We start from the raw sequence: 54,444 nt of genomic DNA, 5'->3' as shown, positions 1-54,444 counted from the left end.
GCCGGGCGCAGCAGGCGAACGGCAAAAGGCATGGCCATGGCCGCGTTGACCGTCACCACCATCACCGGCGCAATTGTGAAGGGATCGGTGATGTGGCGAAGCAGGATGAACCATCCGGCACCGATCACGATGGATGGCATGACGAGAATGAGGCTCGCGCCGGTATCGAACAGGCTGGCTATCCGGTTGCTCCTGACCGCTTCCCGCGCTGAAACCAGCGCCAATGAAAGGATGACCGACAAAGTGGCGGTGGAAAAGCCGAGCGCAAGGCTGGTGCCAATTGCCCGCCAGACGGTCTTTTCGCTGAGCAGGCGGCCGAGGTCGGCAGCGAGGCCAGACACGACCACGCCGGCAATCGGCAAGGCGACATAAAGAAAGCCGATGAGAATGGCGACGATGTTGAACAGGCGTTCGCCCCCGGAAGGTCTGCCGTAGCGGCGTGGTGTTGCCGTGTGGGTAAAGCCTTCTTCGGAAGGACGACCGGTCAGACGCAAGGCCAGCAGGATCAACAAGGTCAGGCCGAGCTGGGTGGCGGTGAGCGCAACCGCACGCGCCGGGTCGAAATCGAAATGCAGGCTTTGATAGATCGCCACTTCCAGCGTTGTGGCGCGCGGGCCACCGCCGAGCGTCAGCACGGTGGTAAAACTCGTCACGCAGAGCATGAAGATCAGCCCCGCCATGCCGGGCAGGCTGCGGCGGATAACCGGCCACTCGATCAGCCGGAAACGGGCGCGGTTGCCCATGCCAAGCTGGGCCGCGAGTTTCCAGTAATCGGCGGGTATCGATTCATAGGCGGCGAGGATGAGCCGCACTGCCAGCGGCATGTTGAAGAACACATGCGCGATCAAAATACCGGTAATGCCATAGATATCCGGCTGGAAAGGGTATCCCACAGTGTCTGATATATGGGCGATGAGGCCGTTGCGGCCATAGATGCTGGTCACACCCAGCACAGCGACGAGGGCAGGCAGTGCGAGCGGCAGAGCGAAAAGCCGCAGGATAAGGCCGCGTCCGGGAAAATGCGCTTCCGAATGGAGGGCGCGGGCAACGGGGATCGCGAAGGCGACCGAAAGCAGGCTGGATGCGATGGCTTGTGTGATGGTGAAACGGGCGGTTCGCCAGAGATAGGCATCGAAATTTGCGGCGGCATCGAAGCCGCCGCTGGCCTCAAAGGCAAGTGCGACGAGCGCACCACCGGCCAGCACGGCAAGGAAAGCCAGCGCCAAAGCCCCCGCGACGGGTTTCATCGCGGGGGTGGGGTGGGTAGCTTTGCTTGCCGGAGCGTTTATCATTTGCTGGTGGCTGCCAGCCATTCATCGACCCAGGCCTTGCGGTTCTTCGCAACCTCGTCGGATGGAATGAGCAAGGTCTTTTCCGGCTTCGGCAAAGCGTCGAATGCGGCGGGCAACGGCGTCGAGGTCTTGCCTGCCGGGAACATCCAGTTGGTTTCGGGAATCACATCCTGAAAGCCGGGGCCGGTCATAAAGGAGAGGAATTTCTGCGCCAGCGGGTTCTTGGCGCCGGTCGTCGTCTGGGCGGCCAGTTCGATCTGCAGATAATTGCCTTCCGGAAAGGCCAACGCCTTGTAGCGATCCGTCTTCTCCGCGATGACATGATAGGCGGGCGAACTGGTATAAGAGAGTACCATCGGCGCTTCACCCTTGGTGAAGAGACCATAGGCTTCAGACCAGCCCGGCGTGACGGTGAGAATGCGCTTTTGCAGCTTCTGCCAGGCGTCGTCCGCCTGATCGCCATAGACGGACTTCATCCACAACAGCATGCCGAGGCCGGGCGTCGAGGTGCGCGGGTCCTGAAGCACGAGCTTCTGCGACGGGTCGCCTTCGACCAGTTCTTTCAGGCTCTTGGGCGGATTGGGCAGCTTTTCCGAATCATAGACGACGGCGAAATAGCCATAGTCATAGGGTACGAAAATATCGTCCTTGAAGCCGCCCGGCACGCTGACATTGCCAAGATCGATGCCGCTTGGCGCAAAGTAGCCGCTGGCGCGCGCTTCCGTGGTCAGATTGGTGTCGAGACCCAGCACGATATCGGCCTTGGTGTTGCCGCCTTCGAGCTTCAGCCGGTTGAGCAGCGCCACGCCATCGGCGGAAGCAACCCAGTTGATCTCGCAGTCGCATTCCTTCTCGAAGCTTTCCTTCACCTTGGGACCGGGGCCCCATTCAGAAATGAAACTGTCATAGGTGTAGATGGTGAGCTTGTCTTTCGCCTGCGCTGCGGGCGTAAGGCTTACCGCTGCCGCGAAAGAGAAGGCCAGCAAAGATAACAGCCGCATAACGGCACGTCCTTTCATCATGTTAAAAGGATATAGCGCCGCTTGGGTTCAGGAACACAATCATCACCGAAAGGTTGGAACTTGAAGCTGCAACTTTTCGGGATCGTGCCGCAGAGCAGCATCTAATCCCTCCGCCGGTGCAAACCGGATCAGGTTCGGCGGGTTGGCTTTTTGAAAAGCCTCTCAGCCATCTGCTTGCGCCGATGGCACCCCGTTAGAGCGTTGCGACATTAATATGTCAGGCCGTGAAGGGCAAGAGAGGCAAAACCATCGACAAGTCGGGCACAACGGACTTCCGGCTGCGATTTGCCCATGATATGAGCGACTTATGAGCACATTCGTCATCCTTCTCGGCGGCGATCTTGTCGTAACCGAACGGCTGCGGCAGCAGATAGCCGGCGCGCGCATTCTTGCCGCCGACGGCGGCATTCGTCATGCGGCGGCATTGGGCGTCGAGCCAGAACTTTGGCTTGGCGATTTCGATTCGACGCCACAAGCGCTCGTTGAACAATATGCGCATGTGCCGCAAAAGACATTTCCCCGCGCCAAGGACATGACGGACGGCGAACTGGCTTTCGAGGAAGCGTTTGCCCGTGGCGCAACGCGCGCCATTTTGTGCGGCGCTTTCGGCGGACAGCGCACCGATCACACGCTTCTGCATCTCACCATGGCGACGGCGCAGGCGGAAAAGGGGCGGAACGTCTTTCTTTCCAGCGGTGCGGAAGAAGCCTGGCCGGTGACATCCGGCGAATTTGCCTATGATTTTCCAGATGGTACGCTGTTCAGCGTCATCAGTTTTTCGGCTTTGGACGGACTTTCAATCACAAATGCCGAGTGGCCGTTAGACAACGTGACCTTACCTTTTGGTTCTTCGTGGACTGTTTCCAATATAGTGCGTGGAACACTTCGTATTACTGTGCGTTCTGGCTTAGCGATACTTGTCGCAAACTTAAGTTCTGAACACGCCAACAGTGTGCCGCTAACCTTACCGATTGAAAAGGCTTGACGCTCGATAGCGAAACGTATTTCAAATGCAGCAAGCGGGTAAATTCGCTAACGCCGAAATTGGGGACGCAAAATCGGCACCTGAAATGTCAACTTTGACAGGAGATTGTTTGATGAAATCACGTCTTTCCATGATTGCGGTTGCCGGGGTGCTCGCTTTGTCAACAGCAGCCTGCACGACCAACGAACAGCGTACGGCTGGTTACGGCGTTGGCGGTGCAGCAATCGGCGCTCTTGCCGGTGGTGCAATTGGCGGCAATGGCCGTGGCGCTCTCACGGGTGCAGCGATCGGCGCTGTCGCCGGTACGCTGGTGGGCGCTGCCCAGTCGCGCAATGGCGTGCAGTACTGCCGCTATCGTGACAATTACGGCCGCATCTACGAAGCGCGTTGCCAATAAGTTCGCGCCACTAAGCTCGGCAAGCTCGCAGAGCTTGAGCCGGCTTAGGCTGGAAAACCAATCACGGCAGGCCGGGGAAACCCGGCCTGTTTGTTTTTCATGCCTCTTTCCTATCGATCCATTTGACAGAACGGCTTTTGTCGCGGACAAGCAGGGCGGAATTTCAAAGCCCATCGCGCGAACCGCCCAGAAAGCCTCAGAAGAACCATGGCACCACCGCTCCTTCGTCTAGACCAGATCAAGCTCACCTTCGGCGGCACGCCGCTTCTGGAGGATGCGAGCCTTTCGGTGAGCGAGGGCGACCGCATCGCGCTGGTCGGGCGCAATGGTTCTGGCAAATCCACGTTGTTGAAGATCGCCGCAGGCATGGTCGAGCCGACCTCGGGCGAAGTGTTCAAGCATCCGGGCGCGACCATTCGCTATCTGCCGCAGGTGCCGGACATGGACGGTTTTGCCAGCGTGCGCGCCTATGTCGAAGCGGGACTCGGACCGACCGACGATCCGCATCGCGTGACCTATCTTTTGGAGCATCTGGGCCTGACCGGCGAAGAAAATCCGGATCATCTTTCAGGTGGCGAAGCGCGCCGCGCAGCGCTGGCGCGTGTGATCGCGCCGCAGCCCGATGTGCTTTTGCTGGACGAGCCGACCAACCATCTCGATCTGACGACGATCGAATGGCTGGAAGGCGAGTTGCGCCAGATCCGTTCGGCTATCGTTCTGATCTCGCATGACCGTCGCTTTCTGGAAAATGTCAGCCGCGCGACCGTCTGGCTTGACCGTGGTATCACACGCCGTCTGGAGCAGGGATTCGGTCATTTCGAGGAATGGCGCGACAAGGTTCTGGAAGAGGAAGAGCGCGATCATCACAAGCTTGGCCGCCAGATTGCCCGTGAAGAGCACTGGCTGCGCTATGGCGTGACGGCGCGCCGCAAGCGCAATATGCGCCGCCTTGGCGAACTGCATTCCATGCGCGCTGATTTCCGCAACCACCGCAAGGCGCAAGGCACTGCGGTTCTGACCGCCAGCGATTCCAAGGAATCCGGCAAGCTGGTGATCGAAGCCAAGGGGCTGAACAAGGCCTATGGCGACCGCGTGCTGGTCAAGGATTTCTCGACCCGCGTGCAGCGCGGCGACCGGATCGGTCTGGTTGGACCGAATGGTGCCGGAAAAACCACGCTGCTTTCGCTTCTGACTGACAAACTTGCGCCGGATTCCGGTACGCTTCGGCTGGGCGTCAATCTGGAAATGGCCGAGCTTGACCAGAAGCGTGACAGTCTCAATCTGGATGAGACGCTGTCGCATTATCTGACCGATGGGCGTGGGGAGAACCTCGTCATCAATGGCGAGCAGCGCCATGTCGTTTCCTACATGAAGGATTTTCTGTTCCAGCCGGAACAGGCGCGCACGCCGATCCGCGAACTTTCCGGTGGCGAAAGAGCGCGTCTGATGCTGGCCCGTGTGCTGGCCCGTCCGGCCAATCTGCTGATCCTCGACGAACCGACCAACGATCTCGACATGGAAACACTGGATCTGTTGCAGGAACTGGTGGCGGGTTTTCCGGGCACGGTCATTCTGGTCAGCCATGATCGCGATTTCCTCGACCGCACCGTGACATCGGTGATTGCGCCGGAAGGCGATGGCCGTTGGCTGGAATATGCGGGCGGCTATGCCGACATGATGGCGCAGCGCAAGGAACAGGCGCTGGAGCGTCGCAACGTGAAGACAGCGACTGCCCGCGATAAGAGCGACGACAGCGGTGACGAGGCTTCGCAGCCGAAGCGTGAGGAAAAGCGCAAACTTTCCTACAAGCAGAAATTCGCGCTGGAAACGCTGCCGGGCAAGATGGACGCCTTGGGCAAGGAAATTACCGTGCTTGAAGGCAAGCTTGCCGATCCGCAGCTTTATGCCAAGGACCCGACGCTATTTGCTAAGACTGCCGATCTTTTGGAAAAGAAGCGCAGTGAGAACGCGGCCATGGAAGAAGAGTGGCTGGAACTCGAAATGCTGCGCGAGGAGATCGAGGGATAATGGAACCCGCCGATCTGTCGGCGGGTTCTCTCTGATCTAGGCGCTTGCCTTGTTGAGCAGGGCCAGATCGTTTTTGCTGAGCTTCAGCTCGGCGGCGCTGATCAGTTCTCCTAATTGGGTCAGGCGCGTGGCGCTGGCAATCGGCGCAGTGATCGACGGGTGAGCAACCAGCCAGGCGATGGCCACCTGCGCCTGCGTGGCGTCGACACTGCGGGCCACCTGGTCCAGCGCGGCGATGATCCGCGAGCCGCGATCCGTCAGATATTTCTCAACCGATTTGCCGCGAGCGCTCTGGCCAAGATCGTCGGCAGAGCGGTATTTGCCGGTCAGGAAACCGGCGGCCAGCGCATAATAGGGAATGACGCCAATTTCATTGTCGCGGCAGATGGCTTCCAGCCCATCCTCGAACCCCGACCGGTCATAAAGATTATAGAGCGGCTGCAAGGTTTCGTAGCGCGGCAGGTTGTGCTGTTTTGCAACGTCCAGCGCTTCCGTCAGCCGCTCCGGCGTCAGGTTGGACGCGCCGATGGCGCGCACTTTGCCCGCATCAATCAGCTCTTTATAAGTTCCGAGCGTATCCTCGAACGGTGTTTCAGGATCGTCCCAATGGGACTGGTAAAGATCGATATAGTCGGTCTGCAGCCGTTTGAGGGAGGCGTCCACGGCTTTGCGGATATAAGCGGGTGAAAGACCCTTTTCGTCGGGCCCCATTTCCGAGCCGACCTTGGTGGCGATGACGACCCTGTCGCGCAAGCCGCGGGATTTCAGCCAGTTGCCGATGATGGTTTCGGATTCGCCGCCGACATTGCCATTTGCCCAGGCGGAATAGACGTCCGCCGTATCGATGAAATTCAGGCCTGCATCGACAAAACGGTCGAGCAGCGAAAACGAAGTCGCTTCATCGACCGTCCATCCAAAGACATTGCCGCCGAAACAGAGCGGCGAAACTTTCAGTTCGGTACGTCCGAGCTTCTTATATTCCATGGACCCAATCCCCTTCCTCTGAATGCGAATCAGGCGTGATCCGCCGGGTTCCGATTTCAGGAAGAAGGGGTAAAAGCTCCGGGTAGAGCTTTGGGTCAGCCCATGCCAAGCGCGTCCATATAGAGCTGGAGCATCGCTTCTTCTTCCTGACGTTCATGGTCTTCTTTTTTACGCAGACGAATAATGGTCCTCACGACCTTGCTGTCAAACCCCGAACCCTTCAATTCCGCGTAAACTTCCTTGATATCGTCGGCGATGGTCTTTTTTTCTTCCTCGAGGCGCTCAATGCGCTCGATGAAGGCACGCAATTGGCCGACGGCAATGGTTTGGGCTTCGCTGGTAATGTCGTCGCTCACGCGGCTTCTCCAATTCTTGTCTTGATGGGTGCGAACGGCGCGGAGGCACGATTTCGCATGTCTGAAATTCTGCACCGGTTTTCCCGCGAGTCGCGGGCAAAATTAAGAGCCTTTTCGATGCCCGGCACGATTTATGGGGCCAAACCTTGTGGAAGAGTGTGGAACACTGTGGAAAAGCGGTGGTTCACGCCACCGTGCCGGTGCGCGAGCCGAAATGCCGGACCTCGTGCATGCCGTCGAGCGTGTTGATCTGCCGCAGCATCGGAGCAAGCCGTTCCGCCCATTCCACCGCTCCGGCCTCGTCGGCGATCAGGTCCTGCCGCACCTCGATCAGCACATGGGCAAAGCCCTTGGCCGTGGCGTGGCGATACATGGCGTCGTTGCGCAATGCGCCGTCATAGGGCTCGTTGTCGCCGACCACCAGACCGGGCTCGGCGCGCAACAGCGACAGAAGCGGCGCGACGGCGCGGTCGTCCTTGTCCCACAGTAGGCCGATCTGCCAGGGGCGGGCCTTGTCTTTCCAGCGCGGTGTGAATGAATGGATGGAGACGATGAAGGGCGCATGTCCGCTTTCGCGTTCCACGCGGGCACTCATTTCCGTCACAGCCTCATGATAGGGACGGTAAAAACGGGTCAGCCGATCTTCCCGCTCACCCGCCGACATCGGATAATTGCCGGAAATAACCGCGCCATCCGATAGCTGCATGATGAGCGTCGGGTCATCCTCGCCGCGATTGGGATCGATCAGCAGACGGGAAAAGCCGCCAAGCACTGCGGGCGCCTGAAGGCGGCCAGCCAATGCCCGCGTCAAGGCTTCGACACCGATGTCATAAGCGATATGACGGTCGAATTCGCTTTCTTCCAGACCCAAACTACCGTATTCGGCAGGCACGTCGCGCCGTGCGTGGTCGGCGGTCAGAAGCAGGCCGAGGCGAAAATCGCCTTCGATCCTGTAAACGGGCGAGAACGAAGTGGCTGACGGTTTTGCGAACGACACGGATTGAATTCCCAGGAACAATTCGGGATTGATTTTCATCGGGCGCGGGAAGCTGTTTCAGGTCTGTCATGAGAAAGCCGGGATTGCAACGATCATTCTTTCGTCATGTGCTTTCTTCTCGGCGGGACTGCGTTGACATCACCGGCGAAACTGCCGAAAAGAGAGCGACCGAAATGGGATTTCCAGACGTGAAACAAAAGCGATTGCGGGCTGAAGGGGTTCGGCGGATGCGACTTCCACACTTCCTGGCTGTATTTTCCGCCGTGTTGCTTGGTGCGCTCGGCATGACCTCTGTGGAGGCGCGGGCCGATTTCCGCGTCTGTAATTCGACGCAGAATCTTGTCGGCGTCTCCATCGGTTACCGGGCCAAGACCGGCTGGGTAACAGAAGGCTGGTGGCATATCGAAGGCTCGACCTGCAAAACGCTGATCGAAGGCCCGCTGACGTCGCGCTATTATTATCTCTATGCCGAGGATGCCCAAGGCGACGGCCGCTGGCAGGGCAATGTGAATATGTGCGTCGCGGAAAAGGAATTCCGCATCTCGGGCGTGCAGGATTGCTACGCGCGCGGCTTCCAGCGCAACGGCTTCCAGGAATATGATACCGGGGAACAGTCGAGCTGGATGGTTCAGCTTGCAGACGAAACACCGCCGGAAACCCCCACTGTTACAGGAACGAATAGTCAATGAAGCGCAACCGCAAGGTCAAGATTCTCGCAACGCTGGGTCCGGCGTCTGGCGAGGAAGCCGTCATCCGCAAGCTCTTTGAAGCCGGTGCCGATGTTTTCCGCATCAATATGAGCCATGCCGACCATGACCTGATGCGCACCCTCGTGAAGCGCATCCGCAATGTGGAAAAGGCCATTGGCCGCCCGATCGGCATTCTCGCCGACCTTCAGGGGCCAAAGCTGCGCGTCGGCAAGTTCAAGGACGGAAAGGTCGATCTCGTTCCCGGCCAGACCTTCACGCTCGACAACAACGAAGCGCCCGGCGACGAAACCCGCGTCTTTCTCCCGCATCCGGAAATTCTGGAAGCGGTCGAGCCGGGCCACCGCCTGCTCATCGATGACGGCAAGCTGCATCTCGTAGCCGAAGCCACCGATGGCAAGTCCATCCGCTGTAAGGTCGTTTCCGGCACCCGCATTTCCGACCGCAAGGGCGTCAGCCTGCCGGACACCACGCTCGGTGTCGGTGCACTGACCGAAAAGGACCGCAAGGACCTTGATGCCGTGTTGAAGGAAGAAATCGACTGGGTTGCGCTGTCCTTCATCCAGCGCCCGGAAGATCTGGCCGAAGTGCGCAAGGTTTCGCGCGGCAAGGTCGGCATCATGTCGAAGATCGAAAAGCCGCAGGCGGTAACACGCCTTGACGAGATCATCGAGCTTTCCGATGCCCTGATGGTCGCCCGTGGCGATCTCGGTGTGGAAATGCCGCTTGAAAGCGTTCCGGGCATTCAAAAGCAGATCACCCGCCGCGCACGCCGTGCCGGCAAGCCGGTTGTGGTGGCCACGCAGATGCTCGAATCCATGATCACCGCGCCGGTGCCAACGCGCGCCGAAGTGTCGGACGTTGCAACGGCTGTGTTCGAAGGCGCGGACGCCATCATGCTTTCGGCTGAATCGGCATCGGGCCAATACCCGGTCGAAGCGGTCGCCACGATGAACCGCATTGCCGAACAGGTTGAGCAGGAACAGACCTATTCGACCATCATCGATGCGCAGCGCGCAGCACCTGAACCAACCGGTGCCGATGCGATTTCGCTTGCGGCCCGCCAGATTGCCGAAACGCTGAAGCTCTCGGCCATCGTGACCTACACGGCTTCCGGCACCACCGGCCTGCGTGCCGCCCGTGAGCGTCCGCGCACACCGATCATCGCGCTGTCGCCGGTCGTCGACACCGCCCGCAAGCTGTCGCTCGTCTGGGGCCTGCATTGCGTCGTAACCGCCGATGCCCACGATCTGGAAGATATGGTCGATCACGCTTGCCAGATCGTCTTCGAAGAAGACTTCGGTAAAGCCGGTTCGCGCATCATCATCACCGCCGGTGTGCCTTTCGGTACGCCGGGTGCGACCAACATGCTCCGCATCGCCTATATAGGCGCCGACGGAAAGTCCGGCGTCTAAACTGGCGATATTCGGGCTCTGGTGGCCTGCAAATGGCACGTCTTTGAGCTTCCGGTGCTCACGTACTTTATGTACGCTCCGCTCCGGGTCTCAAAGCCCCATCATTTTCGGCACACCATCATCCCGAATCTCATCCAGTTTCGGTGCTCTTGCGTATAAGTAAAAAACGCGCTCCTTCCGGGGCGCGTTTTGTTTTATGGGATAGGTCTGTTTGCAGACCGGCATCACAAAGAATGCAACTGTAGTGTTAGGTGCGCGTGTCGGCCAGCTCATCGGCTAGATCGCTGAAATTTTTCTGGGCGTCCCGCATCATCGGATAAACAATCAGCGCCTGCTCATAAGCCTTCATGGCCTGCTCCTTGAGGCCACGGACGCGCAGAATGGCCGCCATGCCCGTCAGGGCGCCGTAATGGCGCGGCTCCAGCTCCAACGTACGATTGATGTCATACATGGCGTGAGCATAATCTTTTTGCAGGAAATAAACCGTCGCGCGGCGGTTCCATGCTTCCGCATAATCCGGATTGAGAGCGATGGCTTCGTTCAGGAAATCGAGCGCTGACGTATAGCGATGTTCCAGCATGGCGGCGTTCGCCCATTGCACCAGAAGGTCGATGGTGGCGCTGCCGGATTGCGACCAGAGCGTATTGATCTGCGATGCGATGCGTCGTGCCTTGGCTTCGTCCGTTGTTTTGCGAAGCTCGGCAAACAGCTTGTCGAGACGCTCTTCCGGCGTCTGGGGCGCTGCCGCTTTGGCGGGGGCTGTTTGCGAGGAGGAGGGCTTCTGCTCGCTGTCTGCGCCGATCTGTACAGGCGTGAGCGGAGCAGTCAGCGGGGCGTTTAAAGGCGCCTCATCGGGTGCCATCTCGGCGCGTGCGCCGTGAATGGTCAAGGTCGCCGCGCTGAATGCGGCAACCGTCGCAAAAATCTTCAGACATGCAAAAACGTTCCGCATATGCATAGATTTCCCTATGCACGGCGGAACGTCAAATGCAAAATCAAAAATAAGATTAGCCCTGACGAGCCTTATAGCGCGGAGCAGTCTTATTGATGATGTAAACGCGGCCCTTGCGGCGGACCAGCTGGCAGTCGCGATGACGGCCCTTAAGCGCTTTAAGCGAGTTCTTGATCTTCATGTCAATCACCGGTCTGGTTGGCCCATCGACATGAACACGCCGCCGGGCTTCATAAAAACAGCGCCCAAGGCGCCAATTGATTACAGACACGGTATATGTGCCTGAAGGGTTGGCCGAAATACACAAGGTTTCGGGTAAATGTCAACTCCTGCGCGGCAGATTCACGGGCGGGAGCCTGAAAATCTTGTCGCAGCGGGCGGAGTCATCGGGAATCGTCCAGATTCCCGACAAAGCCTAGCGCGCGCGGGGCTTGATATGGGTCACATGGCCCATTTTCCGGCCTTCGCGAGCTTCCTTTTTGCCATAGAGATGCAGCACGGCATTGGGTTCCGATAGAATCGCTGGCACGCGATCAATATCGTTGCCGATCAGGTTTTCCATCACGCAATCGGAATGCCGGTCCGTATTGCCAAGCGACAGCCCGGCAACGGCGCGGATATGCTGTTCAAACTGCGAGATCGCGCAGGCGGCTTCCGTCCAGTGGCCGGAATTGTGCACACGTGGCGCAAATTCATTGGCGAGCAGCGAACCGTCCTTGAGGACGAAGAATTCGAGCCCCAGAACACCAACATAATCCAGCGCATGCAAAAGCTTCTCTGCCGCCTGCCGCGCAGCATCCGCCGTCTGTGCGGAAATGCGGGCAGGAACGGTCGATGTCGAGAGAATGCCATCCTTATGGACGTTTTCGGCGATGTCGAAAATGGCAACATTGCCGCTGCGGTCGCGCGCGGCGATGACCGAGACTTCACGATCGAAATCGACAAACCCTTCGAGGATCGCCGGGGCCTTGTTGATGGCGGTCAGCGCGTCATGGGCAGCTGTTTCGTCCAGCGAAGTCAGGCGCACCTGTCCCTTGCCGTCATAGCCGAGGCGGCGGGTTTTCAGGATACCGCGTTCGCCAAGCGCACCAAGTGCTGCGATCAACGTTTCTTCGTCATCGACCAGACGCCAGGGGGCGGTTTCGATGCCGCTTTCATTGAGGAACTGCTTTTCGTTGAAGCGATCCTGCGAAATTTCCAGCGCCGCTGGCGGCGGCAGGACGATTGCGGTCTCGGCAAGCTTGTCTGCGGCGCTGACCGGCACGTTTTCGAATTCATAGGTAATGACGTCGGACGCTGCGGCCAGTTCGGCCAGCGCTTTCGGATCGTCATAGGCGGCGACGATCTGGCGGTTTGCAACCTGCGCCGCGGGGCAATCTGCCTGTGGCTCCAGAATGACCGTCTGGAAGCCGAGCCGCGCTGCGGCCATGGCCAGCATGCGGCCCAATTGTCCGCCGCCGATGATGCCGATCGTTGCGCCGGATGTGAGTGCGGATTTTTCCATATCAGACCTCATTGGTAGGACGTTCAGCCACGCTCTCGGTCTGGGCGCTGCGCCACTCATCCAGACGGGCGGCAAGAGCATCGTCGTGCAGCGCCAGAACGGCGGCGGCGAGCAGGGCGGCGTTGACGGCACCAGCGCGTCCAATGGCCAGCGTGCCGACGGGAATGCCAGCTGGCATCTGCACGATGGACAGGAGCGAATCCTGGCCGGAAAGAGCTTTGGACTGAACCGGCACACCAAACACCGGCAGCGGCGTCATGGCGGCGGCCATGCCGGGAAGATGTGCGGCGCCGCCTGCGCCAGCGATCACAACCTTGAAGCCGTCGGCCTTCGCGCCCTTGGCAAAGGCCACCAGCCGGTCGGGCGTGCGGTGCGCGGAAACGATACGGGCGTCAAAGCCGATACCGAGCGCCTCCAGCGTATCTGCGGCATGGCGCATGGTTTCCCAATCAGACTGGCTGCCCATGATAATGGCGACGTCGGCGGTAACGCTCATTGGTCTTTCCTGCTCCGTTTCATGCTTTCGCGGATGAGATATTGCGTGGGTAAAAATGATAAAGCCGGGCGGACCCCGGCTTTGCTTTCGATATGAGGCGCGATCAGGCGATGATGTCAGGAATGACCTGATCTTCCATTTCCTGAAGCTTGTCCTTGATCGCGAGTTTTTTCTTCTTCATGCGCTGGACGCGCAACTGGTCGCAGCCGACGGCAATCATCGCATTGATGGCCGCATCGAAATCCGCGTGCTCCTGTTTCAGACGTGCGACGGCCAACCTGATCTCGGCCTGTTCCTGATCGGACATGCGAACCCCATTCTGTTGAATAGTTTTACGGGCTGCGCCGAACCTCGTTCAAGGCGCTGCGCAAGCCCGTTTCGGGCGAAGCCCTTATCACATTTTTCGCGATTGGAAAATGCTACCACGACAAATTCGACTTTGCACCAAACTCATGCCAAACTGTCATGGTTCTGTCATGGATGGCGGCTGTCGAAGGCGACAAATCAAAACCGCATGCATGGCAGCCGGGACTGCGTGTTGGCCCGGATAAACAGGAGGTGTGCCGGGCGTTCATGCAGTTAAGCAGATGGAACAACAACACCTGCCGCAATGGTTGATCTGGGGTCGGTCTGGCTGTTCCGTTATCGTGTGGAAATCAACCAAAGGAGAACTGATGATGGCTATCGAGTCCCATCTTGCCACGCTTGAAAAGAAGCACGGCGCTCTGGAGCAGGAAATTTCCGATGCTTTGGCGTCACCGGCAATGGATGATCTTCACGTTGCGTCTCTCAAGCGCAAGAAGCTTATGCTGAAGGACCAGATAGAGAAGCTCAGATCTCAGGTAACGCGTCACTGACGCAAACCCAAGGGGCATGGACAGGGAAGCCGCAAAGGCGCTTCAAGCCATTTCATATCGGACGTGGAACAGACTGGCTTAAGCCGGGTGTTGCTGCGGCCTGATATAGCGATAAGCATCTCGGCCAGAACGGTCGAATGGCGGCAGCGCCTTTGAGAGCGCATCTTGAAAACTGAAAAGCGGTTTTCAGAAAAGACGCGCGTTAAAATAAACGGTTAGAGCGCCGATGTGATGAAATCAGATCGAACCTCGCTCTCACGGCTGCACCTTGCCCGACCTGAGTTTAATATTGGCGGCTGTGCCACAGCCGCCGAACATTTTGATTCATGTTTTTTCTATCGGCGCGGTTTCAGCGCTATCCCGCTTCTTTCAATAGACGATCAGATCAGCTTTCCGTTTCGGCTCTCGGATCGAGGTTCATTGCTTCCGGTGTCGCACCACGTTCAGATGGCATGCTCTTGAACTGATCCTTCTCTTCCTTGGGCACCGCGGCGCGCTGGCGCGAGCGGAACAGCGCGTAGCCGGTAATCGAAATATGCGCCAGCATGGTGACGGCAAAGAGCCCGGACGGCCAGAATATATCCATGGCCGCAGCGGCCAGAAGCGGGCCGAGCATGGTGCCGAAACCGTAGAGCAACAGCAGGCCGCTGGAGACTTTCACAAAGCTTTCCGCCGTTGCATGGTCGTTGGCGTGCGCCACGGCGACCGGATAAAGCGCATAGGCAAGTGCGCCGTAACAGCCTGTCATAACGATGATGACCGAGCCGTTCGACGGCCCGATGATGAATGCGACGAGGCCGACAAGCGCGGCCAGTGCGGCAACGCCCGCAAGTACAAAACGGCGATCCACCAGATCGGAAATGCGCCCGATAGGAATCTGCATCAATGCGCCTGCCGCGATGGTCACGCTGACCATGAGGGCGATTTCAGTGGTCGATATGCCGGATTTTGCGCCGAAGACAGCGCCAAGCGTGCCCCAGGCGCCATTGGCGATGCCGATCAATATGCAGCCGACAAAGGCAGCGGGCGAGTTGCGGTAGAGCGCCTTGAGGTCGAGTTGCACTTCGGTCAGCGGTCTTGGGCTGACGGCTGTTGAAATGGCGGTTGGAATGAGCGCCAGACAGAAGAGAATGCCGCAAATCATGAACAGATGATCGGAGCGCACGTCGCCGCCTGCAACCAGCATCTGGCCGGTCATGGTCGCCCCGTAATTGACCATCATATAGAGGCCGAAAATCTTGCCGCGCGATTCGTTGGTGGCGCGCTCATTCAGCCAGCTTTCAATGACCATGAAGGCGCCGGCCATCGAAAAGCCGGTGAAGGCGCGCAGAATGACCCATATCGTCGCGTCGACGAATATGCCGGAGAGAAGTGCGATGACCGCCGCCGATGCGGCAAAGCAGCCGAAGGCGCGTACATGCCCGACACGGCGCACAAGGCGCGGGGCGAAAAGACAGCCCGCCACGAAACCGCCTGCCCAGGTGGTGCCCAGCATACCGAGCGAGGTGACCGAGAAACCTTCGGCACCGCCGCGCAGGGGCAAAAGCAACCCATGCAGACCCGATGCCATCAGGAGAAAGGCTGTTCCACAGAGAAGGGACAGGACCTGAATGTAAACGCGCACAACGACATTCCTATGTGATTGCCCCGCATTGATGCCGGGGATTTATGGAAGCCGCTGGCGTGGCTTCCACTGGCATTTTCAGCGAAACAAAGCTTCTGCCGCAGCGCGACTGTCGCCTTTCTTCAGTCTCTGGGTTTTCAGACGCTCGATTTCCGATTGCAACAAGACAATGCGCTGATCGATCTCCGCGACTGAAAGCAGCGACAATTCATCTTCGCTGAGCACAGCGCTGTCGCGTGGCTTTATCGCATCTTCTTCGAAACCGCTCATGGCCTTCCTCCGTGGTCAATGATGCCATAGTTACCGAGAAAAGATTTAACACCTTGAATCTTCGCATATACATTTGGGAAAATCGATTACGATTTCTCTAACGGAATTGCGTGTGGCCAGGATCGAACCCAGATCAGACCTTTTGTGAGGTATTTCTGCGACGGTGCGAAACTGTGTATGGCGCATGCGCTTCCGGCTGCGTTCGAACAGGAGTTTTGATGATGATGGCCGATTTACCTTCACGGATGACTGCAATCGAGATTTCCGAACCGGGTGGCGCGCATATGCTGCGCCCCGTGCAGCGGTCCATGCCGGAGCCGGGGGAGGGACAGGTGCTGGTGCGTGTGCGGGCTGCGGGCGTCAATCGGCCCGACGTGCTGCAAAGGCAGGGAAATTATGCGCCGCCGACGGGTGCATCCGATATTCCGGGTTTGGAAATCGCAGGCGATATCGTGGCGGTTGGTGCGGGCGTGCAGCGCTTCAAGAAGGGCGATCAGGTCGTGGCGCTGCTGCCCGGCGGCGGCTATGCCGAATATGCTGTGGTGCATGAAACCAATGCGCTGCCGCTGCCCTCCGGCTATGGCTATATCGAAGCTGCGGCCATCCCTGAGACTTTTTTCACCGTCTGGCACAATGTTTTTCAACGTGGGGGCCTGAAGGAAGGCGAGACCCTGCTGATCCATGGCGGTTCGTCGGGTATCGGCACGACTGCTATCCAATTGGGCAAGGCGTTCGGAGCGACGGTGATCGTGACCGCCGGGTCCAAGGATAAATGCGATGCCTGCGTGAAGCTCGGCGCCGATCACGCGATCAATTATCGTGACGAGGATTTCGTTACTGCCGTGAAGGAGCTGACTGGCGGGAAGGGTGCCGATGTCATTCTCGACATGGTGGGCGGCGATTATGTCGATCGCAATTATAAGGTTGCCGCCGAAGATGGCCGCATCGTGCAGATCGCGTTTTTGAACGGCGCCAAGGCCACCGCCAATTTCGCGCTGCTGATGACCAAGCGTCTGACCCATACCGGATCGACCCTGCGCGCCCGCCCGGTTGAATTCAAGGCAGAACTCGCACGCGAGCTGGAGGCAAAAGTCTGGCCGCTTCTGGCCGAGCGTCGTGTCGCGCCGGTCATGGATATGATCTTTTCCCTGAAGGATGCCTGGCGTGCCCATGAGCGCATGGAAGAGGGGCGGCATATCGGCAAGATCGTGCTCGATATCGCCTGAGAGTTTCGGCTCGTCATAGCCGCAATCGGGAAATCACGCACAGATTGTTGTGCGGGCTTCAGCGCATTCTTGCCCTGCTGCCAAAAAACCTATATATAGGCCGTGATTTCCCGGAAATTGTGGTTTTTTCCACGTCCCGCGCCACCGGAGCGGACGAACAGAAGGATTATATCTAATGGCCACTCAGCTTCTTATGCCGAAGGCAACGGCCGTCTGGCTTGTCGATAATACGGCTCTGTCGTTTGACCAGATTGCAGCTTTCTGCAAGCTGCATCCGCTGGAAGTGAAGGCGATTGCCGATGGCGAAGCCTCTCAGGGTATCAAGGGTCTCGATCCGGTCATTACAGGACAGCTTTCGCGCGAGGAAATCGCGAAGGGCGAAAAAGACCAGTATTACCGTCTGAAGCTTGCTGACCCGAAGGTTCGCGTTCCTGAAGCCAAGCGCAAGGGCCCGCGCTATACGCCGCTGTCAAAGCGTCAGGACCGTCCGAACGCGATTCTCTGGCTGGTGCGCAATCATCCCGAGCTGAAGGATGCGCAGATTTCGCGCCTGATCGGCACGACCAAGTCGACCATCGAACAGATTCGCAATCGTTCGCACTGGAACTCGGCCAATCTGACGGCGATGGATCCGGTCACGCTCGGCCTTTGCTCGCAGATCGATCTCGACATCGAAGTCGAACGCGCAGCGCGCAACCGTCCGGCTGCACCGGAATCCGACAGCACGCTGCTGCCAGCTTCGGCAACAGAAAACTTCGATTATCGCGACGAACCACCTGCGGAAGAAGAACTCGACGCGGACAAGGTTTTCGCGAAGCTTTCGTCCCTCAAGGGCACGAACACCGACGAAGACGAAGAATAATCGTCAGGCATCCGCCTCTCGATATCTGTCAGTTGGCGCCCGGCTTTATGCCGGGCGTTTTCGTTCAGGCCGCCTTGTGTTCGGTTTTGTCCACGGGTGTTGCGTCTATCCAGCGCTCCAGAACCTGAACATAGCGGCTTGCCGCGCTTTCGAGCGCATCCGGTGCCAGTTTGTCTGTTGCATAGACGAAGAACGGCTCTGCCCATTCCAGCCCGCACCGATTGGCTGTGGCACGCAACGGAGCCATAAGATCATTCATTGGAAACAGGTTGCGTCCGCCGGGCGTATAGGCTTCGGGCACGTTGCCAGCGGTCGCGGCGATCATGATGGGCGTTCCTTCCAGCGCCCGGCCTTCCTGTTCATAAGTCACGTAAAACATGCGGGTCAGCACGGCATCCTGCCAGGCTTTTAAAAGCGGCGGCGTTGAATACCACTGGAGCGGAAATTGCAGCACGATGCGATCCGCCGCGAGAAGGCGTTGCGCTTCACGCTCGCCATCTTTGTAAAAGTCGATCCCGGTGGGATAGGCAGTCTGCATATCGACAATGTCCACTTCCGGCAGTTGGGCGGCTGCACCTGCCAGCGTGGCATTGGCTTTTGATTGCGACAAATCGGGATGAAAAAGCAAAATCAAAGTTCTGGACATCATCTGTTCCTTTCAACGGCTCCTTATGTTGGAAGGATGATGAAATCGATGCGGTAATTATTCCAATCTATTATTTATATATGTTATTATTGATTTCATGAATTTAAGGGCGATAGATCTCAATCTTCTGGTCATTCTGGATGCACTTCTCGACGAGGCGCATGTCAGTCGCGCGGCGGATCGTCTGCATCTGACACAGCCAGCCGTATCCAACGCCTTGCAACGCTGTCGAGCCGTCTTCGCTGATGAGTTGCTCGAACGCGGGCGCGGTTCGATGCGGCGCACGGCGCGCGCCGAAGCCTTGCGCGCGCCGTTGAAGACCTTGCTTTCCGATGTCATGGCGCTGGTCGACCCCCCGCATGTGCCATTGGCTTCGATCCGACAGACAATCAAAATCTGCATGGCCGATTATCCAGCCATCTTTGTAATCAAGCCGTTGTTGCAGGTCCTTGCTGCGGATGCGCCGGGCATCGATATCGTGGTGCAGCCGTGGCATGGCGCGGCGGCCGCAAAAGAAGCGCTGGTGAGCGGCGCAAGTGACCTCGCACTATCGGTGTTTCCAGATGCGGACGACGATCTTCAGCGCAAGCATCTGCTGGACGAGACGTACCGTGTCGTCATGCGCCGTGATCATCCAGCGGCCAGAGGGTTTACGCTCGATCACTGGCTGGCTTATCCGCACATACTGGTGTCGGGACGCGGCGACACCAACAGCCCGGCAGACAAGATTCTCGCTGAAAAGGGTTTGAAGCGGCGCATCGGTCTCGTGGTGCCCAATTTTGGCATGGTGCCGGATCTGCTGAAAAGCACGGATATGATCGCCATGCTGCCTTCGCATTGCGTTCTGGATGCGGATAGCGACCTTGTTGCCTTCCCGCCGCCTATCACAGTCAGCGGCTTTCCGTTGCATATTGCCTGGCACAAGCGCCGACAGGAGGATCAGGCGCTTCAATATATCGTGGCACAACTCAGTGCGATTCTGACGGAGCAATGAAGAAAAAACTCCGTCGAATGCAGAACATTCGACGGAGCAGAGGCTGCAGTCTTCTTGGGTGATTTCAATCCTTGAATGCGTTGTACTCGCTCATTTCCATCAGGCGGTAGAAATCGGCCAGCGTTTTGCCGCGCTCGGCGCGAAACCGGCGGCCCGCTTCGCTTGCTTCGACAATACGGTCGGTGCGGAAGGTGCGGAACGCATTGCGCAACTCGCACCAGCCGATGACGGTCCACACCTTGCCCCAGAACCACAGGCCGAGCGGGCGAATGTCGCGTTCGCTCTCGCGCGCTTCGAGGTCGCGGTAGCGGATATTGAGCACACTGCTTTCATCCACGGCGCGCTCGACAGCATCGATGATGCGGCGCTCGTCAATGCTGATTCTGGCAGTAGGGGCGTGGATCTGCGTGCCGGTGATCCGCGCACGTTCTTCCTTGGGCAGAACGGCTTCGATCTTGACCAGCGCTTCCTCGGCGCCGCGCGCCATGGATACGCCACCCCAGGCGCGGATGAGGCGCGCTCCTGCCACCAGCGCGACGATTTCATCCCGCGTGAACATCAGGGGCGGCAGCTCGAAACCCTGCCGCAATATATAGCCGACACCGGCCTCGCCATCGATCGGAACGCCGGTTGATTGCAGGTCGGATATGTCGCGATAGATCGTTCGTTCGGAGACTTCCAGCCGTTCGGCAAGCTGGCGCGCGGTGACAAGCCTGCCACCGCGCAGGTGCTGAACGATCTGGAAAAGACGGTCTGCTCTGCGCATTCCGGGTTCACTCTCCGTTGCAATATTTTGTCTTGCGCTGTTCCAGATAGCGATCCGGCCAGCCCAAATCCTTGCGCAGATCTTTCGGTAAACCGTCCAGTGCCCGCTGGGTGCGGACAAAACGGCGGCGCTCATCATGCTTGCGCCGGTATTCCTTCAAGATTGCGATCAGCGGTGCGATTGCGAGTGCCATAGTTCATCTCCCTCATCCTTAGGGAAACACTATCGCACACCCCTCCTGACAGCTTTCTGTCAGGAGCAAAGCGATATTATTATGTCGCTAATATATGCCCACTGCAACAAGGGCGCGGGGTCTGCTTATGGTTTGAAGGGCGGTTCAGCCAGATAGCTGAGCGGCAGGCGACCGCCATCGGCATAGATCGTCTGGCCGGTGATGTAGCTTGCGTCCCGCGATGCGAGGAAGGAAGCGATGGATGCGATTTCCGCCGGATCGCCAATGCGGCCAAGTGGCGTTCGCGACAGGATCGTCTTTCGCGCCTCGGCGTCCGTATTCACCGCTGACAGCATATCGGTCTGGATCGAGCCGGGGCCGATGGCGTTGACGCGAATGCCCCATTTCGCCAGCGCCACGGCCATGGTGCGTGTCAGCTGGCTGAGCCCGCCCTTGGAGACGGAATAGGCAAGCTGGTCCGGCAGTCCGAAAATCGCGTTGATCGATGACATATTGATAATCGTGCCCGCTTCGCCGCCAGCTTCCACACGCGCGACCATGCGTTTGGCGACGGCTTGCCCGCATAGAAATGCGCCCTTCAGATTGACGCGCATGACGCGGTCGAAATCCTCTTCCTTGAGGTCGAGAAAATCCGCCTTATGGACGATACCAGCATTGTTGACGAGAATATCGATCTCGCCAAGATTGGTGACGGTATAGGTCATCAGATTATGGATATCGAGCTTGTCGCCGACATCCGCCGCCATGGCGCGCGCATCGCCGAATTGTTCGAGGTCTTTGACCGCCTGCAAGGTGGCCGTGTTGTCGATATCCGACAGAACGACGCTGGCGCCGTCCATGAGGAAGCGTTTTGCGATGGCATAGCCAATACCGCGGGCAGCGCCGGTGACGATGGCTACCTTGCCTTCAAGCTGCATGGTCTGTTCTCCGTTTCGCGCGGAGAGTGGACCGGCGAAAACCGCCGGTCAATAGTTTGGCTGATGCCGCTATAAAGCTCAGGCGAAGGCCATTCCGATATGGCGCTCCCGCAAAAGAGTGCTGATTTCATCGAGAACCGCCGGGTCTTCGATGGTGGCGGGCATTTTCCATGTCTCGCCATCGGCGATCTTCTGGATGGTTGAGCGCAGGATTTTGCCCGAGCGGGTCTTGGGCAGGCGCTTCACGGTCAGGGCCAGCCGGAAGGCGGCGACCGGGCCGATGGCGTCGCGAACCATGGCCACGCATTCCTTTTCGACCTCGTGCGGATCGCGGTCGATATTAGATTTCAGCACCAGAAAACCGCAAGGCGCTTGCCCCTTTACGGGATCGGAAATGCCCAGCACCGCGCATTCCGCCACATCGGGATGACCGGAAAGGACCTCTTCCATCGCGCCGGTGGACAGGCGATGGCCCGCGACATTGATGATGTCGTCGGTCCGGCTCATGATATAGAGATAGCCGTCGCTATCCATATATCCGGCATCGGCGGTTTTATAATAGCCGGGGAACTCCGCGAGATAGGCTTTCCTGAAGCGTTCATCGGCATTCCACAGCGTCGGCAGGCAGCCGGGCGGCAGTGGCAGCTTGATCAGGATATTGCCGAGCTGGCCGCGTTCGACCTCATGGCCTTCATCATCCAGCACGCGGATATCGTAGCCCGGAAGGCAGACCGCAGGCGATCCGTATTTCGTTTCCAGAAGGCCGAGACCAAGCGGATTGGCTACCATCGGCCAGCCGCTTTCGGTCTGCCACCAATGGTCAAGCACCGGGCGTCCGATCAGATTCTCCGCCCAGTGGATTGTGTCCGGATCGGCGCGTTCGCCTGCCAGAAACAGCGCACGGAATTTCGACAGGTCATAGTTGCGGACGAAATTCCCGTCGGCATCTTCCTTCTTGATGGCGCGCAGCGCCGTCGGCGCGGTGAACATCACCTCCACGCCATGTTCGGCGATGATGCGCCAATAGGTGCCCGCATCGGGCGTGCCAATGGGCTTGCCTTCGAACAGGATCGTCGTGGCCCCTGCGAGCAGCGGCGCATAGACGATATAGGAGTGGCCAACCACCCAACCGACATCCGAGGCCGCCCAGAAGACCTGTCCCGGCTCCACGCCGAAGACGTGTTTGAGCGACCAGGCCAGCGCCACCATGTGCCCGCCATTGTCGCGCACCACGCCCTTTGGCTCGCCGGTGGTGCCGGATGTATAGAGCACATAAAGCGGATCGGTCGCGGCGACTGGCGTGCAGGGCACGTGTCGGCCCCGCGCGGCGTCCACAGCAGCCGTGTAATCGATGTCGCACCCTTCAACCGGGGTATGGGCATGCTGCTCGCGCTGCAGAATGATGCAATGGCCGACCTTGTGGTGGGCGGATGCAATGGCTTTGTCGAGCATGTCCTGATAGGGCACCACGCGCGTCGGCTCGATGCCGCAGGAACCGGCAATGATCATCACCGGCTTGGCATCGTCGATGCGGGTTGCGAGTTCATTGGCGGCGAAACCGCCAAAGACGACGGAATGCACAGCGCCTATGCGCGCCGATGCAAGCATGGCAACTGCCGCTTCCGGCACCATCGGCATATAGATCAGAACGCGGTCGCCCTTCTTCACGCCATTGTCCAGCATGACGGCGGAGAGCGCCTCCACTTCCTCCAGCAATTCGCTATAGGTGAACTTGCGCACCTTGCCGGTGACGGGGCTTTCATAGATCAGCGCCAGTTGATTGCCGCGCCCATTGGCGACATGGCGGTCGAGCGCATTGTAACAGGTGTTGCATTCCGCACCGGTGAACCAGCGGCCATAGACGCCTTCGTCGCCTGCAAAAACCTGATCCCAGGGCTTGAACCAGTCGATCGCCTCTGCGGCTTCCGCCCAGAACCGTTCAGGATCGGCCTGCCATGCGGCATAGGTTTCGGCATATTTCGAATTCATGCTGTTTCCTCCCAGAAACACGCACCGCGCACCGCCCGCATGACGGACGTTCCAAGGTGCGATTTTTCATCTGATGTCAGCGCGAGCGCGGCCTCCTCAGACCGGCATCCTCCTGGATTTCTCCGTGCGCTTTCATCTCCTCCATCCTTAATTTACGCCGAGCCGTGAAGCTTCGTCCATGGGACTTAAGATGAAGATTGGAATAGAACAAGAAGACTTGCAGCTCGCAAGCGCCTGCGTCACAAGGAGGGGAGAGGTGTCGCCCGTGACCAAAGTTTTGCCTGTGTTGCTTGTCCTGCTGATGGGAATGCACATCATCAAACCGCTCGGCCTGCCGGGATTGAAGCGGCGCGGCGATTTCTGGAAAATTGCCGTCATCGCCATATTCGTCATGGCGCTGGCTGTCGGCTTTCATTTCCACGAATCATGAAAAAGCCCGGCCCAAACCGGGCTTATCCTTTCTATCGCTGCCCTGAAAAAAATCAGGCTGCCTGTTCTAGTTCTTTTTTCCAGCCGCCGGTTGCTGCAAGGCTGTTCATGCGGGCGCGGTGGGTGAAGGCGCGCTGACCGGCAGCGACGTTCTCCGGCTTGCCACCCCATGCTTCGAGGGCTGCCGCCTGCAACGCGCGTCCGTAAGAAAATGTCATTTTCCATGGCATGTCGTAAGCTTCATTCATGGCCGAGAGATGCGCTGTCGCCTCTTCGCCCGTCTGACCGCCGGACAGGAAGGCAATGCCCGGAACTGCGGCGGGAACGGTATTGAGGAAGCAACGCACGGTCTTTTCAGCCACTTCCTCGACCGACGCCTTGCGCGCATTCTTGCCATCGAGAACCATGTTCGGCTTCAGGATCATGCCTTCCAGCTTGACGCGGGCGTCATAAAGCTCGGCAAAAACCGTCTTTAGAACCAGCTCGGTCACTTCATAGCAGCGGTCGATGCTGTGATCGCCCGGCTTGCCATCCATCAGGACTTCCGGCTCGACAATTGGCACAATTCCAGCTTCCTGACAAAGTGCAGCATAGCGCGCCAGCGCCTGTGCATTCTGCCTGACCGCGCCCAATGTCGGCAAAGCGTCGGAAATTGATATGACGCCGCGCCATTTGGCAAAACGCGCCCCCAGGCCGTGATATTCGTTCAGGCGTTCGCGCAGGCCATCCAGACCTTCGGTGATAGTCTCCCCGGGGAAACCAGCCAGAGGCTTCGCGCCCGCATCGACCTTGATGCCCGGAATCGAGCCCGCATTGCGGATGATGTCGGTCAGCGGCGTGCCGTCTTTGGCTTTCTGGCGGATGGTCTCATCGTAGAGAATGACGCCGGAAATATAGTTCTTCATCGCATCGTCGGCGCGGAACAGCATCTCGCGGTAATCGCGGCGCGTCTCTTCCGTGGATGCCAGATTGATGGAATCAAAACGCTTCTTGATGGTTCCGGAGCTCTCGTCAGCAGCCAGAATGCCCTTTCCGGAAGCGACCAGGGCAATCGCAATATCTTCAAGACGTTCGGTCATTCGTAAGCTCCTCTTCAGAACCGGCCGACTGGAGTTCGCCTCGGTCGGCATCGGAAATTGATGACTTATCGCCGATGGCAGAAGTGTCCGGTAAAAAGATGGCATGCGCAACTGATTGAAACGATAGAAAATTTTTTAAACGATTTAGACTGGACATGTTTTCTTGTCGCCAGTCGAACGAGGCCGGTTCAAGGTTTTTACGGTGAGGGGTTTCATCTGGGCGACAAGACCCCATGTAACAATAATCTGCCGTTCTCATCGCCCAACGCCTCCGAGGAGAAGACATGCGCGCCGCTCATCTTAGCCTGTTATTTGCTCTCGCCGCATCGGTTACATCTATTCCGATGCAATCCGCCTGGTCCGCCAGCATCAATGCGGGCGACCGCGAAACCAAGGCCGAAGCGCCATTCACCGTCACAAGTGTTGCGGAGTTCAACACGCCGTGGGCAATTGCGTTCCTGCCCGATGGCCGTCTGGTCGTGACGGAAAAACCCGGAGAGATTTTCATTGTCACCGAGGTGGGCAAAAAGACGGAAGTGGCGGGCGTGCCCAAGGTTGCCTTTGGCGGGCAGAACGGTTTGCTCGACATAGAGCCCGCGCCGGATTTCGCGAAAAGCAAGGCGCTTTATTTCACCTATAACGAACCTGCGGACGGCGGCAGCAGCGTGGTGCTGGCGCGGGCCAGACTGGCAGAGAGCGGCGACAACGCCACGCTTGACGACCTGACCACGCTGTGGAAGCAGGATGTGGTCGCCAAGGGCGGTCAGCCGGGCGGAAAGATCGCCTTCGCACCGGACGGCAAGCATTTGTTTCTCACGGTCGGGGACCGTATGCAGCCTGCCACAGCGCAGGATGATAAGGCCCCGATGGGCAAGATTCTCCGCATGAATCTGGACGGGTCCGTGCCGCAAGATAATCCCAATGCGGGGGAGGGCGGCATTCGCGGCCTGACCTGGACGACCGGTCACCGCAATCCTTATGGGCTGGCCTTCGCGCCCGATGGCACGCTGTGGGAACACGAGATGGGGCCGCGCGGCGGCGACGAGTTCAATCTGATCAAACCCGGCCTCAATTATGGCTGGCCGGTGGTTTCCAATGGCGACAATTACAGCGGCAGGCCGATCCCGCGCCACAGCACGCGCCCGGAATTCGAAGCGCCGCGGGTCTACTGGAATCCGGTGATTTCGCCGGGCGGTCTGACCTTCTACAAGGGTAATTTGTTCAAGGCGTGGGACGGTTCCGCCCTGATCGCCGGTCTTTCTTCGATGGCGCTGGTGCGTGTCGCTTTCGACAGCAAGGGCCAGCCGGACGAAGCCGAGCGCTTCGATATGGGCAATCGCATCCGCGACGTGGCCGTTGGTCCAGACGGCGCGATCTGGCTGATCGAGGATGATGATCCCGGACGCCTATTAAAACTGAAGCCGAAATCTTGAACCGAAAAAGGCCCCGTTTCCGGAGCCTTTGATTTGTTCTTCCGCATTGTCCTGCGCATCGAAGCGGGATCAGAAATCAGTCCAGTGGACTGATTTCCCCGCGTAGGCGCTTCGCACTTTTGCTGGAAATGCTTTATTTCTTCAACACATCGACGCCCGGAAGCGGCTTGCCTTCCATCCATTCCAGGAAAGCGCCGCCTGCGGTCGAGATATAGGTGAAGTCGTCGGCCACACCGGCATGGTTCAGCGCCGCGACCGTATCACCGCCGCCGCCGACCGAAACGAGCTTGCCTGCCTTGGTGCGGGCGGCGACATGCTTCGCGGTCTTGACCGTCGCGGTGTCGAACGGGCGCAGTTCGAATGCGCCGAGCGGGCCGTTCCAGACCAGCGTTGCCGCATCGTCGATGGCCGAGGCGATCAGATCGGTGGACAACGCACCTGCGTCGAGGATCATGCCATCGCTTGGTACAGCGTCGACGCCATAGGTCTTGTTCGGTGTATCGGCGGCAAAGTGCCAGCCCACAACCGCATCGACCGGCAGGATGATGGCGCATTTGGTGGTTTCGGCCTTGGCCATGATTTCACGCGCCGTATGGGCGAGATCATGTTCGCAGAGCGACTTGCCGACATCATGGCCCTGTGCGGCGAGGAAGGTGTTGGCCATGCCGCCGCCGATTACCAGCGCATCGACTTTTTCGATGAGGTTCGAAAGAAGGTCGAGCTTGGTCGAAACCTTGGCGCCGCCGACAATTGCGACAACCGGACGGGCCGGATTGCCGAGGCCCTTTTCCAGCGCTTCCAACTCGGCTTGCATGGCGCGACCGGCAAAAGCAGGCAGGACATGGGCCAGACCTTCGGTCGAGGCATGGGCGCGGTGGGCAGCCGAAAACGCGTCATTGACGTAGAGATCGCCATTGGCGGCCAGCGCCTTGACGAATTCCGGATCGTTCTTTTCCTCGCCCTTGTGGAAACGGGTGTTTTCCAGAAGCAGAACGTCACCGTCCTTCAGCGCATCGACAGCGGCCTCGGCCTTGTCGCCGATGCTGTCTTCCGCGAAATGGACGCCCCGACCAGAAATATGGGGCCCGAGCACCTTGGCGAGCGGCTTCACGACATGCTTCAGCGAATTTTCGTCGGAGGCAACGCCTTTCGGGCGACCGAAATGGGCGAGCAGAATGACCTTTGCGCCCTTCTTCGACAATTCGGCAATCGTTGGAACGATGCGCTCGATGCGGGTGAGGTCGGTCACCTGTCCGTCGGTCATTGGCACGTTGAGGTCAACGCGGACCAGAACGCGTTTGGATTTGACGTCGGCGTCGTCGAGAGTGCGGAAACCCATAAGTTTTCTCCCTGGCTTGTTCCGGCGCGTGGTGAAGCCTTATCGCTCGGATAGTGTGGCTTAAACGGGCAGACGCTGGAACAGGGTTGGATAATCGGTAACAAGCCCGTCTTCATCGACGGGTAGATCGGCGGTGAAAGAGCGGTCCGCCGCCGCGTAACGATAGAGCCTGCCTTCTTCCAGACAGCGGTAACGCTGGCTGTCGCGGAGGGGCTGAAAACTGTCGAACGGCACATAAAGCATGTCGAGCTGAACGATGCCGCTTTCCGGTGTCAGGCCAAGCCTGCGTATTGGCAGCGTGTTGGTGAAGGGCGTTCCTGCCAGATCGATGTCGATGCAGCCGTCGAACTCCGGCAAAGGCTCGCCAGTCATCGACTGCCAATGGCCCTCGCCATCGGAGGAGAATTCCAGCTTCTGGCCGGATGTGGTCTCGATAAGGAAATGAAGAACGCGCCAGGTGCTGTCGCAGTCGATGCTGTAGCGGACACCGTAAGCATCGCCGCCGCGATTGCCGATCACCACGCTTTCGGCATGAATATTGCGGCCCGCGGGCGCAAGATTCAAATGTTCGAGCCCTTCTCCTTCCAGCGGACGCCAGCGGGCGACAGTGGGGAGAAGGGCGCGAAACATAGTCAGGCCACGGGGCTTAGATCAGCTTGCCGAGAGCGACGGCGGTGTCGCCCATACGGTTGGAGAAGCCCCATTCATTGTCGTACCACGACAGGATACGAACCATGGTGCCGTCCATGACCTTGGTCTGATCCATGTGGAAGACCGAGGAATGCGGATCGTGGTTGAAGTCGTGCGAGACAAGCGGCTCGTCCGTGTAGCCGAGGATGCCCTTGAGGCGGCCATTGGCGGCTGCGCGGATCGCGTCGTTGATTTCCTGCACGGTGGTCGAACGCTTGGCAATGAAGGTCAGGTCAACGACCGAGACATTCGGGGTCGGGACGCGGATAGCGACGCCGTCCAGCTTGCCCTTCAGTTCCGGCAGCACGAGACCAACAGCCTTTGCGGCACCCGTCGAGGTCGGGATCATGGAGAGCGCTGCCGCGCGGGCGCGGTAGAGATCCTTGTGCATGGTGTCCAGCGTCGGCTGGTCGCCCGTATAGGAGTGGATCGTGGTCATGAAGCCCTTTTCGATGCCGATGGCATCGTTGAGGACCTGTGCCACCGGCGCAAGGCAGTTGGTGGTGCACGACGCGTTGGAGATGACCTGATGCTCTTTGGTGAGCTTGTCGTGATTGACGCCATAAACGACCGTCAGGTCAGCGCCGTCGGCAGGAGCCGAAACGATGACGCGCTTGGCGCCAGCTTCCAGATGCATTGCCGCCTTGTCACGCGCGGTGAAAATGCCGGTGCATTCCAGCGCGATGTCGACGCCTTCTTCCTTCCACGGCAGTTCGGTCGGGTTGCGAACGGCGTGCACCTTGATCGGACCATAGCCGACGTCGATGCTGTCGCCAGCGACCTTCACTTCCTTGGGGAAACGGCCGTGGACGCTGTCATAGCGCAGAAGATGCGCATTGGTTTCCACCGGGCCGAGATCGTTGATCGCGACGACCTGAATGTCGGTGCGGCCCGATTCCACGATGGCGCGGAGAACATTGCGGCCAATGCGGCCAAAACCGTTGATTGCGACGCGAACTGCCATTTTCTGTAAATCTCCCGATAGGATACTGCACTTGCAGTGCTTCATAATTCAGACGGTGCCGGGCACTCGGATAAATCCCGCGCGGCACTGACCGGAAACTTAAACGCCGGCGTTTTTGAGACGCCGGCGTTCAAAAAATCATGCTGCGGCGTTGAGCTTCTTTTCCGCGGCTGCAACGGCGTGTTCTGCCGTGATGCCGAAGTGCTTGTAGAGATCGTTGATCTCACCCGAAGCGCCGAAGCCCTTCATGCCGATGAATATGCCGTCTTCGCCGATGAAGCGCTCCCAGCCGAGCGAGATTGCCGCTTCGATGGCAAGCTTGACCGGCGCATTGCCGATGGTTGCCTGCTTGTAGGCGTCGCTCTGGCCTTCGAAAAGTTCGAAGCACGGCACCGAGACCACGCGTGTGGCAATACCCTTGCCTTCGAGAAGGTCGCGGGCCTTGAGCGCGATTTCCACTTCCGAGCCCGTGGCGAAGATCGTCACCTTGGCGTCGTCGCTGGCGGTCGCCAGTTCGTAAGCGCCGTAAGCGGAGAGGTTTTCTTCGCGATGCTCGGTGCGCACGACCGGCAGGTTCTGACGGGTCAGGGCCAGCGTCGACGGTGTTTTGGTCGACTGCAGGGCGATCTGCCAGCATTCCGCCGTTTCCACAGCGTCTGCCGGACGGAAGACATTGTGGTTCGGAATGGCGCGCAGTGCTGCCAGATGTTCGACCGGCTGGTGGGTCGGGCCGTCTTCGCCCAGACCGATGGAATCATGCGTCATGACATAGATGACGCGGATGCCCATCAGCGACGACAGACGCATGGCCGGACGCGCATAATCCGAGAAGGTCAGGAAGGTGCCGGAATAAGGGATCAGGCCGCCATGCAGCGTGATACCGTTCATGGCTGCCGACATGCCGAGTTCGCGGATGCCGTAATGGACATAACGGCCGCCGTAGTTTTCCGGCGTCACTGCCTTGGTCTGGCTGGTCTTGGTGTTGTTCGAACCGGTGAGATCGGCAGAGCCGCCGATGGTTTCCGGTACGACGCCGTTGATGACTTCCAGCGCCATTTCCGAAGACTTGCGGGTGGCGACCTTCGGCTTTTCAGCAGAAAGCTTCTTCTTGTATTCGACGATGGCCGCATCGAAACCGGCAGGCAGATCGCCACGCATGCGGCGTTCGAATTCTGCGCGGGTTTCCGCGTCGGCAGCGGCGAAGCGCTTTTCCCATTCCTGGCGCTTCTTGGCGGCGTTGAGGCCAGCCACGCGCCATGCGTCCAGAACTTCAGCCGGAACGACGAAAGGTTCTGCCGACCAGCCGAGCGCCTTGCGGGTGGCTGCGATTTCTTCCGCGCCGAGCGGCGAGCCATGCACCTTGTTGGTGCCGGCCTTGTTCGGTGCGCCAAAACCAATGGTCGTCTTGCAGGCGATCAGGGTCGGCTTGTCGGAAACCTTGGCCAGTTCGATTGCCTTGGCGATGGCTTCCTGATCGTGGCCGTCAACAGCCAAGGTGTTCCAGCCGGAAGCAGCGAAACGGGCTGGCTGGTTGGTGTTGTCGGCCATCGAGATCGGGCCGTCGATGGAAATGTTGTTGTCGTCCCAGAAGGCGATCAGCTTGTTGAGCTTCAGGTGACCGGCCAGCGAGATGGCTTCCTGGCTGATGCCTTCCATGAGGCAGCCGTCGCCGACAAGCACATAGGTGTAGTGGTTGACGAGGCTGTCGCCGAACTGTGCGTTCAGGATGCGTTCGGAGAGCGCCATGCCAACGGCATTGGCAATGCCCTGGCCGAGCGGGCCGGTCGTCGTTTCGATGCCGGCAGCATGGCCGTATTCCGGGTGACCGGCGGTACGCGAGCCGAGCTGGCGGAAATTCTTGATTTCATCGATGGTGATGTCTTCGTAGCCCGAAAGATAGAGCAGCGAATAAAGCAGCATCGAGCCGTGACCGGCTGACAGCACGAAACGGTCGCGATCCGGCCAATGCGGGTTCTGCGGGTCGTGCGAAAGGAAACGGGTATAAAGCGTCGTCGCTATGTCAGCTGCGCCCATCGGCAGGCCGGGGTGGCCGGAATTGGCTTTCTCAACCGCGTCCATCGAGAGGAAGCGAATTGCGTTGGCCAACTGATTTTGTTTGTCGGAATTGCTCATGGTCTCAGCCGTCTTTCCATGGGAGGGTTTAACGGGGTTGCGGCGATGCCTTTTGGCTGAGCACGAATGGCGCCGAAAACCGTCCTCCGTTTTTCGGGTCCGTACTCCAGAAGGCACCGGGACACATAGCACCTGCGCATGAGGAGTCAATAAATGCGTGGCTTTTGGGCAATAAACTGTCTGCGACTAATCGATTGAGTTCTGTGGAAAGCAGCCCGACAATCGCTCAAAAGCCATTTTTGCACCGATTAACGGTGCATGAAAGCTCATATGGACACCTCATTTGTTGCTTATCCGGCGGTCGATTATTACAATCTTTTCAAAGAGGCCTGTCCGGCAGACGCGATTCGATGCCGTTGAATGGCATCAGAAAGGACATGGATGGCACCCGAAGCGACCCTCAGGCAAGTTTTGGAACGGCTGGAAAAAGCACTCAACACGCTCGAAGGCGCGGTTGATCTGCGGCTGGACAAGGAAGGCGATTTCGCCGAAGCCGAGGAAGAGGTGCAGCGCATGAATGCTGACCGCAGCCGTCTCGCTCAGGAACTCGACCAGTCCGAAGCCCGTGCAGAGCGGCTTGAAGCTGCCAACCGCGAAGTGTCGCGGCGCCTTGTCACGGCGATGGAAACCATTCGCGCCGTTCTGGATCGATAGGAGGCTATCATAGCGACCGTTACCGTAACCATCGATGGCAAGGCTTATCGCATGGCGTGCGATGAGGGGCAGGAAGAGCACCTCAGCGGACTTGCCGACCGTTTCGATCAATATGTCACGCATCTCAAATCGTCGTTCGGAGAGATCGGCGATTTGCGCCTGACCGTCATGGCCGGGATCATGGTGATGGACGAGATGGCCGAGATGCAGAAGCGCATCAATGGTCTGGAAAGCGAAGTCGAGACGCTGCGCCGCGCGCGTGATGAAGCGCTCGGGCGCGCCGACAGCAACGATGCGGCGCTAACCGGCATACTGTCGGATGTCGCGTCGCGTCTGGAACAGGTGGCGTCCCGCATTGCGCCACGCGCCAGTTCATAAGCTAAGCGCTTTCTGAATTTTCTGAAAAGATTTCGCGGTGAAAGCCTCGCAGCCTCTGGCGCAGCCCGTTGCGAGCGACTATATTCATCAGCGGCGTACTGCGCTTCCCGACAGGTGTAACAGCATCCCCGGGGCCTTATTGATCTCTAAGGGAACTGTCCCTGTGAAGGCTTGCGGGCTTTCGCATATGGTGCCCACCTACTTTGTAGGTTCCCGGGATCAATCACTACCATCGGTTGTCGTGGTCGCCGCTTTCCTTTCATCGTGCAATGCTTATGAAAATCCAGTCGTCAAGACTTGATCTGTGCTACGCATTGCCCGTAAACATGCGATAAACCTTAATTATTCGCATGTTCTGATGGAATCTCCCCAAGCTGCACCGCCCCAAAAGCCGCGCCCATTTGAAAGACTGTCGGTCGCCGTGCCGGTGGCTTTCGCCTATGGCCTGATTTTATACATGCTGATCTGGTCCGGTGTGGCTGACGATGAGATGCCGTTCTTTGCCGGGCTGATGCTGCTGCCGATGGCGGTGGCGAGCCTCGCATCCAGTCTGGCCGACCCGCGTGCCGAAAAAGACCTGTGGCGGCATGTCCGCATGGGCTGGGCCATCATAGGCGGGCTGGTCGTTGTCAGCATGGTGCTGTTCCACGAAGCGGGCATCTGCGTGGTGATGGCTGCGCCCTTCTTCGTGGTGTTCTCGACACTCGGCTCGACATTGACGCTGTGGATCATCCGCAAGCTCCGCTCGCGCCGTTCGACAATGCTGGTGGTCGCCCTGCCGCTGGCCGTCTTTCCGGCAGAGCTTCAGTTTTCCTATGTCCCGCATGACGGGTCGGTGACGACGGTGATCGATATTGCCGCACCGCCGGAAGAGGTGTGGAAGCAGACCGTCGAAATCCGCAATGTGCGTGCCGATGAACTGTCCTGGACATTCAGCCATGGTATTGTGGGCGTGCCGCAGCCGGTCGATGCGCGCATCGAAGGGGAAGGCGTGGGCGCCGTGCGTCAGTTGCAATGGACGCGCGGGGTGACTTTTCAGGAGATCGTGACGCAGTGGGAGGAAAACCGCCTGCTGGCCTGGGATTTCCGCTTCGGGCCGGGCTCCATTCCCGCTGCCGTCGAAGCCCATATCAAGGTGAACAGCAGCTATCTTCAACTGGCCAATGGCGACTACCGGCTGGAGCCTCTGCCCGATGGCCGCACCCGCCTGACGCTGACCACGCATTATCGCATCGCGACGCCGATCGACTTCTATTGCGACCTGTGGGGCAAGGTGTTTCTCAACGATTTTCATGGCGTCGTGCTGAAGGTGATCCGTGACCGGTCGGAGCGGATTGCCGACGCTGTCTGATCCATCACTTGACGGATCGTCTCATTGCGGTTCCACTGTTACAGTCGGATTATGCAAATGGAGAGGTTTTGGGGGATGGCAGCAGCGGCTCCGGATGGCAGTCAGGAAAAACAGGCGCTCAGGCGTGCCGTGCTTGCCCGCCGCGATGCGCTGGACCCCCGTTACCAGTATGAAGCCTCGCTCGCGGCTGCGAAACACGGCGAAGAGGCGCTGGTCATTCCCAAGGGAACGCTCGTGGCGGGCTATTGGCCGATCCGCTCTGAAATTGATCCGCGTCCGCTTCTGTCCGTCCTGCGCGGCAAGGGCGCAAGGCTCTGCCTGCCGGTGGTGCTGGACAAGGAAACCATTGCCTTCCGTGAATTTCTGCCCGATGCGCAGCTTGTTCAGACAGGGTTCGGCACGATGGGTCCCGATGCACGGGCGCCGCTGGTGGACCCGACCATCATGCTGATGCCACTTGCCGGTTTCGACCCGCGTGGGCATCGTCTGGGCTATGGTGCGGGTCATTATGATCGCGCGCTGGCACGGTTTGCCCAACGCGGTTTGCAGCCCTTGCTGATCGGCATGGCCTATGACTGTCAGCAAGTGGAGCATGTGCCCGACGAGCCGCACGATATCGCGCTCAACCAGATACTGACGGAGAGCGGCTTGCGTTCGCTGGGCGCAGGCTTATAAGGCTCATCTCATGAGATTGCTTTTTCTTGGTGACATGGTGGGCCGGTCGGGGCGCACGGCAGTTTATGAAAAGCTGCCGGGGCTGATTTCCGATCTGAAGCTGGACTTTGTGATCGTCAACGGCGAGAACGCCGCGGGCGGTTTTGGCATTACCGAAGAGATTTTTCATGAAACGATCCGCGCTGGCGCGGATGTCGTGACCACCGGCAATCACGTCTGGGATCAGCGCGAGGCGCTCGATTTCTCCAAGCGCGAGGACCGCTTCCTACGCCCGGCCAATTTTCCGAAGGGAACGGCAGGCAAGGGCGAGGGACTTTACATCGCCAGGAACGGCGCGCGCGTGCTCGTGTCCAATGTCATGGGGCGCGTCTTCATGCATCCCGATCTGGATGATCCGTTTATCGCGGCGGAGAAGATCCTTGAAGCCTGTCCGCTGGGCGAGCAGGCCGATGCCGTGTTCTTCGATTTCCATGCGGAAGCAACCAGCGAAAAGCAGTGCTTCGGCCATTTCGTCGATGGCCGTGCGAGTGCTGTCGTCGGCACGCACACGCATGTGCCGACCGCCGATTGCCAGATCCTGCGCAATGGCACGGCCTATATGTCGGATGCGGGCATGTGCGGCGATTACGATTCGTCGCTTGGTATGGACAAGGAAGAGCCGCTCAACCGCTTTCTGTCCAAGGTGCCGAAGGGGCGTTTTGAAGCAGCCAATGGTCCGGCGACCATTTGCGGTGTCGGTATTGAAATCTCCGACCGCACCGGCCTTGCCGAAAAGGCAGCACCTTTGCGCATCGGCGCGCGTCTGGAAGAAACTATCCCGGAATTCTGGCGCTAGCCTACAATCGCAAAAGAATCGCGCATCTTGCCGGAGGCCGTTCTGACCGGGCGGTGGCCGATCCATTGCACATGACGGGCGAGAATGGCGGCGGCGTGGTCGATGTCGTTCTTGCGCAGGGCATCGAGAATCGCCCGGTGATCGTGATCGGTGCGTGCTTCCCACTCCGACCGCCAGGTCGCAAACAGAAACCGCGCGCTGGCCGCATGCAGATCGTCAATGGCGGCGAGCAGGCGCGGCATCCGGCATGGTTCCAGAATGAGCCGGTGAAAGCGCCGGTTGGCGTCTTCCCAGCTTCGCACGTCCCGTGATTTGTCGCCGTCGAGCGTGGCGCGTTCGGCAGCATCAAGCGTGGCGCGGGTGATGTGCGCCGCCGCATGCCGTAAAGCCAGCACTTCGAGCGCGGCGCGCATTTCCGCCACTTCGCGAATCTCGCCAATGTCGAAGGAGGCGACGCGCACACCCCGGCGCGGCTCCGAAACGGCCAGTCCCTGCGCTTCCAGCCGCCGAAACGCCTCACGCACCGGCACATGGCTGGTCTGGAACTCTTCGGCGATGTGATCCTGCCGCAATTTGGTGCCCGGCTCGATTTCCCCTTCGATGATACGGTCAGCCAGAACCCGGCTGATACGGGCAGCGATGGTCTCGTTCGGGGCCTTCGGGGATGGGGCTTGCGGGCGTTGATTCATGATTTTATCGATAAGCTGCTTTGTCGCCCGGGTCGAGCCTTATTGAATTTTTTGACAGGTGAGGGCCTCGATCCGCGCTTTTGCTGGACGAATGAGGCTCAATTCCTTATAACGCCGCCATTCTGCACGGAAAGCATTGTGGCCGGACTTGCGGCCCCGCTTGTGTGATACTCTCTGCGTGAGATTGTCTGTTCATGCGTAACGCTTTTCCGTGCGCGACGATTAGAACAGAACAGGGGTGCCATGGCTGGCCATTCACAGTTTAAGAACATCATGCACCGCAAGGGCCGTCAGGACGCCGTGCGGTCGAAAATGTTTTCCAAGCTCGGACGCGAGATTACCGTCGCCGCCAAGCAGGGTCTGCCTGACCCGACGATGAATCCGCGCCTGCGTCTGGCGATTCAGAACGCCAAAGCGCAGTCGATGCCGAAAGATAACATTGAGCGCGCCATCAAGAAGGCCGCCGGCAATGACGGCGAAAACTATGATGAAGTGCGCTATGAGGGCCGCGGCCCCGGTGGCGTTTCGGTTATCGTTGAAGCGCTGACCGACAATCGCAACCGCACCGCGTCCAACGTCCGCGCAGCCTTCACCAAGTCTGGTGGCGCGCTGGGCGAAACCGGTTCGGTTTCCTTCATGTTCGATCGCGTTGGCGAAATCGTCTACAAGTCCTCTGTCGGCGATGCCGACAAGGTCATGGAAGCGGCTATCGAAGCTGGCGCCGAGGATGTGCAATCCGGCGAAGAAGAACACGTCATCATCTGCGCATTCGAAGATATCGGCGAAGTGTCGAAGGCGCTTGAAGCAGCTCTTGGCGAAGCCGAATCGATCAAGACGATCTGGAAGCCGCAGACCAATACCGAGCTGGACGAAGAAAAGGCCCGCTCCGTTCTCAAGCTTCTCAACACGCTGGAAGACGATGACGACGTGCAGAACGTCTACACCAACTTCGAAGTCAGCGACGAAGTGATGGAAAAGCTCAGCGCCTGATTATAGCCGCTCATGCACTATCGAAGCTCCCGGTCAAAACACAAGTTTGTCCGGGAGTTTTTTATTGCCTGCTTCTGGCAAAGTGCAGGCAATAAAAAACCCCGCCGAAGCGGGGTTTTCCGAATAAGTAACCTGGTATTAGATGCCGAGGTTGCCGAAACGGTTCTTGAACTTCGTAACGCGACCACCGCGATCGAGCAGGGTCTGCGAACCGCCAGTCCAGGCCGGATGGGTGGTCGGGTCGATATCGAGGTTCATCGTATCGCCTTCTTTGCCCCAGGTCGAACGGGTCTGGTATTCGGTGCCATCGGTCATCACGACCTTGATGGTGTGGTAGTCGGGATGGATATTGGCTTTCATCTTCTCAATCCTGATAGTCTGGCCTGAAAGTCTGGAAGAAAAGCGCAGCCTGAATGTCAAAACTGCGGCACTTTCGCCCAATGGCATTTACGAAGACCCATCACCCGCAGGTGACGGCTTCCAAAAGGGTTGCCGAGCCTATACATCAGGCGCACGGCAATAACAAGGGCACAATCTCAAGAATGGCCGATCATAATAATCCAACTGGTGTGAATCTGGAATCGAATGCAGACGAGGCGCGCAAGCGCCGCTCCCTCAAGCCTCTGCGGCGCATGGTTCCGTTCGTCGCCCGCTATAAGCTGCTGGTTATCGGCGCTCTCTTTTCGCTGGTTCTGGCCGCCGTCACGACGCTCGCAGTGCCCGTCGCACTGCGCCGCATGATCGATCACGGCTTCACCGGCGCCAACGCCATTTTCGTTAACAATTATTTCGGGATGCTGGTGCTGCTGGCGCTGGTTCTGGCGGTTGCGTCGGGGCTGCGTTACTTCTTCGTGATCTCTCTGGGTGAACGGGTCGTGGCCGATTTGCGCAATGCGGTCTTCGCGCATGTGACGGCGCTTTCGCCGGAATTCTTCGACCGGTCGCAGTCTGGCGAAATCGTGTCGCGGCTTTCCGCCGATACGACACAGATCAAATCGGTGGTGGGTGCCACCGCGTCGGTCGCGCTGCGCAATGTCATTTTGGGTGTCGGCGCACTGGCCATGATGGTTGTCACAAGCCCGAAACTCTCCGTGCTGGTGATTGCAGCCATTCCGGTGATCGTCGTACCGCTGATCGCTTTCGGGCGTTCCGTGCGCCGCCGCTCGCGTTTGACGCAGGATATGCTCGCCAATGCCAATGCCTATGCCAGCGAGCAGATTGGCGCGATGCGCACCTTGCAGGCCTTCACCAATGAAAACATGGTGGTCGGGCGGTTTGCCCATGCCGTGGAAAACGCCTACCAGGCGGCGCGCTCGTCCATCAAGGCGCGGGCGGTGCTGACGGCCTTCGCCATCTTTCTGATTTTTTCCAGCGTGGTTGCGGTGCTGTGGTTCGGCTCGCGCGATGTTTTGTCCGGCACCATGTCGCCGGGCACGCTCGGTCAGTTCGTGCTCTATGCCGTTTTCGCGGCCAGCGCCTTCGGTGCTTTGTCGGAAGTCGGCGGTGAACTTGCGCAGGCGGCCGGTGCAACAGAGCGTCTGGCTGAAATTCTGGATGAAGACCCGGACATTTCAGCGCCTCGCAATCCGATTGCCTTGCCGGAGCCGGCGCGTGGTGAGATCGTCTTCGATGACGTTTATTTCTCCTATCCGACGCGCCCTGATGCGCCATCGCTCAACGGCGTGAGCTTTGCGGTCAAACCCGGCGAAACGGTTGCCATTGTCGGCCCGTCCGGTGCGGGGAAGAGCACGGTGTTTTCGCTGGTGATGCGCTATTACGATCCGCAGTCCGGCAAGGTGCTGATGGATGGCGTTGCCTTGCCGGAGGCCGATCCAGCAGCCGTGCGCGGGCGCGTGGCCATGGTCCCGCAGGATGTGGCGATCTTTGCGACCTCTATCCGGGACAATATCGGCTTCGGCAGGCCGGGTGCGAGCGATGCGGAAATCGAAGCTGCGGCCAGGGCTGCACTGGCGCATGATTTCATCATGGCGCTCGCCCATGGCTACGACACGGAAGTCGGTGAGCGCGGCGTAACATTGTCTGGCGGACAGCGCCAGCGCATTGCCATTGCTCGCGCCATCCTGCGCGCCGCGCCTGTCCTGTTGCTGGACGAAGCCACCTCGGCGCTCGATGCAGAAAGTGAAATGCTGGTGCAGAAGGCGCTGGATGGTCTCATGCAAGGCCGCACGACGCTGGTGGTCGCCCATCGTCTCGCAACGGTGCTGAAGGCGGATCGCATTCTTGTGCTCGACAAGGGCCGGATCGTCGAGGAAGGCACCCATCAAAGCCTTGTGGAACGCGGCGGCATCTATGCGCGTCTCGCCAAGCTACAATTCGAAGCCGGGGCAGGGGTGTACTAAGCGGGGCTCGAAAGAAAGGGGCGCTTTATCCATACGCATTTCCGAACGCATCGAAGCAGGAACAGAAATCAGTCCGGGGGACTGATTTCCCTGCGTAGGCCCTTGGCACTTTTGCTGGAAATGCTTTTACGCCCCTTTTGTTTACCTCTCGGTCAGTTTCAACTCGATGCGGCGGTTTCGGGCGCGGGCATCGGGTGAATCCGAGGCTTCCAGCGGCTGATACTCACCGAAGCCTGCCGCCACGAGGCGGTTGGCCGGAACGCCGTTGGCGATCAGGAATTTCACGACCGCCGTCGCGCGCGCCGAAGACAGTTCCCAATTGTCGCGGAAACGTCCCGTACCGGCGAGCGGCACATTGTCGGTGTGGCCATCCACGCGCAGCACCCAATTGATATCGTCCGGGATTTCCTTGTTCAGCTCGATGACGGCGTCGGCGAGCTTCTTCATCTCCACTTCGCCAGCCGGGTTGATATCCGACGATCCGGTCGGGAACAGCACTTCCGACTGGAAGACGAAACGGTCGCCGACAATGCGGATATTGTCCTTGTCGGAGAGAATTTCACGCAAGCGCCCGAAGAAGTCGGAGCGATAGCGGTTCAGTTCCTGCACGCGCTGGGCCAGCGCCACATTGAGGCGCTTGCCAAGGTCGGCAATCTTGGCGTTCGATTCGCGGTCGCGGCTTTCCGATGCGTTGAGTGCGTCTTCAAGCGCTGCAATCTGGCGGCGCAAGGCGGAAATCTGCTGGTTCAGCAGTTCCACCTGACTGAGCGCGCGGGCGCTGACCTGTTTTTCCGCATCGAGACTTTCAGACAGTTCACCGGCGCGTTTTTCGGCGGCGGCACCCGCGCCGCTGCCCTCGTTCAGCAGTGTTTGCAGGCGCGAACGCTCGCTTTCGGCAGAGGAGAGCGAGGCTTGCAGATTGGCGATAGTGTCCTGCATATCCTGCGAATTGCTCTTCTCCAGCGACAGAAGCTGGGTCAGTTCCTGAATCTGGCTGTTGAGGCGGGCCAGCACGCTGTCCTTATTATTGACCTCGCGGCTGAGCAGAAACTGCGCCAGCACGAAGACGGTCAGCAGAAACATAATGGCGAGCAGCAGCGTCGTCAGCGCATCGACGAAGCCCGGCCAGTAATCGACATGCCTTTGCTGGCGGCGGTTGCGGGCAAGAGCCATGAGCCTTACTCCGCCTTATCGCTTTGATGTGTATCGTTGCGATCAGACTTGCGTTCGTGCGACGTCGCGCCAATGGCCTTGGACAGCCGGTCGAGCGTCTGGCGGATAGCCTTTTGCTCGTCCGCCTGCTTTTCCACCCAGTCACGCATGATCTGCTGTTCGCTACGCATGCTTTTCACCAGACCCTGAATGCCCTCGGCCAGATTGGCGAGCGCAGCCGTCGTGCGCTGGGTGGAATCGCCGCCCTGCGTCTTCAGCCGCTCGGCCAATGCATGCAGTTCGCCTGCCTGACCATTTTCGGCGTTGAGGTCGGAACCAAGATCGGTCACGGAGGAAAGCCAGTTTTCGAGCTCGGTATAGAAACGGTTCTGGGCGCGGCCCGCCTGCAGATCTAGGAAGCCCAGAATGAGCGAACCCGACAGACCGAACAGCGACGACGAGAAAGCGGTGCCCATGCCGGACAGCGGCGCCTGCAAACCGGCCTTCAGCGCATCCAGCACATCGCCGGTACTGCCAGAGCTTGGGTCCAGCGTCTGGATGGTGCGCCCGATGGAGCCAACGGTTTCGAGAAGGCCCCAGAACGTGCCGAGCAGGCCGAGGAAAACCAGAAGCCCGATGAGATAACGCGAGATGTCGCGGCTTTCATCAAGGCGTGTCGCGATGGAATCGAGGATCGAGCGCATCGACGTGGTCGTCAGCGCCATCGATTGCCGACGTCCGATCAGCGCACGCATCGGCGCAAGCAGGACCGGCGGGCGGGTGGTGCCGTCGCGGTCGCCATCGCGGAAGGAATTGACCCAACGAATTTCGGGCAAAAGGCGCAGCACCTGTCCGAAAGCCAGCAATATGCCGACCAGCAGAACGCCGAGAATGAGGCCGTTTAGGCCGGGATTGGTAACGAAGAAAGTATGGATCTGCCGCATCAGCACCGCTGCCAGAAAGGCAACGATGATGAGGAAGATCACCATGGATAATATAACGATACGCGGGCTGCTCAGGCGATAGGGGTCATAATCGCGTCCCTCATCCAGACGTGTTCTCGGTTCCCTAAAGTCACTCATGCGTTCCGCTCCATCGTCGGCTGTTTGAGGGGGAGCCTACTTCATAAATTGGGGAAGCGGAATCGCCTGAGCAGGAAAAAATGAGCTGTAAAAAACTTCAGCGCGCCGGTGGCGCGCTGAATAAGGTTTCATCAGATGGAGTTTGGTCTGGATCAGATCGGCTTCTTGATCGTCTTGAGAAGTGCTGCTTGAACGGCTTCGTTCCCAGCAACAATGTTCTTCTTTTCGAACATGTTCTGTCCGCCGTCCTTATCGGAGACGAAACCGCCAGCTTCGCGGATCATCAGCATGCCTGCGCCGATATCCCATGGATTGACGCCTTCTTCCCAGAAACCATCGAGGCGACCGGCGGCGACATAAGCAAGGTCGAGTGCGGCAGCGCCCAGGCGGCGGACACCGGCTGTTTCGGCCATGACATTGCGCAGTTCGACCAGATAATGGCCATGATGGCCGCGGCCAAGATGCGGGATGCCGGTGCCGATCACCGTATCGACCAGCTTGGTGCGGGCTGCAACGCGCAGACGACGATCATTAAGGAAAGCGCCACCACCGCGTTCGGCAGTGTAAAGCTCGTCCATGGCCGGATTATAGATGACGCCAGCCACGATCTGTCCCTGACGCTCAAGAGCGATGGAGACTGCGAAAACCGGGATACCGTGCAGGAAATTCGTTGTGCCGTCGAGCGGATCGATCAGCCAGCGATGCTGTCCGTCCTTGGCTTCCACCTCGCCGGATTCTTCCATCAGGAAGCCGAAATCCGGGCGGGCGCGGCTCAATTCCGTATAGATGATCTGTTCCGCCTTGCGGTCCGCCTGGCTGACATAGTCGCCGGGGCCCTTGAGGGATACCTGAAGATTCTGGACTTCGCCGAAGTCGCGGGCAAGGTTACGGCCAGCTTTCATAGCGGCCTGTACCATAACGTTAAGAAGGGCTGAGCGGGCCATTTCTTTATCCTTTTTGGCACGATCCCACGGCCATCGAAAAGGCGTGGATATGGGCGTGGATCGTGCAGTTAAACAGATCCTTGAAAATCCGGGCGCATACACGCACACAGGCTTTCGAGGAATTGAGCAATCTGAGAAAGAACAGTCGCGGTTCAATCGCGACAAGCTGCGATGCCCGTTGGGGCATCGCAAAAGACGGGCGCTGGATTAAGCGCGGCTGACGTAGGTCAGTTCATTGGTGTCGACGATCACGCGCTCACCGGAAGCGATGAAGGGCGGAACGAGGATACGGATGCCGTTTTCAAGCACGGCAGGCTTGTAGGACGAGGCTGCGGTCTGGCCCTTGACGACCGGATCGGCTTCGGTGATTGCCAGCGTGACCTGATCCGGCAGACGAATGCCGATCGGCTTTTCTTCGTAGAGTTCGACGGTGACCATCATGCCGTCCTGAAGGAAGGCAGCGCGGTCGCCCACGAAATCCTTCTGGAGTTCGAGCTGTTCGTAGGATTCCGTATCCATGAAAATCAGCGCTTCGCCCTGTTCATAGAGGAACGAAAAGTCCTTCTGCTCGAGGCGCACGCGCTCGACGGTTTCAGCGGCACGGAAACGCTCGTTGAGCTTGGTGCCGGTGATGAGGTTCTTCAGTTCGACCTGATTGTAGGCGCCGCCCTTGCCGGGCTTGACGGCGTTGGTCTTGACGGCAACCCAGAGCCCGCCGTCATGTTCGATGACGTTGCCGGGACGGATTTCGTTACCATTGATCTTCATGAGCTTGATCCGGAATGAATTGAAACCAATTGCGGTCCGGCGCACGACGACAGAAAAGGCAACCGCCCGGCTTTTTTACGGGGATTGCGTAAGCGTCTTATACTCGAACCACGATAATCGGCGTCTCCAAGACCACAAAATGGCGCTTTGTGCAAGCCTGAGCGCGAAAAGAGAATCTTTTGGAGACGTAGAATCGTCAGAATTGCTAGCGAACTCTGAGATCGTTAGCCGTCTCGATGGCCTGTTTGATCTGATCATCGGCCAATCCGTCCATCAGATCGTTGAGGTCGGGCGAGCGAAAACCGGCGCGCTGCGCAATGATATACCATGCCGCTGCCTTCACGGAATCGCCATCGGTGCCGATCCCGTCGCGATAAAGCCGGGCAAGCCAGACTTGCGCCATCACCATGCCGCGCCCGGCGGCAATCTGAATCCAGCGGAAGCCCTGTTCATAGTCCTTGTCGCCGCCACGGCCCTCCACCAGCCAGCGCCCAAGATCGAACTGGGCCGTGTCATAACCTTTGCGCGCCGCGCGGATCAGATATGTGCGGGCCTTGTTGTCGTCACGGGCGATCTTTTCGGTGCCATTGGCATAGATCTGGCTCATCGCATATTCGCCGTCGGCAAGCTTTGCCTCCGCCGCTTTCTCGAACCATGGGAAAGCAAGATCGAGGCCGGGTTTGCCTGGATGTTTCACCATCAGCATCTGGCCCCAGTTGAACTGGGCCATGGCATTGCCGCCTTCGGCTGCCTTCTGCATCAGGGCTTCGGCCTTGGCCTGATCCTTCTTGACATAAGTGCCCTGTAGCAGCAGCGCCGCATAGCGGAACTGCGCCTCGGTGATGCCCTTTTCGGCGGCTTTGCCATACCATTCGGCTGCGAGCTTCTGGTCGGCAGGGATGCCCATGCCGCGCGCATACATTTCGGCAATCAGCGTCTGCGAAGCCGGATCGCCTTTTTCGGCCTGCGGTTTCGCCAGATTGAAGGCGGTCAGATAAAGCCCGCGCTGGAAAGCGCCGAAGGCCTCGTCGGCAGGCTTGTCGCCGAAGCGGCTGAGATCGATGGCGGGCATCGGGTCCGTCGTCGCGGGCTGTGGCAGCATCACCGGCTGCTTCGCGGGCTTGTCGCTTTTCTTGTCCTTGTGAGTACCCTTGGCACTATCGCTCTGGCTTTTCGCAGGCTCGCCTGCAGCGGCAGCCGGCAGGGCAGGCAGCGCGAATGTCAAAGCGGCAGCGAGAAGAAGTTTGCTCTTCGTGGGCATCAACAAGACCTTGGGAATGGAATGCGTTGGCTTAGTTTTCAAAACGCGGCGCGTGTTCATCGAGAAGGCGGTTTGCTTCCGCAACCGCTTTCGCCGGATCTTCCGCCTCGAACACGGCGCGACCGAGCGCCACGAAATCCGCGCCAGTCTCGGCTGCCGGGATGATGCTTTCAAGCGTGTTGCCAGCCTGCGCAATGGAGGGGATTTCGACCATTTGCGCCCACCATTCGGCTAGCGCAAGATTACGCGGATGTGCGTCCGGCTTGTTGTCCGCGCCGATCTTGCCGAAGAAAATATAGTCCGGCTGCAATTCGCCGATTTCCATCGCGCCATGACGGTCGCGCAGATTGCCGGTGCCCACGATCATTTTCGGCGTGTGCTTTTCGATGGCGTCTGCAAGCTCAGCCGCTTTGCCTTCAATATGCACGCCATCGGCGCCGACACGGCCAGCAATGCGCGTATCGTTCAAGATGAGGGCGGCTGCACCCTTTTCCTGGATGATCGGCACTGCCTTTGCGGCGACGGCCTGAAAGGTTGCTTCATCCAGATCGCCGGTGTCGAGAATCACACTTGCGACATCGCCGCCGGAAAGCGCTTCCGTCAAAAGTCTGGCCAAAACCGCGCTATCGGCAGTCGGCGGGGCGACCAGCACGATGCGGCAGCGTTCGGGTTCTGTCTTGGGAGCGGACTTGTTCATGGGGCGAAGCCTAACGAGAAAAACATGATGGAATTCGGGCAAGAGTGAAGTTCTGTTTATCCGAAACGGATGCAGCGCTCTATCTATTTGTTTTGGCGCAAATAGGCGCCTGGCTAATTGTCCTGATGCGTGTATGCGATCCAACGGGCCAAGAGCAAGCGCTGCGCGCGCGTCGTGGCAGCCCTGCCGGAGAAATCCGATAGCCGCTTAGCATTATGTTATCCACTGGAACGAAAGTTGATCGGAACCAACCCCGTTCTGCCGGGATTAATGGGTATATAAGCCCATCAAACGTCGGGCAATAAACGCTCCGATGAAGCATGTGGCTTTCATCCGATCTCCCATTCGGAGAGCTGCAACTTGAGAGATTGGAGAGCGTCGCGGTCCCAAGCGCCGGTGCTTTCCAGCAGAGACAGACAGGCTGGTAAATGACGATTGCGACCGCTAGAGAAGCGATGCCCGCGCCGACCGCGAAAGTGCGCGACACGCGCATTGACGTGTTTCGTGCACTTGCCCTGCTGACCATTTTCATCAACCACGTGCCGGGCACCATCTACGAGCATTTCACGCACAAGAATCTCGGCTTCTCCGATTCTGCGGAAGCCTTTGTGCTGATTTCCGGTATGGCCGTGGCGCTGGCCTATGGCGGCAAGTTCGGCCCCGGTAGCCGCCTTCTGCTGACATTGAAGATGTGGCGTCGTGCGGGTGTGCTTTATACGACCCACATCATGACGACCATGGCGACGATCGCCATCTTTGCTTCCGCTGCGATTTTCCTGAAGCGCGCGGAGCTGCTCAAGGAAATCAATATCGAGCCGCTGCTCAAGCACCCGGTGGAATCGCTGTTCGGTCTCGTCACGCTGGGCCATCAGCTGGGCTATAACAACATCTTGTCGATGTATGCCGTCATGCTGGTCCTGACGCCGATCCTGCTACTGCTGGCGCGCATCAGCCTGCCCCTGATGCTGGGTGTCTCGGGCGTAGTGTGGTTCCTGTCGGGACTTTATAACGTCGCGCCGATCAATTATCCGACGGAAGGCGTCTGGTTCCTGAATCCGCTTTCCTGGCAGTTCCTGTTTGCCATCGGCATTGCAGGCGTGATGCATGTGCGCCGCGGCGGCCAGTTGCCCAACCATCCGGCGCTGATCGCCCTTGCCGTTGGCTATCTGGTGCTGGCGCTGGCCTGGGTCCGCATTCCGCTTTGGGGGATCGATGCCTCGATGGGCTTGCCGATGGTCATCACCGGTTTCGACAAGACTTTCCTGTCGGGCCCCCGTCTGCTGCATATTCTGGCGATGGCTTATCTCATTGCCGTTGTGCCGACGCTGAACAATATCGCCCGCACCGCGCCGGATAATCCGCTCGCCATCCTCGGCAAGCATTCGCTGCCGGTGTTCATCGCAGGCACGCTGCTTGCTATGGTGGCGCAGGTGATGAAGCTCGTGAACCCGGGTGGTCTGCCTTACGACACGCTGCTGATCGCAACCGGTATCGTGATGCAGTTCGCGCTGGCCTATTATCTGGAGTGGCTGCCGACAATTGGCTGGGGCAAGAACGGTGCGGCTGCCAAATCTGGCAAGCCTGTTGTGCCTGCCGCCGAGCCGGTGAAGATGCAGTCAGGACCGAAGCCGCAGCCAGCGCTGCAGCGCTATTGATAAAAAGCCGCCTTCGGGCGGCTTTTTCTTTCTGCGCGGCCGTCCCGCTGGCATTTTCCACAGGTCCAACTCAAAATTAACCATTCATTAATCTTAAGAGGGTTTAATCATTTACATCCAGTTCGGCTGGATTCTTACCGAGTGGTTTTGCCACTCTGTTTGACGCCTCCCTGTTAAACTCCTGAGAGCCGCCATTGCGGCTCTTTTTTTGTGCCTGCAAGGCTCTAGCCGCCAGCGTTTAAACGCATGAGGGGAACCGGAAACCGGTTCGACCCGTTCTGCTTGCAGGGATAGTTAACCACCCCTTGAAAATGTTAACCGAACGTTAAACATAATCTTGCGCGACCGTGCATGAAGGTGCAGTTTATCGTGGACTTGTTTGTCATGACAGTTCCGTCCGAACGTCCTGCGTGATCGAAAGACGGTTCAGCAATTTTCAGTCGCGTCCATTTTTCGGATGGATGCGGGCAACGGAATGGGCCGCCGATGCAGGCGGTCACGCAAGGTGGCAGAGCAGTGATTAGCGAACAGAGACAGATGCCGAGCAATATGATCAGCCTCGCGGAGCGCATGGTCTTCTCGGATTCGTTCAAGCCGATCTACAGCCAGGGCATGGATATGGTCGAGGAAGCGGCGAGCTATCTCGACGGTGAAGGCCGTGAAGAAGCGCGCAACCTGTCCCGGATTGCTGCAACCCTCTATGCCGCCGAATCAATGCGCCTCACCACCCGTCTCATGCAGATCGCTTCCTGGCTGCTGCTCCAGCGCGCCGCCCGCAACGGTGAAATGAACCGCCAGCAGGTGTCTGCCGAAAAGGCCAAGGTGCGTCTCGACACGCCATCGGCTGGAGAGGGCGCGCCGGGCTGGAACGAGTTGCCTGCAGCTTTTGCCGAACTCGTGGAGCGCTCGATGCGCTTGCAGGCGCGGGTGCGCCGCATGGACCGAGAAGTCTATGGAGATGTGGTTTCCTTGCAGACCAATCCGCACGACAACCCGGTTTCCGAACAGATTGTGTTGCTGAAGACGGCTTTCGGCGCGTCTTGAGGGACAGCTGATATTTCGGCTTTGACGGCCTGCTAATGGCGTTGTTTTCCGCTTCAGGTGCTCACGTACCTTATGTGCGCTGCGCTCCGGTTCTCAAAGCCCACCATTTTCGGGTCGTCATAACCGAAATCTGCGCTGCCCCGACCGTGCTCTCGGCGCATGTTTCTCTTTTGTTCACTTTTCTGCTGTCAAGTGAATCCGTCTGAGGATAGGGTTCGCTTATGAAAGAAACGATTCGCATTATTGGCATCGATCCGGGCCTGCGCCGCACGGGGTGGGGCATTGTCGAATCGCTTGGCAATTCGCTGCACTTCATCGGCTCGGGCACGGTGACGTCGAATGCCGAGATGGATCTCGCCTCGCGTCTTTGCCAGTTGCATGAGGGGCTTTCCAAGGTCCTGCATGAATTCATGCCGCATGAAGCTGCGGTCGAACATACTTTCGTCAACAAGGATGCGACCGCAACGCTCAAGCTTGGCCAGGCGCGCGGCATCGCGCTGCTGGCACCGGCCCAGGCAGGTCTACCGGTGGCGGAATACGCGCCGAATGCGGTCAAAAAAGCGGTGATCGGCGTCGGTCACGGCGAAAAGCAACAGATTCACATGATGGTCAAAGTACTGATGCCGCGTGCGTCGTTCGATACGAGCGATGCCGCCGATGCGTTGGCTATTGCCATTTGCCATGCCCATCATCGTCAGAGCATTGTAAGCGCCCGCCGGATGCAGGCGTTGTTAGCGGGGTAGAACCGGAATGATCGGCAAGCTTAAGGGCGTGATCGATGAAATTGCCGAGGATCATGCCGTCATCGACGTGCATGGCGTCGGCTATGTGGCGTTTTGTTCGGCGCGCACGCTGGGCAATCTCGGCGGAGCGGGCGAGGCGGCCATTTTGTTCATCGAAACCTATGTCCGCGAGGACATGATCCGCCTTTACGGTTTCGCCAATCAGCTTGAGCGTGAGTGGTTCCGCCTGCTGCAAAATGTGCAGGGCGTCGGCGCCAAGGTGGCTCTGGCCGTGCTTGGCACATTGTCGCCGTCGGAACTCGCCAATGCGATTGCGCTGCGAGACATCGCCATGGTGTCGCGTGCGCCGGGCGTCGGCAAGAAAGTGGCGGAGCGCATCGTCACCGAATTGAAGAACAAGGCCCCGGCTTTCGCTGGTGAGGCGAGCGGCACCATCGGGCTCAAGCAGGAGCTTGGAGCCGGTGCGGCCCCGGCCCCCGTCGCGGATGCCGTGTCGGCGCTTTCCAATCTCGGTTATTCGCGCGATCAGGCGGCGAATGCCGTCGCGGCTGCGCTGAAAGAAGCGGGCGAGGATGCCGATTCGGCAAAGCTCATCCGGCTTGGTTTGAAGGAATTGTCGCGGTGATTAGCTTGTGTCGGCGATATGTTCATGCGAGGAGGAAGGCATGAGCGACCGCAACCCTCTCATCGATGCCGACAAACGCGTGGACGAAGACAATACGCTGCGCCCGCAGACGCTTGACGATTTCGTGGGGCAGGCAACGGCGCGCGCCAATCTCAAGGTCTTCATCGAAGCGGCCAAGGTGCGCGGCGAAGCGCTGGATCATGTGCTGTTCGTCGGACCTCCCGGTCTCGGCAAGACGACGCTGGCGCAGATCATGGCTAAGGAGTTGGGCGTCAATTTCCGCTCCACCTCCGGCCCGGTCATCGCCAAGGCTGGCGACTTGGCGGCTCTGCTGACCAATCTCGAAGAGCGCGACGTGCTCTTCATCGATGAAATTCATCGTCTGAGCCCCGCTGTGGAAGAAATTCTCTATCCGGCGATGGAAGATTTCCAGCTCGATCTGATCATTGGTGAAGGCCCAGCAGCGCGCTCGGTAAAGATCGATCTTGCCAAATTCACGCTGGTTGCGGCGACGACGCGTCTTGGTCTCCTGACCACGCCGTTGCGTGACCGCTTCGGCATTCCGGTACGGCTCAATTTCTATACCGTCGACGAACTCGAATATATCGTGCGCCGTGGCGCGCGCATCATGCAGATGGGCATTTCGCCGGATGGTGCGCTGGAAGTCGCACGCCGCTCGCGAGGCACGCCGCGCATCGCCGGACGCCTGCTGCGCCGTGTGCGCGATTTCGCGCTGGTCGCCGGTAGCGACGTCATCGACCGCAAGATTGCCGATGAAGCGCTGTCGCGGCTTGAAGTGGATAATCGCGGCCTCGACCAGCTCGACCGGCGTTACCTCAATATCATTGCACGCAATTTCGGCGGTGGTCCAGTCGGGATCGAAACCATCGCGGCGGGGCTTTCCGAACCGCGCGATGCGATTGAAGACATTATTGAACCCTATCTCATCCAGCAGGGCTTTCTGCAGCGCACGCCGCGCGGTCGCGTTCTGACGGCGATTGCGTGGCAGCATCTGGGATTGCCTGCGCCCGCCGAAATCATCCAGCAGGCGCAATTCGGCCTCTTCATGGAAGACAATGACTAAGACAACCGGGACTGATCGAAACGACCATGCGGCGCTTGAAGGCGTATCGGGTGCGCTGAAAGACGGGGCGCATCACCTTTATGCGCGCATCTATTATGCCGACACGGATTTTTCAGGTTTTGTCTATCACGGGCGCTATCTGGAATTTTACGAGCGCGGACGCACCGACTTCTTGCGCTTGCAGGACGTGCACCATATCGAGCTTGCCGAAGGTGCGCTTGGTGAAGAAATGGTCTGGGTCGTGCGGCGCATGGAGATCGATTACAAGTCTCCGGCCCGGATGGACGATCTGATCCTGATTGAAACGCGTGTCAGCGAAATACGCGGCGCGCGGGTCATCATGGCGCAGACAATCACCTGCGAAGGGCGCCTGCTTTCGGAAGCGAAAGTGGAAGCGGTGATGATCACCAAGGAAGGCCACCCGCGCCGGATACCGGACGAGTGGCGCGAAGCGTTTACCAAGGGACGCTGATTTTCTGCCGCCCTCCCAAGAATTGAGGGTGCGCCTATCGCGTTTATTTTTAAAGCGCTGGCTTATTTGATGACCGAATTTGGCATCCTGGGCCGTTATTGGTGTAAATGCTAACGCATCTTTAACCATAATCTCCGATTAATCATCCTGACGGAATCGGTTGAAGGGCAGGCGGCAAGCGCAGCGCCTTCCTTTCACCAAAATTAACCGTAACAAGCGCCGTAGGGATTTAAAGTTGTAAATCCGGCATGTGTGCTTTGGGGCGGTTGCGATGCGAATGTCTGCATGTCCTGCCTGGATGTGCGAACAGCGCTTGAAGCAGTTTCGGGAAAAGTGCCGAGCGTTTTTCCTGATCCAACTGCATCGAACAAGACGTAAAGCTGCGCAGATTTGGATCACCCGCATCAATGGGCGATCCGTGACGATTTGCGATGCCGCCCGGTCCCGTGCCGGGCGTTTGGATTCAAAAACAGGATATTTCCAGCAGAAGTACGAAACAGCTCTGCGGATGGAAATGCCTAAAGACAGAGAAGGTTGGGGTCTGCGGTCCGGGTGTCGGACCGGCAAGAACCTCGAAACGGTGGATCGATGGAAAATGTTGCGTTAGCGGCCCCCGCCGCCGATGTTACCCTCTGGGGCCTGTTCATGCAGGCAAACTGGGTGGTCAAGCTGGTCATGCTGGGCTTGCTTGGCGCTTCGGTCTGGACCTGGGCTATCGTCGTGGACAAGGTGATCGCCTATAGCCGCGCACGCCGCGCCATCGACCGCTTCGAACAGGCTTTCTGGTCGGGCCAGTCTCTGGAAGAACTCTATCGCAATCTGGGCGAACGCCGCACCACCGGCATGGCGTCGATCTTCATGGCCGCCATGCGCGAATGGAAGAAATCCTTCGAGAAGGGCGCACGTTCCCCCATCGGCCTTCAGATGCGTATCGACAAGGCGATGGATGTCGCGTTGGCGCGTGAAAGCGAAAAGATGGAATCGCGTCTCGGCTTCCTTGCCACCATCGGTTCCGCGGCGCCGTTTATCGGTCTGTTCGGTACGGTTGTCGGCATCATGACCTCGTTCCAGGCCATCGCGGCCTCCAAGAATACCAGCCTTGCGGTTGTGGCGCCGGGTATCGCCGAAGCCCTTCTCGCGACGGCCATCGGTCTTCTTGCCGCTATCCCGGCCGTTATCGCCTACAACAAGCTCTCGTCCGATGCGGGCAAGATCGGCGGACGACTTGAGGGTTTTGCGGATGAGTTCTCCGCCATACTGTCGCGCCAAATTGATGAGAAGCTGACGCCGCGCAGCTAAGCGCCTTCCAGCGAATACGGCAAATCGAGCTTTCGGGAATTTTGCAATGGGCATGTCGGTCGGAAATGGAATGCAGTCGGGCGGACGCCGCAGGCGCGGTCGCAGACAAGCATTGATGAGTGAAATCAACGTTACGCCGTTCGTCGACGTAATGCTGGTGCTGCTCATCATCTTCATGGTCTCTGCGCCGCTTTTGACGGTTGGCGTGCCGATTGACCTGCCGGATACGCAGGCCAAGGCGATGAACGCCGATACGCAGCCGATCACGGTTTCGGTCAGCAATGAGGGCAAGATCTACTTGCAGGAAACCGAAATTCCGATCGAAGAGGTTGTGCCGAAGCTTCAGGCCATTTCCAAGACGGGGTATGACGAGCGCATTTTCGTGCGCGGTGACAAGGCTGCCGATTACGGCACCGTCATGAAGGTCATGGCCCGCATTTCCGCCGCCGGTTTCAAGAATATCGGCCTTGTGACTCTCCAGGAGCAGGATAGCTGACGCCATCATGAAGGCTGGCCTGACATCTTCTGTAGCGCTCCATACCATCGTCATTGCGCTGGGGCTCTTTTCCTTTTCCTCGCCGAAGGCTTTCGACGTGCAGGATTCGGAATCGTTCCCGGTCGACATCGTGCCGATTGAATCCATCACGCAAATTCAGCAGGGCGAAAAGACGGCACCCATGAAGGAGAAGTCTGCGCCGATCCCGACCACCAAGCCGCAGACCGTTCCCGATGCCCAGAATGTCGGCGATCAGGACGTAGACACCACGACCCCGCCGAAGCCCGATACCAAGGCAAAGCCTATCGAGGCGGCGGAAGAGCCCAAAGCCCAGCCGGAACCGGTGAAAAAGCCGGAACCGAAGCCGGAGCCAAAACCCGAACCAAAGCCGGAAGAAAAGCCGACGCCGGTTCCCGCAACAGAAATGCAGGCCAAGCCTGAACCGAAGCAGGAAGTGAAGCCTGATCCGGTGGCGGAGGCCATCGAAAAGCAGGCCGAAACGCCGGATGCGAACACGCCGAAGCTGCCGGACAATGTTCCCGCGCCGCAGTCCAAGCCGAAGCCGCCCCAGGCGCAGACCGCCAAGACGCCGGATCGCAAGCCGACGGAAGAAAAGAAGCCGACGCAGTCCGCATCGCAGACCTCGCAGTCGAAGAAGGATGCGATTGCCGATGAGGTTGCAGCCCTTCTCAACAAGCAGAAGGCTTCCGGTGGTGGCGCGAAACGTTCGACCGATCAGGCTTCGCTCGGCGGCAAGAAGAATACCGGCGGCTCGAAGCTGAGCCAGAGTGAAATGGATGCGCTGCGCGGTGCGATTTCCAAGTGCTGGAACGTGCCTGCCGGTGTGGCCGATGCGCCGGGGCTGGTTGTGACCGTGAAGATGAAGCTGAACCAGGACGGATCTATTCAGGGCGTCCCGGAAGTGACATCCGGCGGCGGCGGCGACGGCGTTGGTCGCGCGGCGGCGGAAAGCGCCAAGCGCGCGGTTGCACGCTGCGCCCCGTATAATCTGCCCGTCGACAAATATGATTCATGGTCGGAAGTGATCGTCAACTTCGACCCGAGCGAAATGTTCTGATCGGGGTTTCCCGGTCGCCAGACTAAATGAAGCCCAGTAGGGGCAAAGGACAAAAGAGGTCCCAGAAGATATGAAAACCGGCATCATGAAAACAAAGATCCGGACAGTCCTCTCGGCTTTCGCCTGCATGATTGCCGCAAGTCTTGTCTGCACCATGCCAGCGCGCGCCGTGGTGGAAATCAACATCAACAAGGGTGTGATCGAGCCTCTGCCGATCGCCATCACGGATTTCCTGTCCGCGGACCAGCTTGGTCCGAACATCACGTCGGTCATCGCTGCCGATCTTGAGCGGTCCGGCCTATTTGCGCCCATCGACAAGGGTGCCTTCATTGAAAAGATTTCCAATCCCGATGCCGCGCCGCGCTTCGAGGACTGGAAGGTCATCAATGCGCAGGCACTGGTCACCGGTCGCATCACCAAGCAGCCGGATGGCAGGCTAAAGGCTGAATTCCGTCTCTGGGATACGTTTGGCGGTCAGCAGATGATTGGCCAGCAGTTCTTCACCTCGCCGGATAACTGGCGTCGTGTCGCCCATATCATCGCCGACGCCATCTATGAGCGCCTGA

General features: G+C 58.9%; 59 protein-coding genes, 1 other RNA gene and 1 riboswitch (2 of these 61 running past the window's edge). Of the genes, 29 read left to right on the top strand and 31 right to left on the bottom strand.

The window, feature by feature from the left end; genetic code table 11:
• Together thiP and thiB are read right to left on the bottom strand one after the other, a co-directional pair.
• Positions 1-1,313, bottom strand: the 5' portion of a protein-coding gene (thiP, locus tag D8666_RS15205) for a thiamine/thiamine pyrophosphate ABC transporter permease ThiP (RefSeq protein ID WP_371830827.1). The gene continues 337 nt to the left of window position 1, outside the view; only the first 1,313 of its 1,650 coding nucleotides appear in the window; it begins with the start codon at positions 1,311-1,313; the stop codon falls past the left edge of the window.
• Entirely contained in the window at positions 1,289-2,293 is a 1,005-nt protein-coding gene (gene thiB, locus D8666_RS15200; RefSeq protein WP_121538597.1) for a thiamine ABC transporter substrate binding subunit, read from the bottom strand. Before thiB ends, thiP begins: the two co-directional genes overlap by 25 nt.
• A gap of 109 nt (positions 2,294-2,402) precedes the next feature.
• Positions 2,403-2,517, bottom strand: a riboswitch (TPP riboswitch).
• Between the two features lie 104 nt (positions 2,518-2,621).
• On the opposite strand from thiB, the gene D8666_RS15195 reads away from it, so the two are divergent.
• From D8666_RS15195 to D8666_RS15185, 3 genes are all read left to right on the top strand, one after another.
• Positions 2,622-3,299, top strand: a complete 678-nt coding sequence (locus D8666_RS15195; RefSeq protein ID WP_109369784.1) for a thiamine diphosphokinase — start codon at positions 2,622-2,624, stop codon at positions 3,297-3,299.
• Positions 3,300-3,411: 112 nt separating this feature from the next.
• Positions 3,412-3,696: a YMGG-like glycine zipper-containing protein gene (locus D8666_RS15190; protein WP_109369783.1), complete on the top strand. Its 285-nt coding sequence runs from the start codon at positions 3,412-3,414 to the stop codon at positions 3,694-3,696.
• Positions 3,697-3,903: 207 nt separating this feature from the next.
• Positions 3,904-5,724 (top strand): ABC-F family ATP-binding cassette domain-containing protein, encoded by a 1,821-nt coding sequence (locus D8666_RS15185; RefSeq protein WP_109369782.1) that lies wholly within the window; start codon positions 3,904-3,906, stop codon positions 5,722-5,724.
• Between the two features lie 36 nt (positions 5,725-5,760).
• On the opposite strand, the gene D8666_RS15180 is transcribed toward D8666_RS15185, so the two are convergent.
• The 3 genes from D8666_RS15180 to D8666_RS15170 form a co-directional block, all read right to left on the bottom strand.
• The gene (locus D8666_RS15180; RefSeq protein WP_109369781.1) at positions 5,761-6,708 is read right to left on the bottom strand and encodes an aldo/keto reductase; all 948 of its coding nucleotides are present in this window, start codon (positions 6,706-6,708) and stop codon (positions 5,761-5,763) included.
• 95 nt (positions 6,709-6,803) lie between these two features.
• Positions 6,804-7,064 (bottom strand): DUF2312 domain-containing protein, encoded by a 261-nt coding sequence (locus D8666_RS15175; RefSeq protein ID WP_061348000.1) that lies wholly within the window; start codon positions 7,062-7,064, stop codon positions 6,804-6,806.
• A 184-nt stretch (positions 7,065-7,248) separates the two neighbouring features.
• On the bottom strand, positions 7,249-8,100 hold the full coding sequence (locus tag D8666_RS15170; protein WP_121538595.1) for an N-formylglutamate amidohydrolase: 852 nt from the start codon (positions 8,098-8,100) through the stop codon (positions 7,249-7,251).
• Between the two features lie 188 nt (positions 8,101-8,288).
• Between D8666_RS15170 and D8666_RS15165 the strand changes: the two genes are divergently transcribed.
• Positions 8,289-8,750 (top strand): DUF1036 domain-containing protein, encoded by a 462-nt coding sequence (locus D8666_RS15165; protein ID WP_109369779.1) that lies wholly within the window; start codon positions 8,289-8,291, stop codon positions 8,748-8,750.
• Entirely contained in the window at positions 8,747-10,183 is a 1,437-nt protein-coding gene (pyk, locus tag D8666_RS15160) for a pyruvate kinase (protein WP_109369778.1), read from the top strand. The genes D8666_RS15165 and pyk overlap by 4 nt, the downstream gene beginning before the upstream one ends.
• 247 nt (positions 10,184-10,430) lie before the next feature.
• Here pyk and D8666_RS15155 read toward each other — a convergent pair whose 3' ends face one another.
• From D8666_RS15155 to D8666_RS15135, 5 genes are all read right to left on the bottom strand, one after another.
• Positions 10,431-11,153: a tetratricopeptide repeat protein gene (locus D8666_RS15155; RefSeq protein ID WP_121538593.1), complete on the bottom strand. Its 723-nt coding sequence runs from the start codon at positions 11,151-11,153 to the stop codon at positions 10,431-10,433.
• 37 nt (positions 11,154-11,190) lie between these two features.
• Positions 11,191-11,316 (bottom strand): type B 50S ribosomal protein L36, encoded by a 126-nt coding sequence (gene ykgO, locus D8666_RS15150; RefSeq protein WP_010661422.1) that lies wholly within the window; start codon positions 11,314-11,316, stop codon positions 11,191-11,193.
• A 234-nt stretch (positions 11,317-11,550) separates the two neighbouring features.
• Entirely contained in the window at positions 11,551-12,639 is a 1,089-nt protein-coding gene (locus tag D8666_RS15145) for a 5-(carboxyamino)imidazole ribonucleotide synthase (RefSeq protein WP_121538591.1), read from the bottom strand.
• Between the two features lies 1 nt (position 12,640).
• Entirely contained in the window at positions 12,641-13,135 is a 495-nt protein-coding gene (gene purE / locus D8666_RS15140) for a 5-(carboxyamino)imidazole ribonucleotide mutase (RefSeq protein WP_109369775.1), read from the bottom strand.
• 103 nt (positions 13,136-13,238) lie between these two features.
• Positions 13,239-13,442, bottom strand: coding sequence for a YdcH family protein (locus D8666_RS15135; protein WP_078339590.1), 204 nt, complete (start codon positions 13,440-13,442; stop codon positions 13,239-13,241).
• A gap of 367 nt (positions 13,443-13,809) precedes the next feature.
• Here D8666_RS15135 and D8666_RS15130 point away from each other — a divergent pair, with 367 nt between their 5' ends.
• Positions 13,810-13,992, top strand: coding sequence for a YdcH family protein (locus D8666_RS15130; protein ID WP_171058804.1), 183 nt, complete (start codon positions 13,810-13,812; stop codon positions 13,990-13,992).
• Between the two features lie 385 nt (positions 13,993-14,377).
• Here D8666_RS15130 and D8666_RS15125 read toward each other — a convergent pair whose 3' ends face one another.
• The gene (locus D8666_RS15125) at positions 14,378-15,616 is read right to left on the bottom strand and encodes an MFS transporter (RefSeq protein ID WP_121538589.1); all 1,239 of its coding nucleotides are present in this window, start codon (positions 15,614-15,616) and stop codon (positions 14,378-14,380) included.
• Positions 15,617-15,694: 78 nt separating this feature from the next.
• On the bottom strand, positions 15,695-15,886 hold the full coding sequence (locus D8666_RS15120) for a DUF1192 domain-containing protein (protein WP_078339509.1): 192 nt from the start codon (positions 15,884-15,886) through the stop codon (positions 15,695-15,697).
• A 221-nt stretch (positions 15,887-16,107) separates the two neighbouring features.
• Here D8666_RS15120 and D8666_RS15115 point away from each other — a divergent pair, with 221 nt between their 5' ends.
• On the top strand, positions 16,108-17,112 hold the full coding sequence (locus tag D8666_RS15115) for an NAD(P)H-quinone oxidoreductase (protein ID WP_121538717.1): 1,005 nt from the start codon (positions 16,108-16,110) through the stop codon (positions 17,110-17,112).
• Between the two features lie 175 nt (positions 17,113-17,287).
• Positions 17,288-17,974 carry a DUF1013 domain-containing protein gene (locus D8666_RS15110; protein WP_121538587.1) on the top strand — a complete coding sequence of 229 codons (687 nt, stop codon included), beginning with the start codon at positions 17,288-17,290 and terminating at the stop codon, positions 17,972-17,974.
• A 64-nt stretch (positions 17,975-18,038) separates the two neighbouring features.
• Here the strand turns inward: D8666_RS15110 and D8666_RS15105 are convergent, their stop codons facing one another.
• Positions 18,039-18,620 (bottom strand): NAD(P)H-dependent oxidoreductase, encoded by a 582-nt coding sequence (locus D8666_RS15105; protein WP_121538715.1) that lies wholly within the window; start codon positions 18,618-18,620, stop codon positions 18,039-18,041.
• 97 nt (positions 18,621-18,717) lie between these two features.
• On the opposite strand from D8666_RS15105, the gene D8666_RS15100 reads away from it, so the two are divergent.
• Complete coding sequence (locus D8666_RS15100) at positions 18,718-19,614, top strand: LysR family transcriptional regulator (RefSeq protein ID WP_121538585.1); 897 nt, start codon at positions 18,718-18,720, stop codon at positions 19,612-19,614.
• Positions 19,615-19,678: 64 nt separating this feature from the next.
• Here D8666_RS15100 and D8666_RS15095 read toward each other — a convergent pair whose 3' ends face one another.
• The 4 genes from D8666_RS15095 to D8666_RS15080 all read right to left on the bottom strand — a co-directional run bounded on the left by D8666_RS15095 (position 19,679) and on the right by D8666_RS15080 (position 23,479).
• Entirely contained in the window at positions 19,679-20,380 is a 702-nt protein-coding gene (locus D8666_RS15095; protein WP_078339507.1) for a helix-turn-helix transcriptional regulator, read from the bottom strand.
• A 7-nt stretch (positions 20,381-20,387) separates the two neighbouring features.
• Positions 20,388-20,573, bottom strand: a complete 186-nt coding sequence (locus D8666_RS15090) for a hypothetical protein (protein WP_109369772.1) — start codon at positions 20,571-20,573, stop codon at positions 20,388-20,390.
• A gap of 125 nt (positions 20,574-20,698) precedes the next feature.
• The gene (locus D8666_RS15085) at positions 20,699-21,490 is read right to left on the bottom strand and encodes an SDR family NAD(P)-dependent oxidoreductase (protein WP_121538583.1); all 792 of its coding nucleotides are present in this window, start codon (positions 21,488-21,490) and stop codon (positions 20,699-20,701) included.
• Positions 21,491-21,568: 78 nt separating this feature from the next.
• A complete protein-coding gene (locus D8666_RS15080; protein WP_121538581.1) occupies positions 21,569-23,479 on the bottom strand; it encodes a propionyl-CoA synthetase in 1,911 nt (636 codons plus the stop codon).
• A gap of 265 nt (positions 23,480-23,744) precedes the next feature.
• On the opposite strand from D8666_RS15080, the gene D8666_RS24250 reads away from it, so the two are divergent.
• Positions 23,745-23,909, top strand: a complete 165-nt coding sequence (locus tag D8666_RS24250; RefSeq protein WP_167836096.1) for a hypothetical protein — start codon at positions 23,745-23,747, stop codon at positions 23,907-23,909.
• A 52-nt stretch (positions 23,910-23,961) separates the two neighbouring features.
• Here the strand turns inward: D8666_RS24250 and D8666_RS15075 are convergent, their stop codons facing one another.
• Both D8666_RS15075 and D8666_RS24010 read right to left on the bottom strand, forming a co-directional pair.
• Positions 23,962-24,987: a class I fructose-bisphosphate aldolase gene (locus tag D8666_RS15075; protein WP_121538579.1), complete on the bottom strand. Its 1,026-nt coding sequence runs from the start codon at positions 24,985-24,987 to the stop codon at positions 23,962-23,964.
• Positions 24,971-25,246: a hypothetical protein gene (locus D8666_RS24010; RefSeq protein ID WP_147438006.1), complete on the bottom strand. Its 276-nt coding sequence runs from the start codon at positions 25,244-25,246 to the stop codon at positions 24,971-24,973. Before D8666_RS24010 ends, D8666_RS15075 begins: the two co-directional genes overlap by 17 nt.
• A 25-nt stretch (positions 25,247-25,271) precedes the next feature.
• Here D8666_RS24010 and D8666_RS15070 point away from each other — a divergent pair, with 25 nt between their 5' ends.
• Entirely contained in the window at positions 25,272-26,420 is a 1,149-nt protein-coding gene (locus tag D8666_RS15070) for a PQQ-dependent sugar dehydrogenase (protein ID WP_121538577.1), read from the top strand.
• Positions 26,421-26,553: 133 nt separating this feature from the next.
• Here the strand turns inward: D8666_RS15070 and D8666_RS15065 are convergent, their stop codons facing one another.
• From D8666_RS15065 to tkt, 4 genes are all read right to left on the bottom strand, one after another.
• Positions 26,554-27,759, bottom strand: a complete 1,206-nt coding sequence (locus D8666_RS15065) for a phosphoglycerate kinase (RefSeq protein WP_121538575.1) — start codon at positions 27,757-27,759, stop codon at positions 26,554-26,556.
• 60 nt (positions 27,760-27,819) lie between these two features.
• Entirely contained in the window at positions 27,820-28,389 is a 570-nt protein-coding gene (locus D8666_RS15060; protein ID WP_121538573.1) for a putative glycolipid-binding domain-containing protein, read from the bottom strand.
• 16 nt (positions 28,390-28,405) lie between these two features.
• Entirely contained in the window at positions 28,406-29,413 is a 1,008-nt protein-coding gene (gap, locus tag D8666_RS15055; RefSeq protein ID WP_109369765.1) for a type I glyceraldehyde-3-phosphate dehydrogenase, read from the bottom strand.
• 138 nt (positions 29,414-29,551) lie between these two features.
• Complete coding sequence (gene tkt, locus D8666_RS15050; RefSeq protein ID WP_109369764.1) at positions 29,552-31,546, bottom strand: transketolase; 1,995 nt, start codon at positions 31,544-31,546, stop codon at positions 29,552-29,554.
• A gap of 381 nt (positions 31,547-31,927) precedes the next feature.
• Here tkt and D8666_RS15045 point away from each other — a divergent pair, with 381 nt between their 5' ends.
• The 6 genes from D8666_RS15045 to D8666_RS15020 all read left to right on the top strand — a co-directional run bounded on the left by D8666_RS15045 (position 31,928) and on the right by D8666_RS15020 (position 35,439).
• Positions 31,928-32,200, top strand: coding sequence for a DUF4164 domain-containing protein (locus D8666_RS15045; RefSeq protein ID WP_109369763.1), 273 nt, complete (start codon positions 31,928-31,930; stop codon positions 32,198-32,200).
• A 9-nt stretch (positions 32,201-32,209) separates the two neighbouring features.
• Entirely contained in the window at positions 32,210-32,578 is a 369-nt protein-coding gene (locus D8666_RS15040) for a cell division protein ZapA (RefSeq protein WP_109369762.1), read from the top strand.
• 92 nt (positions 32,579-32,670) lie between these two features.
• Positions 32,671-32,829, top strand: a non-coding RNA gene (gene ssrS / locus D8666_RS15035) — 6S RNA.
• 107 nt (positions 32,830-32,936) lie between these two features.
• Positions 32,937-33,929, top strand: a complete 993-nt coding sequence (locus D8666_RS15030; protein ID WP_121538713.1) for an SRPBCC family protein — start codon at positions 32,937-32,939, stop codon at positions 33,927-33,929.
• A 75-nt stretch (positions 33,930-34,004) separates the two neighbouring features.
• Positions 34,005-34,604 carry a 5-formyltetrahydrofolate cyclo-ligase gene (locus D8666_RS15025; RefSeq protein ID WP_121538571.1) on the top strand — a complete coding sequence of 200 codons (600 nt, stop codon included), beginning with the start codon at positions 34,005-34,007 and terminating at the stop codon, positions 34,602-34,604.
• Between the two features lie 10 nt (positions 34,605-34,614).
• Positions 34,615-35,439, top strand: a complete 825-nt coding sequence (locus D8666_RS15020; protein ID WP_109369759.1) for a TIGR00282 family metallophosphoesterase — start codon at positions 34,615-34,617, stop codon at positions 35,437-35,439.
• Here D8666_RS15020 and D8666_RS15015 read toward each other — a convergent pair.
• Positions 35,436-36,128, bottom strand: a complete 693-nt coding sequence (locus tag D8666_RS15015) for a GntR family transcriptional regulator (protein WP_109369758.1) — start codon at positions 36,126-36,128, stop codon at positions 35,436-35,438. The two genes, D8666_RS15020 and D8666_RS15015, sit on opposite strands and share 4 nt — an antisense overlap.
• Before the next feature lie 243 nt (positions 36,129-36,371).
• Here D8666_RS15015 and D8666_RS15010 point away from each other — a divergent pair, with 243 nt between their 5' ends.
• Positions 36,372-37,118 carry a YebC/PmpR family DNA-binding transcriptional regulator gene (locus tag D8666_RS15010; RefSeq protein WP_078339492.1) on the top strand — a complete coding sequence of 249 codons (747 nt, stop codon included), beginning with the start codon at positions 36,372-36,374 and terminating at the stop codon, positions 37,116-37,118.
• 138 nt (positions 37,119-37,256) lie between these two features.
• On the opposite strand, the gene rpmE is transcribed toward D8666_RS15010, so the two are convergent.
• Positions 37,257-37,478 (bottom strand): 50S ribosomal protein L31, encoded by a 222-nt coding sequence (gene rpmE, locus D8666_RS15005; RefSeq protein WP_078339491.1) that lies wholly within the window; start codon positions 37,476-37,478, stop codon positions 37,257-37,259.
• An 80-nt stretch (positions 37,479-37,558) separates the two neighbouring features.
• Between rpmE and D8666_RS15000 the strand changes: the two genes are divergently transcribed.
• A complete protein-coding gene (locus D8666_RS15000) occupies positions 37,559-39,478 on the top strand; it encodes an ABC transporter transmembrane domain-containing protein (RefSeq protein ID WP_121538569.1) in 1,920 nt (639 codons plus the stop codon).
• Positions 39,479-39,619: 141 nt separating this feature from the next.
• Here D8666_RS15000 and D8666_RS14995 read toward each other — a convergent pair whose 3' ends face one another.
• The 6 genes from D8666_RS14995 to D8666_RS14970 all read right to left on the bottom strand — a co-directional run bounded on the left by D8666_RS14995 (position 39,620) and on the right by D8666_RS14970 (position 45,382).
• The gene (locus D8666_RS14995; RefSeq protein ID WP_109369756.1) at positions 39,620-40,651 is read right to left on the bottom strand and encodes a peptidoglycan -binding protein; all 1,032 of its coding nucleotides are present in this window, start codon (positions 40,649-40,651) and stop codon (positions 39,620-39,622) included.
• A gap of 5 nt (positions 40,652-40,656) precedes the next feature.
• Positions 40,657-41,712, bottom strand: a complete 1,056-nt coding sequence (locus D8666_RS14990) for a MotA/TolQ/ExbB proton channel family protein (protein ID WP_109369755.1) — start codon at positions 41,710-41,712, stop codon at positions 40,657-40,659.
• Between the two features lie 152 nt (positions 41,713-41,864).
• A complete protein-coding gene (locus D8666_RS14985) occupies positions 41,865-42,656 on the bottom strand; it encodes an inositol monophosphatase family protein (protein WP_109369754.1) in 792 nt (263 codons plus the stop codon).
• 207 nt (positions 42,657-42,863) lie between these two features.
• Positions 42,864-43,424: an elongation factor P gene (gene efp, locus D8666_RS14980; RefSeq protein ID WP_109369753.1), complete on the bottom strand. Its 561-nt coding sequence runs from the start codon at positions 43,422-43,424 to the stop codon at positions 42,864-42,866.
• Positions 43,425-43,629: 205 nt separating this feature from the next.
• Positions 43,630-44,685 carry a tetratricopeptide repeat protein gene (locus D8666_RS14975; RefSeq protein ID WP_109370312.1) on the bottom strand — a complete coding sequence of 352 codons (1,056 nt, stop codon included), beginning with the start codon at positions 44,683-44,685 and terminating at the stop codon, positions 43,630-43,632.
• Positions 44,686-44,716: 31 nt separating this feature from the next.
• Positions 44,717-45,382, bottom strand: a complete 666-nt coding sequence (locus D8666_RS14970; RefSeq protein WP_109369752.1) for a thiamine phosphate synthase — start codon at positions 45,380-45,382, stop codon at positions 44,717-44,719.
• Positions 45,383-45,837: 455 nt separating this feature from the next.
• On the opposite strand from D8666_RS14970, the gene D8666_RS14965 reads away from it, so the two are divergent.
• The 10 genes from D8666_RS14965 to tolB all read left to right on the top strand — a co-directional run.
• Entirely contained in the window at positions 45,838-47,037 is a 1,200-nt protein-coding gene (locus D8666_RS14965) for an OpgC family protein (protein ID WP_121538567.1), read from the top strand.
• Between the two features lie 537 nt (positions 47,038-47,574).
• Positions 47,575-48,081, top strand: coding sequence for a protease adaptor protein RcdA (gene rcdA / locus D8666_RS14960; protein WP_121538711.1), 507 nt, complete (start codon positions 47,575-47,577; stop codon positions 48,079-48,081).
• A gap of 221 nt (positions 48,082-48,302) precedes the next feature.
• Positions 48,303-48,824 carry a crossover junction endodeoxyribonuclease RuvC gene (gene ruvC / locus D8666_RS14955; protein WP_002964793.1) on the top strand — a complete coding sequence of 174 codons (522 nt, stop codon included), beginning with the start codon at positions 48,303-48,305 and terminating at the stop codon, positions 48,822-48,824.
• A gap of 7 nt (positions 48,825-48,831) precedes the next feature.
• Positions 48,832-49,449: a Holliday junction branch migration protein RuvA gene (ruvA, locus tag D8666_RS14950; RefSeq protein ID WP_109369751.1), complete on the top strand. Its 618-nt coding sequence runs from the start codon at positions 48,832-48,834 to the stop codon at positions 49,447-49,449.
• Positions 49,450-49,489: 40 nt separating this feature from the next.
• A complete protein-coding gene (gene ruvB / locus D8666_RS14945) occupies positions 49,490-50,533 on the top strand; it encodes a Holliday junction branch migration DNA helicase RuvB (protein ID WP_121538564.1) in 1,044 nt (347 codons plus the stop codon).
• Positions 50,526-51,005 (top strand): YbgC/FadM family acyl-CoA thioesterase, encoded by a 480-nt coding sequence (locus tag D8666_RS14940; protein ID WP_109369749.1) that lies wholly within the window; start codon positions 50,526-50,528, stop codon positions 51,003-51,005. The genes ruvB and D8666_RS14940 overlap by 8 nt, the downstream gene beginning before the upstream one ends.
• 588 nt (positions 51,006-51,593) lie before the next feature.
• Positions 51,594-52,304 carry a protein TolQ gene (gene tolQ / locus D8666_RS14935; RefSeq protein WP_078339480.1) on the top strand — a complete coding sequence of 237 codons (711 nt, stop codon included), beginning with the start codon at positions 51,594-51,596 and terminating at the stop codon, positions 52,302-52,304.
• A gap of 46 nt (positions 52,305-52,350) precedes the next feature.
• Positions 52,351-52,800, top strand: a complete 450-nt coding sequence (gene tolR, locus D8666_RS14930) for a protein TolR (RefSeq protein WP_109369748.1) — start codon at positions 52,351-52,353, stop codon at positions 52,798-52,800.
• Positions 52,801-52,807: 7 nt separating this feature from the next.
• A complete protein-coding gene (gene tolA / locus D8666_RS14925; RefSeq protein ID WP_109369747.1) occupies positions 52,808-53,878 on the top strand; it encodes a cell envelope integrity protein TolA in 1,071 nt (356 codons plus the stop codon).
• Between the two features lie 70 nt (positions 53,879-53,948).
• Positions 53,949-54,444: the 5' end (the start) of a Tol-Pal system beta propeller repeat protein TolB gene (gene tolB, locus D8666_RS14920; RefSeq protein WP_109369746.1), read on the top strand. It continues 836 nt past the right edge of the window; only the first 496 of its 1,332 coding nucleotides appear in the window; the start codon lies at positions 53,949-53,951; the stop codon falls past the right edge of the window.

The organism is Ochrobactrum soli, assembly GCF_003664555.1.
Taxonomy (GTDB): Bacteria; Pseudomonadota; Alphaproteobacteria; order Rhizobiales; family Rhizobiaceae; genus Brucella; species Brucella teleogrylli.
This window is presented reverse-complemented; position numbering and strand designations above follow the sequence as displayed.

What these genes read in the sequence shown, in the direction of transcription:
- pyk (WP_109369778.1), top strand. Translation starts at nt 8,747, where the DNA reads ATGAAGCGCAACCGCAAGGTCAAGATTCTCGCAACGCTGGGTCCGGCG.
- D8666_RS15000 (WP_121538569.1), top strand. Translation starts at nt 37,559, where the DNA reads ATGGCATTTACGAAGACCCATCACCCGCAGGTGACGGCTTCCAAAAGG.
- D8666_RS15195 (WP_109369784.1), top strand. Translation starts at nt 2,622, where the DNA reads ATGAGCACATTCGTCATCCTTCTCGGCGGCGATCTTGTCGTAACCGAA.
- D8666_RS15065 (WP_121538575.1), bottom strand. Translation starts at nt 27,759, where the DNA reads ATGGGTTTCCGCACTCTCGACGACGCCGACGTCAAATCCAAACGCGTT.
- rcdA (WP_121538711.1), top strand. Translation starts at nt 47,575, where the DNA reads ATGCCGAGCAATATGATCAGCCTCGCGGAGCGCATGGTCTTCTCGGAT.
- D8666_RS15030 (WP_121538713.1), top strand. Translation starts at nt 32,937, where the DNA reads ATGGAATCTCCCCAAGCTGCACCGCCCCAAAAGCCGCGCCCATTTGAA.
- D8666_RS14985 (WP_109369754.1), bottom strand. Translation starts at nt 42,656, where the DNA reads ATGGCCCGCTCAGCCCTTCTTAACGTTATGGTACAGGCCGCTATGAAA.
- D8666_RS14990 (WP_109369755.1), bottom strand. Translation starts at nt 41,712, where the DNA reads ATGAGTGACTTTAGGGAACCGAGAACACGTCTGGATGAGGGACGCGAT.
- D8666_RS15080 (WP_121538581.1), bottom strand. Translation starts at nt 23,479, where the DNA reads ATGAATTCGAAATATGCCGAAACCTATGCCGCATGGCAGGCCGATCCT.
- D8666_RS15135 (WP_078339590.1), bottom strand. Translation starts at nt 13,442, where the DNA reads ATGTCCGATCAGGAACAGGCCGAGATCAGGTTGGCCGTCGCACGTCTG.
- D8666_RS15025 (WP_121538571.1), top strand. Translation starts at nt 34,005, where the DNA reads ATGGCAGCAGCGGCTCCGGATGGCAGTCAGGAAAAACAGGCGCTCAGG.
- D8666_RS15085 (WP_121538583.1), bottom strand. Translation starts at nt 21,490, where the DNA reads ATGCAGCTTGAAGGCAAGGTAGCCATCGTCACCGGCGCTGCCCGCGGT.
- D8666_RS15010 (WP_078339492.1), top strand. Translation starts at nt 36,372, where the DNA reads ATGGCTGGCCATTCACAGTTTAAGAACATCATGCACCGCAAGGGCCGT.
- D8666_RS15095 (WP_078339507.1), bottom strand. Translation starts at nt 20,380, where the DNA reads ATGCGCAGAGCAGACCGTCTTTTCCAGATCGTTCAGCACCTGCGCGGT.
- D8666_RS15075 (WP_121538579.1), bottom strand. Translation starts at nt 24,987, where the DNA reads ATGACCGAACGTCTTGAAGATATTGCGATTGCCCTGGTCGCTTCCGGA.
- rpmE (WP_078339491.1), bottom strand. Translation starts at nt 37,478, where the DNA reads ATGAAAGCCAATATCCATCCCGACTACCACACCATCAAGGTCGTGATG.
- D8666_RS15180 (WP_109369781.1), bottom strand. Translation starts at nt 6,708, where the DNA reads ATGGAATATAAGAAGCTCGGACGTACCGAACTGAAAGTTTCGCCGCTC.
- D8666_RS14940 (WP_109369749.1), top strand. Translation starts at nt 50,526, where the DNA reads ATGACTAAGACAACCGGGACTGATCGAAACGACCATGCGGCGCTTGAA.
- ruvC (WP_002964793.1), top strand. Translation starts at nt 48,303, where the DNA reads ATGAAAGAAACGATTCGCATTATTGGCATCGATCCGGGCCTGCGCCGC.
- D8666_RS14975 (WP_109370312.1), bottom strand. Translation starts at nt 44,685, where the DNA reads ATGCCCACGAAGAGCAAACTTCTTCTCGCTGCCGCTTTGACATTCGCG.
- D8666_RS15170 (WP_121538595.1), bottom strand. Translation starts at nt 8,100, where the DNA reads ATGAAAATCAATCCCGAATTGTTCCTGGGAATTCAATCCGTGTCGTTC.
- D8666_RS15130 (WP_171058804.1), top strand. Translation starts at nt 13,810, where the DNA reads ATGATGGCTATCGAGTCCCATCTTGCCACGCTTGAAAAGAAGCACGGC.
- ykgO (WP_010661422.1), bottom strand. Translation starts at nt 11,316, where the DNA reads ATGAAGATCAAGAACTCGCTTAAAGCGCTTAAGGGCCGTCATCGCGAC.
- ruvA (WP_109369751.1), top strand. Translation starts at nt 48,832, where the DNA reads ATGATCGGCAAGCTTAAGGGCGTGATCGATGAAATTGCCGAGGATCAT.
- tkt (WP_109369764.1), bottom strand. Translation starts at nt 31,546, where the DNA reads ATGAGCAATTCCGACAAACAAAATCAGTTGGCCAACGCAATTCGCTTC.
- thiB (WP_121538597.1), bottom strand. Translation starts at nt 2,293, where the DNA reads ATGCGGCTGTTATCTTTGCTGGCCTTCTCTTTCGCGGCAGCGGTAAGC.
- D8666_RS14995 (WP_109369756.1), bottom strand. Translation starts at nt 40,651, where the DNA reads ATGGCTCTTGCCCGCAACCGCCGCCAGCAAAGGCATGTCGATTACTGG.
- D8666_RS15060 (WP_121538573.1), bottom strand. Translation starts at nt 28,389, where the DNA reads ATGTTTCGCGCCCTTCTCCCCACTGTCGCCCGCTGGCGTCCGCTGGAA.
- D8666_RS15105 (WP_121538715.1), bottom strand. Translation starts at nt 18,620, where the DNA reads ATGTCCAGAACTTTGATTTTGCTTTTTCATCCCGATTTGTCGCAATCA.
- D8666_RS24010 (WP_147438006.1), bottom strand. Translation starts at nt 25,246, where the DNA reads ATGAGAACGGCAGATTATTGTTACATGGGGTCTTGTCGCCCAGATGAA.
- ruvB (WP_121538564.1), top strand. Translation starts at nt 49,490, where the DNA reads ATGAGCGACCGCAACCCTCTCATCGATGCCGACAAACGCGTGGACGAA.
- D8666_RS15110 (WP_121538587.1), top strand. Translation starts at nt 17,288, where the DNA reads ATGGCCACTCAGCTTCTTATGCCGAAGGCAACGGCCGTCTGGCTTGTC.
- D8666_RS15145 (WP_121538591.1), bottom strand. Translation starts at nt 12,639, where the DNA reads ATGGAAAAATCCGCACTCACATCCGGCGCAACGATCGGCATCATCGGC.
- D8666_RS15100 (WP_121538585.1), top strand. Translation starts at nt 18,718, where the DNA reads ATGAATTTAAGGGCGATAGATCTCAATCTTCTGGTCATTCTGGATGCA.
- D8666_RS15070 (WP_121538577.1), top strand. Translation starts at nt 25,272, where the DNA reads ATGCGCGCCGCTCATCTTAGCCTGTTATTTGCTCTCGCCGCATCGGTT.
- D8666_RS15020 (WP_109369759.1), top strand. Translation starts at nt 34,615, where the DNA reads ATGAGATTGCTTTTTCTTGGTGACATGGTGGGCCGGTCGGGGCGCACG.
- purE (WP_109369775.1), bottom strand. Translation starts at nt 13,135, where the DNA reads ATGAGCGTTACCGCCGACGTCGCCATTATCATGGGCAGCCAGTCTGAT.
- D8666_RS15120 (WP_078339509.1), bottom strand. Translation starts at nt 15,886, where the DNA reads ATGAGCGGTTTCGAAGAAGATGCGATAAAGCCACGCGACAGCGCTGTG.
- D8666_RS15165 (WP_109369779.1), top strand. Translation starts at nt 8,289, where the DNA reads ATGCGACTTCCACACTTCCTGGCTGTATTTTCCGCCGTGTTGCTTGGT.
- D8666_RS15115 (WP_121538717.1), top strand. Translation starts at nt 16,108, where the DNA reads ATGATGGCCGATTTACCTTCACGGATGACTGCAATCGAGATTTCCGAA.
- D8666_RS15090 (WP_109369772.1), bottom strand. Translation starts at nt 20,573, where the DNA reads ATGGCACTCGCAATCGCACCGCTGATCGCAATCTTGAAGGAATACCGG.
- D8666_RS15045 (WP_109369763.1), top strand. Translation starts at nt 31,928, where the DNA reads ATGGCACCCGAAGCGACCCTCAGGCAAGTTTTGGAACGGCTGGAAAAA.
- tolA (WP_109369747.1), top strand. Translation starts at nt 52,808, where the DNA reads ATGAAGGCTGGCCTGACATCTTCTGTAGCGCTCCATACCATCGTCATT.
- efp (WP_109369753.1), bottom strand. Translation starts at nt 43,424, where the DNA reads ATGAAGATCAATGGTAACGAAATCCGTCCCGGCAACGTCATCGAACAT.
- D8666_RS14970 (WP_109369752.1), bottom strand. Translation starts at nt 45,382, where the DNA reads ATGAACAAGTCCGCTCCCAAGACAGAACCCGAACGCTGCCGCATCGTG.
- tolQ (WP_078339480.1), top strand. Translation starts at nt 51,594, where the DNA reads ATGGAAAATGTTGCGTTAGCGGCCCCCGCCGCCGATGTTACCCTCTGG.
- D8666_RS15185 (WP_109369782.1), top strand. Translation starts at nt 3,904, where the DNA reads ATGGCACCACCGCTCCTTCGTCTAGACCAGATCAAGCTCACCTTCGGC.
- D8666_RS15190 (WP_109369783.1), top strand. Translation starts at nt 3,412, where the DNA reads ATGAAATCACGTCTTTCCATGATTGCGGTTGCCGGGGTGCTCGCTTTG.
- gap (WP_109369765.1), bottom strand. Translation starts at nt 29,413, where the DNA reads ATGGCAGTTCGCGTCGCAATCAACGGTTTTGGCCGCATTGGCCGCAAT.
- tolR (WP_109369748.1), top strand. Translation starts at nt 52,351, where the DNA reads ATGGGCATGTCGGTCGGAAATGGAATGCAGTCGGGCGGACGCCGCAGG.
- D8666_RS15015 (WP_109369758.1), bottom strand. Translation starts at nt 36,128, where the DNA reads ATGAATCAACGCCCGCAAGCCCCATCCCCGAAGGCCCCGAACGAGACC.
- D8666_RS14965 (WP_121538567.1), top strand. Translation starts at nt 45,838, where the DNA reads ATGCCCGCGCCGACCGCGAAAGTGCGCGACACGCGCATTGACGTGTTT.